We start from the raw sequence: 57,671 nt of genomic DNA, 5'->3' as shown, positions 1-57,671 counted from the left end.
GGGCGCCTCGCCGAGCTCGATGGACCGATCCTCGAGGTCCGTGGGCGCCTGCGTGAAGTTCGCGGAGCGGTCCGACGGATCGTAGGCGGTGGGCGCGGCGCCGGGAGGGAGCTGCGTCACGGCCTCGCCGAGCGCGATTTCGTCGCCGAAATCGTCGCCGAAGCTCTCCGCGGGCGCCGCGCCGAGCGCCGCGCCGCTGCTGGGGGGCGGCTCGGGCGCCGCCTGGGGGATCGGGCGCGGTCCGGGCGCCTGGAACGCGGCGCCGATGCGCGAGTCGTCGTACGCCGGCGGGGCCTCGTCGAAGAGCTCGGCGCCGACGATGCTGCCTGGACCCGCAGGCGTGGGCGCCGACGGGGGCGCGGGCGCGCCGGGGCCCGCGGCCTTCGTGGGGAGGCCGGGGCCCATGGCCCTCGTGGGAAAGCCCGAGGACGCCGGGGAAGGGAAGCCCGCGGACGCCGGCGCAGGCAGGCCCGAGGACGCCGGGGAAGGGAAGCCCGCGGACGCCGGCGCAGGCAGGCCCGAGGACGCCGGCGCAGGGTAGCCCGGCATGGTCTTCGCCGGGAGCCCGGCGCGCGCGGGCGAGGGGAGCGGCGACGAGGCCGGCACGGGCAGCCCCGCGCCGGACAGCGGGGCCGGCATGCCGACGCCACCCGGGACCGAGGCCGGCAGATCGCCGGCGACGACGGGCAGGTCGTTCGAGGACGGCGAGGGCAGCTCGGCCTCGACGTCGCCGTCCCCCTCGAGCGGCAGCTCGAGCTCGCCGAAGCCGAACGCCATGGAGCTGCCGCTGCGACCGCTCGGGCGCGGCGGAGGCGCCGGCGGCATGTCGTCGTCCAGGTCCCCGAAGTCGTGCTCCGGGGCGACGCGCGGGGCCGCCATGTCCCCCATCCCGAGCGTCCGACCGCGGCCGAGCGGCTGCGTGACGGCCCCAGCGCGCCCGCCGGGCCCGGCGTCGTGCCCGCCGAACCCGAGCCCGGCGTCGTGCCCGCCGAACCCGAGGCCGGCGTCGTGCCCGCCGAACTCCAGGGTGCTGCGCCCGCGGCTGCTGGGAGGAAGCCGCTCGGCCCGGGCTGGCAGATCGGTCCCGGCGAACGCGGCCGGCGTCGCCGGGGCGGTGCGGGACTCGGCGCGCGATCGCGCGGGCAGCGGCGCCGGCGCGGCGGGCACGTCGCCGTACACGACCGGCAGATCGTCGGCGTCGAGCCCGTGCACCTCCGCGTCCGTGGGGCTCGGGAGCTCGACCATCAGATCGATCTCGCCGAAGCCGCGCCGCTGCGGCGCGGTCTTGGCGTTGCGCCGGTCGGCCAGGCTCGGGCGATCGGGCACATCAGGCAGGCCGATCTCGCCGAAGACCTCGGGCCCCGGCGGCTCGGGCGCCGGCGCGGGCGCTTCGCGCCGGGGCGGCGCCGCTGCCGCGCGCCGCGGCGGCGCGACCGCGGGGAGCGGGACGTCCACGGCCGCCACAGGCAGATCCGCGTCCTCGGGCATCGCCGGCACGCTCCGCTCCACGAGCTGCAAGCCCTCCTCCCGGGCCTCCGGCGCGGGCGGGGGTGCTGCGCCCGCGCCTTCCTTCGTCACCAGGAGGCTCGTGCCGCACTTCGGACAGCGCATCCTGAGCCCCGCAGGGGGAACGCGCTTCTCGTCGACCTGGTACGGCGATCTACATCCGTCGCACTCGACCTTGATCATGCTCCCCGATCCGATGCGGACGCTGCGAGCTCCTCCGCATGCGCCGCCACGCTCGTTCGGCCTGCGAGAGGCCGGGATGCCCCGACATCCGCTCTCCTTACTAGCAGGGCTTGTCGTCCTTGGATCGCCTCTTCTACGCGCCCTCCTCAAATCGGCGACCTCCTCCGGGGCGCCGCGGGCCCCTGGCCGGCGCGATGACGGAGGCGGACGGACGCTGACCGAGCGCGGCGGGGCGGCTCACCGCGGCGACGAGGCGTCGCCCCGTCATCGTGGCTCGCCAAGCGTCGGCCACTTGTGGTAACGCGCTGCCGCCCATGCAGCGGTCGACGGCGCTCATTTATACGCTCTTCTTCGCGGGCGCGGTTGCGTTCGTCATCGCGAACAGCGGCCCGAAGGCGCGCGGGACGGTCAGCGCGCCCGCGGACGCCGGCGCCGAGGCCGAGGCCGACGCGGGCGCGCCGGCGGCGGCGCTGGCCGACGCCGACGCCGGGAGCGACGGCGGCGGAGGGGCCCCGGAGGAGAGCGACCCGGGGCAGGCGGCGCGAACCGACGCGGGCGTGACGCTCCTCTCCGGCGAGGCGCCGCCCGGGCTGCCTGCCGAGGCGCCGAAGAAGGTGCGCTTCGGCGTGGTGCTCGTGCAGTACCGCGGCGCGCAGGGGGCGCCGACGACCGCGCGAACCAAGGAGGCCGCGCTGGAGCTCGCCAAGGAGCTCGCCGAGCTGGCCAAGACGGACTTCAAGGCCGCCGTCAACAAGGGCGACAAGGGCTCGACCGACGACCTCGGCCATATCCCGCGGGGCGTGCTCGAGCCGGCGCCGGAGTACGAGCTCTTCAGCCTCCCGAAGGGGGGCGTGAGCGGCCCGGTCGATACGCCGCGCGGCTTTTGGATCACGCGCCGGATCGAGTAAGGAAGGCGCACTGCACCCGGCGCGCCGCCGCGGGCGCGACGCGCCGTACGCAACAGGCGCAGCCGACGCAACCCGCGTCATCGAACGTAGTTGAACGCAAGCCGAACGTGGGCTGAACCCAGGCCGAACGTGACGCAGAAGAGTGGAGATATCCGTATGGCGACGATCGACATCCGCCGGCAGCACTCGCTCGACAAGGAGGAGGCCAAGAAGCGCGCGGAGCAGCTCGCGCAGGGCATGGAAGACAAGCTCGGCATCACCTGGCGGTGGGACGGCGATCTCATCCGCTTCGAGGCCCCGGGCGGCGCCGCGAAGGGGACGAAGGGCGTCGTGCGCGTCGAGGCGTCGGCGGTCCAGGTGGAGATCGATCTCCCGTTCCTGCTGAAGGCGATGAAGGGCATGGTCGAGTCGAAGGTCAACGAGAAGCTCGACTCCGTGCTCGGCAAGGCCTGACCCGCCCGCCGGGCTCAGCTCGCCGGCCCGTCCCCTGCCACGCGAGCCCCTCGCCCGCGCGCACCGCGGCGCGGGGGGCGCGCCCCCGCGCGCCGCATGAGCGCCCCCGCGCGCCGCATGAAGGACGCCGCGCGGGTGTGCCCCCGCGCGCCGCATGCAGGATCGCCGCGCGGGACGATCCTCCGCGCGCGGCGCTGCTCGCGCTCACCCCGGGCGCTCCTCCATGCCCGGCGCGCTTTACTCGGCGCGCTTCGGTTCGCTACTCTCCGCCATCGTCATGCGTTGCGCACAAATGGGACCCCCTTCGGAGGCGTAGCGAAGCGAGATGACGGTTCAGGCACCCGAGGGTCAGGTGGAGAGCATGACGGCCCTGATCGCGCGTCTCCGCGCGGAGCAGGCAGAGCAACCGGAACGACAGCTCCAGGCGCTCTTGCTGCACGAGCTCGGCGCGCTCGAGGAGGCGCTGGGCGAGGAGCCCACCGCGGCGCGCGACTACCTCGCCGCGTTCAACGCGGATCCCCAGTTCAGGGAGCCGCTCGAGGCGCTCGTCCGCATCCTCACGCGGCGCAAGTCGATCAAGAACCTGGGCAAGCTGCTCGACGCGCTCACGCGCGCCGCGGCCACGCCCGAGGAGCGGGCGCGCGCGTTCTGGGAGCGCGCGGCGTACCTCCAGGACCACGAGCAGGACCTCGCGGCGGCCAAGGAGGCCCTCGAGGAGGCGGCGCTCAGCAACCCGGAGGACGCGACGCCGTGGCTCGAGCTCGAGCTCATCGCGGCCAAGGAGGGCGACCTCGCCGGCCGGATGCGCGCGCTCGAGGCCCGCGCGGAGCTCGCGACCGACGCGACGTGGAAGGGGCTGCTCTTCATCGAGCTCGCCGACCTCGCGGCGGCGACCGACAGCGTCGAGCGCGCCTACGAGCTGCTCGACGCCGCGGCGGCGCTGGAGGGGCGGGCGCGCTTCAAGTCGCAGCTCGCCCTCGAGGCCATCGCCAGCCGCGAGCAGGACCTCGGGGCGCTCGCGCGCGCCCTCGAGGGGCAGGCCGAGCTCATCGCCGACGCCCTGGACGACGAGGCGAGCGGCGACGCGAACGGCGTCCCCCGGCTCCTGCGCAAGCCCGAGCACGCGGCCGACGCGTGGCTGCGCGCGGCCGAGCTGACCCAGCGGGCCGGCACGGGCGGCTTCGCGTCGCTGCTCGAGCGGGCCGCGGAGCGGCTGCCCGGGTCGGCGCTGCTCGCGCGGGCGCGCATCGCCGCGCTCGAGGCCGCCGGCGAGGCCGAGGCCGCCGCGACCCTGGCCCGGCAGGAGATCGAGCGCGGCGCCAGCGGGCCCGGCGCGGCGGCGCTGTGGCTGCGCGTCGCCGAGGCGGCCGCGCTCGCGAGCGATCGCGAGGCCGCGCTCGCGGCGCTCAGGAGCGCGCTCGCGGCCGATCCGCAGTGCATCCCGGCGCGCGCGCTGGAGATCGACCTGCTCGGCGACGGGCAGGACCCGGCGGCCTTCGCGGCGTCGCTCGAGGCGACCGCGGCGTCGTACGGCAGCGACGAGGCGAGGGGGCGCGCGCTGCTCCTCGCGGCCTACGTGTGGGCGGTGCGGACGGACGACGTCGGCGCGGCGAAGGCGGCGCTGTCGCAGGCGGGCATGGCCGGCGTCAACCCGGGCGTGCTCGCGCGGTTCGGCCGGTCGTTCGCGGCGCTCCGCGGCGACGCGGCCTGGTACGAGGAGTCGACGAAGCGGCTGCTCTCGACCGGCGCCGACGCGGGCGAGAAGGCGAGCCTGTGGTTCGAGATCGGCCGGGGCCGCCTCCTCCGGGGCGACGCGGACGGCGCCGAGCGCGCCTTCGCCGAGCTCGCCGGCGCCGGCGCGGAGGACGGCGGCGCCGCGCCGAACGCGTGGCTCGGCCGGGCGCTCGGCGCGTTCGCGGTCGATCTCGTCCGGAGCCGGCGCGAGCGCGCCGATGAGCCCGGCGCCCCCGGCCCCAGGCGTTCGCCGATGGTCATCGAGGCGCTCGCGGAGGTCGAGGGGGAGGAGACCGCGCGCGGGCTCTGGCTCGTCGCGGCCCTGCGCAGCGCGCGGGGCGGCGATCTGGATCGCGCGCGGACCCGGCTCCGCGCGCTCTTCGAGCGGTCCGCGGCGGACGAGGTCGTCGCGGTGTTCCTGGCGGAGCTCGACCGGCGCGCCGGCAGCCCCGCCGCCGCGGCCGCGACGCTCTCGGCCTGCGCCGCGGCGACCGACGACGACGCCCTCTCGGCGGCGCTGCACATCGAGGCGGCCATCCTGCTCTTCCGCGCCGGCGAGCGCGCGCGCGCCGTCGACGAGCTCGAGGCGGCGCGCGGCAAGGCCCCGCGCGCGGGCGCGACGGCGCTCACCTGGGCGCTCCGGGGCCACGAGGCCGACGACCTCCACGGCCGGCGCCGCGCGCTCGAGGTGGCGGGCGAGGCGGGCGAGAGCCCCGCGGCGCTCGCGCTCTCGCGGTTCGGCCTCGAGGCCGGCGCGGCCGAGGGCGGCGACGCGGACGAGGCGCTCGCGATGCTCGAGGCCCTGGAGTCGCAGGCGAGCGACGATCTCGCGCTCGCGGCCGCGCTCGGGCGGCTCCTCTTCCAGCCGGCCCTCGAGCAGCGGGACGCCGTGGAGCGCGCGCTCGATTTCATCGAGGAGCGGGGCGACGGGGCCGCGTCCATCGCGCACGCCGAGCGCTTCCGCCTCGCGCGCGCCCTGGACCAGGACCGCGCGCTCACCGCGGCGCGCGCCGCGGCGTGGGCGGAGGCCGATCCGAGCCTCCACGCCGACCTCGAGTGGCTCGGCGCGGCGCTCGGCGCCGAGGATCGCGAGGCGGAGGTCGCCGCGCGGAGCGCCGTGGCGCGGCACCTCGAGTGCGAGGCCCGCGCCGCGATGGAGGCCTCGGCCGCGATCGTCGGCGCGCTCGACCAGCCGAACCTGCCGCGGCCGTTCCTCTCGGGCGAGCACGCGCCCGCGCAGCTCGCGAACCTGGAGCTCGCGCTGCCCGGCTGCGACCCGCGCCGGCGCGCCGCGGCCCTGCTCGGCCTCGGCGACGTGCTCGGCGAGGACGCGCAGCTCATCGCGCTCGGGCTCGCGGGCTGGTCGGACTTCGCGGCCGGCGATCACGAGCGGGCGCTCGCCGCGTTCCGCGCGGTGGTCGAGCGGCGGCCCGACGACATCGCCGCGTGGGAGGGGGTCCGCGCGGCCTCGGAGGCGCTCCGCGACCCGGTGTCGACGGCGCTCGCCTCGGCGCAGCTCGGGGCGCTCTGCAAGGACGACGCGCGCGGCGCGGAGTTCTGGGAGGGCGCGGGCCTGCTGCTCCTCGAGCACACCGAGGCCCACGACGACGCGGAGATCGCCTTCGATCGCGCCTTCGCGCGCGACGCGCGGCGCGGCGTCGCCTTCGATCGGCTGTTCCGCCGGATCCGCGCGCGCAACGAGGACGATCGGCTGCTCGACATCATCGAGCGGCGGCTCGGCGTGGCCGACGACGACCTCGAGATCTGCAAGCTGTTCTGGGAGCGCGCGCGCGTGCTCCGCAAGAAGGGCAAGCTCGACGAGGCGCTCGCCGCGCTCGAGAACGTGACGCTGCTCGAGCCGGACCACATCGGCGCGCTGGCGCTCTCGGCCGACATCTCGAGGGCGAAGGGCGATCTCGGCCAGGCGGCGGCCTTCTACGCCGAGCTCTCGCGGGTCGCGAAGGCCCCGGCGGAGCAGCGGCTGATGTCGGGGATCACCGCGGTCGACGTGTACGAGAAGCGGGGCGAGCACGACAGGGCGCTCGACGTGCTGGTCGGCCTCCACCGGGCCGGGCTGTCGACGCTCCCGGTCCGCGAGCGCCTCGTCCGGGTCGCCGCCCGGGTCGGCTCCTGGGAGGAGGCCACGCGCCTGCTCGAGGAGCTCATGGTCGAGCGCGACACCGCCGAGGGGCGGAGCGAGGCGGCGCGGCTCGCGATGGCCATCTACCGGGACCAGCTCCGCGCCCCGCTCCGCGCGGAGCGGGCGGTCGCGAGGCTCCTCGAGGAGGTGCCGGACGACGGCGAGGCGATCGATCTCGTGCTCACGACGGGCTACGAGCCGGCGTTCCGCACCCGCGTGCTCGGCCGCGCCAAGGCGACCTTGATCCAGGCGCTCGCGGCGGACCCGTGCGACGCGGACCGGGTCGGGCTGCTCGCGAAGATCGCGGGCGCGGGGCAGGACGCGGCGCTCCGGCAGGCCACGCTGGGCGCGCTCGTCGCGCTCGGCAGGATCGACGAGGGCATCTCCGCGGAGCTCAGGAAGATCGACGCCCGCGTCCCGGCGCGGCCGCAGATCGCCCTCGACGCCACGGCCATGGCCGAGATCGCCGATCCGCTCGACACCGGGCCCGTCGGCGAGCTGTTCGCCAGGATGGCCGAGACGATCTCGATGGCGCTCGGCCCCTCGCTCGTGTCGCTCGGCGTGGGCAAGCGGGACCGCATCGACTCCCGCGGCGGCCACCCGCTGCGCGTGGCCGTCGCCGAGTGGATGGGCGCGCTCAGCTTCGAGACGGACTTCGAGCTCTACGTCGGCGGCCCGAACCCGCGCGGGGCGACGGGCGTCTACGGCCAGCTGCCGGCGCTCGTGCTCGGCCCCGAGATCACGACGCCGCTCGACGCCGCCGCGCGCTCGGCGATCGCGCGCGAGGCGTTCGCCCTGCGCCGGGGCATCACGTCGCTCAGGACGCGCGACGACAACACCGTCGCCTCGCTCGTCGCGGCGTCCTGCATCGAGGCGGGCCTCTCGGTCCCGCAGCCCCCGTACGCGGTGTACGGCGAGGTCGCGCGCGCCATCCACAAGGAGATGTCGCGCGCGACCCGCAAGGCCATCGCGGACGTGTGCCAGCGCATCGTCGCGAGCCAGCAGGATCCGCGCCGCTGGGCGCAGGCCGCGCGCAGGAGCATCGACCGCATGGCCGTCATCGCCGCCGGCGACGTCTCCCTGGTCCTCTCGGACATCCTGAGCACGCCGCGCGACCAGCTCGGAGGCGCCGTCGCCGAGAGCGAGCGGGCGCGCCAGCTGATCGCGTTCGTCCTTTCCCAGAGCTACCTCGAGCTTCGCCGGAAGCTCGGGATGGGGGTCCGGTGAGCAAGAATCCGCAATCCAAGGGCTCTCCTGGCGGCGACGAGGGCACCCCGTCGCAGGAGAAGATCACGGTCCCGCCGCCGGCGATGTACGGCGCGGCGGTCTCGGACGCCGACGTCGAGGAGGCCACGCTCCTCGCCAAGATCCCCGAAGAGCTCATCCAGTCGATCCGCGCCGAGGAAGGGGAGCGCGCCGGCGAGGGCGGCCTGAAGCAGCTCTTCTCCCGCGAGCCGATCCCGGCGCCCCCCCGGTCGGCGCCGAGCGCCGGGCAGGGCGACGCGCTGCTCGACATGCTCTTCGAGGACCCGCGCCCCGACGCCGACGCGGACGACGGCGTCGTGACCTCGGCGCCCGCGCTGCCTGGCGCGCGCCGGACGACCGCGGGGGTGGGGCCCCTGACGCCGCCGCGCCCGCCGTCGCTGCCCCGGCCCGCGATCCCGCCCCGCTCGGGCAGGGCGGGCGACGCCGCGGCGCCGCTGGGGGTCGAGCCCTCGCCGGGCGATCGGACGCCGAGGATCCCGCCGCAGGCCGCGTCCGCGCGGCCTGGCGGGCCGCGGCCCGAGCCCCGCGGCGCCTCGCCGCGGCCGCCGGCGCCGCCCCCGAGCCCGCCGGCCGCGCACCCCGACGACGCCGTCGAGCTGGGCGACCGCGCGACGCCCATCCCCGACGGCGGCGACTCGCCGTTCGAGTTCGCGCCGCCCAGCGAGGTCGGCGGCGGGCTCTCGGCGCCGCCGGGCCTCCACGGCGAGGGGGCGGCGCGCTTCGACGACGAGGACACCGCGGGCTTCGACGACGAGGAGACGAAGGCCCTGGACGACGAGGGGCCGAGCACCCGGCCGTTCGCCGGCGACGCGCCCGCCGCCGATCTCTGGAATCGGGCCGCGGCCGACAGCGATCCCGGCGAGCTCGTGGACGAGTCCAGCCTGCTCGACGAGGACGATCTCGCGCAGACGCGCGTCGCGAGCACGAGGCCGGCGGCCCCCGCGCCGCTCACGCCGCCCCGAGCGACCCCGGTGCCGCACTCGTCGCCGCGCGCGAGCGCCCCGCCGTACTCGTCGCCGCGCGCGAGCGCCCCGCCGTACTCGTCGCCGCGCGCGAGCGCCCCGCCGCACTCGTCGCCCAGCGGGGCCCCCTCCCGCCGCGAAGGCGAGAGCCTCCCGCCGCTGCCGTCGATCCCGCCGCCCGCGTCCGTGTTCGACAGCGAGCAGGACGCGAGCGCGATCCTCGTCCAGTCGCAGCAGCGCGACGCGTGGGCGGCGCGCGCCTCATGGCTCCGCGCCGAGGCGGAGCTCATCGAGGACCCGACCGCGCGCGCCCGCGCGCTCCTCCCCGTCGCCGAGCTCTACGTGATGGCCGGAGAGGACGCGACCGCCCGCGCCGTCGCCGCCGAGGCGCGCGAGCTCTGCCCGAACCTGATCTTCGCGCACCGGCAGCTCCGCGGGCTCCTGATGCGCGAGGGGGACCTGCCCGCCGCGCTCGACGCGCTGGAGGCCGAGACCCGCGTCCTCGGCGTGCCGGCCGCGCGCTGCCACAACCTGGTGCTCGGCGCCGAGATCGCCCGCGTCTCGCTCGAGGATCCCGAGGGCGCGCACAAGCGCATGGAGCTCGCGGCCCGGACGCACCCCGCCGACCCTCGGCCGCACGTCCAGCGCTTCTGCGACGCCCTCGCGGCGCCCGACGCGGACGCGGCGGCCTCCGCGGCGCTCGCGCGGTTCCGCCTCCCGGACGCGCCCGAGCTCGCGCCGCTCGCCGCGGCGTGCGCCCAGGTGGCCGTGCACCGCGGCGCGCCGCGCCGCGGGCGCGCGCCGGCCACGCCGTACGAGGCGCTGCTCCGCGCCCGCGCCCAGCTCCGCGCCGGGGACCTGACCGGGTGCCTCGCGGGCCTCGAGCCGCTCCGCGACACCTCGCTCGCGCCCGCGGCCGCGTGGCTCATCGCCGCGCTGGGCGCCGCGCGCAAGGAGACCCGCCAGGCGGCGCTTGACGCGCTCCGCAGCGCCGCGTCCGGCTCGCACGGCGGGCAGGCGCGCCGCGCCCTCGCGGCGCAGGCGATCGAGCTCGGCGACGCCGCCGCCGCCCGCGCCGCCACGCTCGAGGCCGACGGGGCCGACGAGGCGTTCTCGCCGGCCGATCGCGTCGTCCTCGCGGCGCTCGCCGGCGGCTCCTCGGACGAGGTCGAGCCCTGGCTCGCCGCCCTCGACGACGATCCGGACTTCGCCCCGCTCTGCGCCGCGGCGAGCGCCGCCCTGAGCGACCCCGCCGCGGCGAGCGGCGCGAGCGACGGGGAGCCGTCCGGCGGGGCGCGCGCGCAGCGCTCCGTGCGCGCCCCCGGGGGCCCGGCCGCCCGCGCGGCCGCGGGGCTCGGCCGCGCGCTCTCGCGCGAGGCCATCGCCGCCGAGGGCGGCGTCGACGCGAGCGACGCCTTCTCCCGCGCGGTGCTCGCCTACGGCGACACCGCGTCCGAGAGCCCGATCTTCCGGGCCCTCGCGCTCGAGCTCGATCTCGACGGCGACCAGGGCGCCCGCGTCGCCCGGGCCGTGGCGGCGCTCCGCGAGGTCGCGTCCGAGCGCGACAGCGCGCTCGCCGCCGCCGTCATCGCGGAGATCGCGGGCGACCAGCGGGCGGCGATGAGCGACCTCGATCGCGCCCGCGCCGCGGATCCGCAGCACGAGGGCGCCGCGCGCGCCCGCGCCGCCCAGGAGAGCGGCGTCGGCGCCGCCCGCATCCTCGCGGAGCACGCGCTCACGCTCGACGAGGGGCCGCGCGCCGCGGTGCTCGTCACCGAGGCCGCGATCCGCCTGCTCGACGGCGGCGACGGCGAGGAGGGAGAGCGCCTGCTCGCGCGCGCCGCGCAGATCGATCCGAAGCTCCCGGTCGCGCTGCACCTCGGCGAGCGGAGCGCCCGCGCCCGGGTGGACCGCGACGGCCTCCTCGAGTGGCTCAGGAGCCGCCGCGAGGGCGCCGCCGATCCGCTGGAGCGGGCCCATGACCTCGTCCGCGAGGCGCTCCTCGTCGCCGAGGCCGACGCCGCGGCGGCCGCGTCGCTCCTCGAGGCGGCGCACCGCTCGCGCCCGGAGGACATCGGCCTGCGCGAGCTCTTCGAGCGGCTCGCGCCGGAGCCCCCGGCCGACCGCGCCGCCTGGCGCGCCGAGCGCGCCGCCGAGGCGATGCGGGAGGCCGAGGGCCAGACCCCCGAGGGCGGCAGCCAGGCGGCGGCCAGCGTCGAGGCCGCCCGCCTCGCGCTCGAGGCCGCCCTCGAGTACGAGCGCGCCGGCGACCTCGGGCAGGCGGCCGCGTGCGCCCGCCAGGCGATCGCCGCGGGCGACACGGCGCTCGCGCCGATCGTCCTCCACCGCGCGGCCGTCGCCGGCCACGGCGCCGGCGAGCTCGTCGACGCCCTGATCCCGCGCGCCCGCGAGGCGTCGGACCCGGCCGAGCGCCTCGAGCTCTACGAGCGCCTCGCCGAGCTCGACGAGCTCGGGCGCAGGGACGCTGGCAGCGCCCTGCTCTGGCGCCGCTCGATCCTGGAGGAGACGCCGCACCACCTGCCGACGCTCCGCAAGGTCGCCTCCTCCCTGATCTCCGAGGGGCGCGACGAGGAGCTCGAGCCCATCGCCCTCGAGATCGCGCGCGTCCTCGACGGCCCGGAGGCGATCGCGCACGCGCTCCTGTCCGCGCGGCTGCGCATGCGCGTGCTCCCGTGGGAGGAGACGCTCGAGCCCGTCCAGATCGCGTACCGGAACGAGCCGCGGGGCATCTGGGCGCTGCGCCAGATGGCCGCCCACGCCCGCGCGAAGGAGGATCACGCCCTCGCGATCGAGGCGGATCGCCAGCTCATCGAGCGCACCGATCGCCCGTCCGAGGCCGCCGCCCTGTCCGTGCGCGCCGCCAAGGACGCCCTCCTCGCCGGCTCGATCGAGGACGCCGTGGCCTTCTTCCGCCACGCGATCACGCTCGTCCCGCACTACCTCGTCGCGCACCTCGACCTCGCCGACGCGCTCGAGCGCGGCGACGACGCGGCCGCGGCCGCCGCCGCGCTCGAGTCGGCGGCGGGCGCCAGCGTCGGCTCCGAGGGGCGGGCGCACTCGCTCTACGCCGCGGCGGTCCTCTGGCAGGACAAGGTCCAGAACGCCGCGCGCGCCCGCGACGTCCTGGAGGCGGTCGCGACGGTCGACCCGTCGTACGCCGACGTCTTCTCGCGCCTCAAGGCCATCTACGTCGCCGAGGGGGCGCGCGCCGAGCTGGCCGCGCTCCTCGAGCGCCGCCTCGACGCGGTGACCGATCCGGCGGAGCGCGTCGAGATGGAGGTGCTCCGCGGCCGCGCGCTCGCCGACGTCGGCGACGCGAGCGCCGCCAAGCGGGCGCTCGCCGCCGCGCTCGACGCGAACCCCGACCACGTGGAGGCCCTGTCCGCGTACGCCGACGTCTGCGCCGGCGAGGGCGACTGGACCGGCGCCGAGCAGGCGTGGATCCGGCTCGCGCGCCTCGTGCCCGACCCCGCGAAGCAGGCCGCGATCTACCTCCGCCTCGGCGAGCTCTACGACGAGCACGTGCCGAACGCGGAGCGCGCCGAGCTCGCCTACCAGGAGATCCTGAAGCGCGCCCCGGACGACGTGGGCGCGCGCGAGCGCCTCGTCGCCCTCTACAAGCGCGCCGGCGACGGCGCCCGGGCGCTGGAGCAGCAGAACCTGCTCATCGGCGCCGCGGAGGCGCCCGACCAGAAGTGCCGCCGCACCGCCGAGCTCGCCGAGATCTACGAGGCGATGGGCGAGATGAAGAAGGCCGAGGCCACGCTGCTCACGGCCCGCAAGACGTGGCCGAAGGACGACGCCGCGCTGGGCGCGCTGGCCCGCTTCTACCAGCGCACCGAGCAGGTCTCCGCGGCCAACGTCCTGCTCGACCGCGCCCTCGCCGACGCGCGCCGCGCGCTCAACACCGGCCGCTTCGAGCCCTACCTGTTCTCGACGGTGGCCACGGTGGCGGAGCTCCGCGGGCGCCCCAGCGCCTCGAGGATCGCGCGCGCGACCGTCGCCGCGCTCCAGGGCCAGGAGGCCGCGATGGGCGGCGCGGGCAACGCCGCCGGCGCGGCCCGCCTCGACAGCTTCCTCGCGCCGGACGTCATGACCCCGGCGTTCCGCGAGCTCCTGCTCAAGACGGGCCCGCTCCTCGACGCCGCGGTGCCGTACGACCTCGACTCCATCCGCGCGACGCCGCTGCCGCCTCACCACGCCGACGTCACCGATCTCGCGCGCGGCGTCGGGGCGGCGTACGGCCTCCCTGGCCTGCAAGTCTACATGACGGCCGCGCTCGGCCCCGTCTGCGTCCCGGCGTCGTCGAGCCCGCCCAAGATCGTGCTCGGCCAGGCGCTCGTCACCTCGCCGCGCGACGACGTCCGGCTTTTCCTTATCCATCGCGCCGTCAAGATCCTTCAGACCAACGGCGCGGCGTTCTCGCGGACGGCGCCGATCGACCTCTGGCCGCTGCTCGCCGCCTACCTCAAGGCCTTCTCCCCCTCCTGGACGCCGCAGGGCGCCGACGCCACGCGGCTCCGCGACTACCAGGGCCGCATCGAGCGGGCCATGACGGGCGGCGTCGATCCGCAGCTCGGCGTGCTCGCGGCCGACGTCATCGGCTCGATCGGCAACCGCGCGTCGACCCTCAACACGGCGGTCAACGGCTGGGGCAGCCGCACCGCGTTCCTCGCGGTCGGCGACCTCAACATTGCCCTCACGGGCATCGCGTGGTCCGGCGGCAACACGAACGCGCCGCCCGCCGGGGGCAAGGAGCGCATCACCTGGATCGGGCGCAACGCGGAGGCGCGCGATCTCATCGTCTTCGCCGTGAGCGACGGCCTGGCCGAGGCGCGGGAGCAGCTCGGGTTCAGCGAGTGAGGGCGGGTGGTGGTCACGTTTGGGGTGCTCACCTCCGGGGCTTGCGTTCCGGCGGGCCCCTTTTGTGGCCCGCCTGCACTCCAGCCCCTCCGGTGAGCACCCCAAACGTGACCACCACCTGAGGGCGGGGAGGGGGAGCGCTCGGGCGCTCGTCATCGCGCGCCCCGGCGCTATGTTGAGCGCGCGCTTCGCGAGCACTTCGCCGTCGCGGAGGCCCGCGCGGACGCGTATGCTCCGCCGCCTGCCAGCGAGCGCCCAGCCCCTCTCCTCCGGCACCGCCTGCACGTCCCCTCACGATCCATGACGACGACCCTCAAGGCCAAGCCCCGCGTCTCTTACGATTGCTCGAAGTGCCCGGCCTACTGCTGCTCCATCTACGAGCGCGTCGAGGTGACGCCGCGCGATCTGCGGCGGCTCGCCCGCCATTTCGGCCTGAGCGTCGAGTCCGCCGAGCAGCGCTTCACGAAGCGCTACGGCGGCGAGCGCATCCTCCGGCGGCAGGCCGATCCGCTGCTCGGGCGCGTCTGCCGCTTCCTCGATCTCACGACGCGCGGCTGCACGATCTACGAGGCGCGGCCCGAGGTCTGCCGTGATTACCCCGGCAGGCCGCGGTGCGGTTACTACGACGTGCTCCAGTTCGAGCGCGAGACGCAGGGCGAGCCGGACGTGATGCCGCTCGTGCAGATCACGTTCCGCCCGAGGCCCCAGGCCGGCGAGAGCCGCTCGAAGGGCTAGCGCTTGGCGGCGGTGCGGCGCGCTGGGGGCTCACGCGACCTCGTCGAGCTCGTCGACCCCTGCCGCGTCGGCCGCCGCGCTCGCCTGCATCCGCGCGGGCAGCCACTCTTCCGGCCGGTCGGCCGGGTAGACCCGCAGCGAGCCGTCGGCCGGGCCGAGCAGGTCCTCGACGCGCGCCGCGCCCGTGATGCGCTGCGCCGCGAACAGGCCTGACATCGCGGCGCCGGCCACCCCGTGGCTCAGCGTGCTCGCCCCGCACAGGTACAGCCCCGGGATCCTCGTCCCGATGGAGAACGACAGCGGGCCGAGCTGCCAGGGCGTCTTGGCGGTCCCGTAGGCGGCGCCCCGGTGCGTCGCGCAGTAGAAATCGTTGGTCAGCGGCGTCGCCACCGAGCGGAACACGAGCGCGCGGGAGATGCCGGGGATGATGTTCTCCGCCGCGGCGATCATCTGATCTCCGAGCGACTCCTTCATCTTCTCGTAGTCGGCCCCCCGCTCCCCCGTGCGGGTCTCCTCCCAGCGCGTGAAGGGGTCGTGGGGCACGAACGTGAACATCTCGATCGTGTGGTGTCGGCCCTGCGTCGGGTGCCCCGGGTCCTTCAGCGTCGTGATGGTCAGGAACAGGCCGTCCACCGCGCCGGGCGGGAGCTGGTACTCCGCGCGCTCGTAGATGCGGCCCACGTCCCGGGTGCGGTACCACCAGTAGTTGCCCGAGTCGTAGCCCATCGCCCGGAGGTCCATGTCCACGGCGCAGAACACGCTGAGCAGGCTGACGGAGTACTCCATCCGCTGGATCTTGCGGCGCTCGCGGGCGGTCCTCTCGGGCGGGAGCAGCTCGCCGAAGGTGATGGCCGGGTCCGCGTTCGAGATGACGTTCGCCGCGCGCAGGATCTCGCCGCCCTCCAGCTCGACGCCCGCCGCCCGCCCGCGCTCGACGAGGATGCGCCGCACCCGCGCGCGCATCCGGATCTCCCCGCCGCGCCGGCGCAGCGCCTTGATCATCGCGAGCGGGATGCGCTTGGCGCCGCCGCGCGGGTAGTACCCGCCGTCGAAGTAGTGGGCGGCGACGCTCGCGTGGAGCGGCAGCGACACGCGCGACGGCGGGAGCCCGTGGTCGCCCCCCTGCGCGGACAGGATCGCCCGGAGCATCGGATCGCGGATCGTCGCGTCGAGCAGCGCCTCCTGCGTGCGAAACCCCCAGCGCAGGAGGTGGGGCGCCCTGAGCGGCACGAGCAGGACCTTCGGGAACTCGAGCATCGTGTCCATGCGGAGCAGCTCGTCGTTCAGCCCGCGGAGGACGCTGAAGTACCGCGCGATCCCCTCCGCCTCGTGCGGGAACCGCTCGGTCAGCCGGGCGACGAGCCGATCGAAGCCCTTGGGCACGTCGAACCGCTCCTCGCCGATGAGCAGGTGATCGAACCCGTCCGGGTTGAGCTCGCAGAACTCGAGATCGCCCGAGAGCTCGAGCCCCTCGTAGAGCCGCCTCACCGGGCCGCCTGGACCGAGGCCGCCGATGTAGTGCACGCCCGGGCTGAACAGGTAGCCGTTCAGCGAGAAGCTGTGGGTCCACCCCCCCGGAAGATAGTGCTGCTCGACGACGATCACCTTCGCTCCCGCGCGCGCGAGCGCGAGGGCGGCGGTGAGCCCACCGGAGCCCGATCCGATGACGACGGTATCCGCGTGCTTCATGAGTCCCCCCTCGGACTCCGATGCGCGAAAGACGAGCTTGGTCGCGCGCCTGGGTCCACGCGCTCGCCGATTTTCGCGCCCGGCGATCTCGCGCTGGGCGATCTCGTCCTCGGCGATCTCGCGCCCGGTGATTTACCGCCGTTTACCGCCGTCGGGCGGCGCTCCGGCGTCGGGCGGTGTTCTGTCCGCCTTCTCCATGGCCGTGAGCGGCAGCGGGCAGACGACGGGGACGGCGCGCGAGGGCGTGTGCGTCGACTCGCGGAGGCACGTCTTGCCCGTGAGGCGAAGGCGCTCTCCCACCTCGAGGTCCGGCGGGCACACGATGTCCTGGGACGCCGAGACGAGATCGCCGTCGATCCAGAAGACCTCGCAGCCGGTGTCCGTCCGCCGGAGATGGTAGGACCGCGTCGGGCGCCGCGGCGCGGGCGTGCCCTCGGCCGCGAGGGCGCCGGCATCGCGCTGCGCCGCCTCCGCGCCCTGGCTCCCGGCGTCGCCCTGGCACGCCGCGAGCCCGGACGCGAGCCCCGAGAGGAGCGCCGGCAGGAGCCGGACAGCGATCCGGGCCCGCGTTCGCTGCGACGTCGGCGGCGGCATGGAGGCGCCCTCGCGACCGGCTGGGCTCACCGGCTCGGGAAGAAGAGGATCGACATCTTGGTCAGGAAGAAATCCGCGATCAGGATGGTGATCGAGGTCACCACCACGGTGCGGGTCGTCGACTGGCCGACGCCTTCCGTTCCGCCTCGCGTGATCAGCCCGAAGTGGCACCCGACCAGCGCGATGATCGCCCCGAAGAAGGGGGTCTTGTACATCCCGCTGAAGTAATCCATGAACGTGACGGAGCTGAGCGCCGTCCGCAGGAAGAAGCCGGCCGGGATGCCGAACTCGGTCGCGCAGATCAGCATCGCCCCGCCGAAGCCCAGCACGAGCGCGAACGCGCCGAGCACGGGCATGACCACGATGCTCGCGAGCAGCCGGGGCACCACGAGCTTCTTCACGGGGTTGGCGCCGAGCGCGCGGATGGCGTCGATCTGCTCGGTGACGGCCATCGAGCCGACCTCCGCCGCGATGCCCGCGCCGATGCGGCCGCCGACGATGACCGCCGTCAGCGTGGGCGCGAGCTCGCGCGAGAAGGACAGGCCGATGATGCGGCCCGTGTACTCCATGCCGCCGAACTTCTGCAGGCCGATGGCGAACTGCACCGCCATGACCATCCCCACGAACAGCGCCGTCACGGACGCGATCGCCGCCGAGCGGACGCCGAGCGACTCCATCTGGTAGAGGGTCGAGCGCACCTCGAGCGGCCGCTCGAACATGGCCACGAGCGCCCCCCAGGTCATCCGCCCGAACTGGCCGAGGTGCTCGATGAACGCGAGGACCGCGTCGTTGATCGTGGCGAGCAGGGGGGGCGCCGCCCGGGGGGGCAAGCTGGAAGCGCCCATGCTGGGCGGGGCCACGCTGGTCGAGGCGGGCGGCGGCGCCGTCGGGGTCTTGTCGCGCTCAGTCGTCATCGGCCGGCAGGGTCGAGAAGCCGCGGACCATCCGCGAGAACGCCGGCTCGCTGGCGGCGTAGCGGGCGGGATCTGCGATGAGGAGCATGTCGTACACGCAGCCGTTCTTCTTGAGCACCCAGACGTCGAACACCTTCGGCACCCCGTCGAGCTTCGCCGAGAGGACGGTGTGCATCGCCTCGCGGCCGTCGAACGGGACGACCTCCTGCTTGAGCACCTCGCGCTCGGTGAAGTGCAGGAAGAGGTGGTTCGTCAGCGAGACGAGCGGGACGTCCTCCTCGTTGAGGCAGCGGCCGTTCAGGGCGATGGTCGCCCCGTTCGCGTCGTCGCGGTAGGCCAGGGCGGCGTCCGAGACCGAGATCGGCCTCCAGCCCGCGGGTGCGGGGGGCACGCGGAAGGCGATCTCCTGGCCGCGGTAGACCGTCCCGTCGAACGACGGGCCGCCGCAGCCGGCCAGCGCGAGCACGAGCGCGAGGAGCCTGGCTCGGGGGGACGCTGTGGAGGCCGCCGAGCCCGCGCTGGCGGGGCGCCTTCGAGGGGATCGTCGCATCGCTGCGGGCCGCACGCTATCACGCTTTTGCATCGTGGGCGAACGGCGAGCACCGTGGTCGTCCGGGGGCGGCCGCGCGCCGTCAGTAGCCCCAGGGGTCTCGCCGGCGCTCCGGGTCCCACGGGTCGACGCGGCGGCCCGGGCGCGCGGCGCGCCGGGGTGGCGAGCGCCACTTGTGCCAGCGCTCGTACTCGCGCGGGGCGCGGCCCACCATGAAGAGGCGGATCAGGATGAGCCCGGCGACGAACCCCCCGAGGTGCGCGAAGAACGCGACGCCGCCGCTGCGCATGCCGATCGAGCCCAGCCCGTTCAGCAGGTTCACCACGAAGTACTCGAGGATGACGAGCCACGCCGGGAACTCCAGGAACAGGCCGAAGATGAGCCACAGGAGCGGGATCGGGTTCAGCACCGTGATCGGCGATCGCGGGTAGAGCGACCCGTACGCGGCCAGCACGCCCGAGATGGCGCCCGAGGCGCCGACCATCGGGATCGTCGAGCCGGGATCGATGAGGATCTGGGCGCCCGCGGCCGCGATCCCGGACAGCACATAGAACGCCGCGTACCGGAGGCTGCCCAGCGCGTCCTCGACGTTGTCGCCGAAGATCCAGAGGAACAGCATGTTCCCGCCGAGGTGCGCCCACCCCGTCGGATCGTGCAGGAACATGCTGCTGAAGACCGTCCACCAGGTGTCCTCCGGCTCCGCGAGGAGGGTTCCCGGGACGAGGCCCCACGCGAACAGCAGCCGGTCGGGCGGGATTCCGGCCGAGATCACCGATCGCATCCAGAAGAACCCGAGGAGGTTCAGCGCGATCAGCAGGTAATTGACGAGCGGTACCCTGCGGGTGGGCAGTTGGTCGCGGAGGGGCAGCATCCCGGTTTACTTAATCACGCGGGCCCGTGACAGCATCCGCCTGCCTTGATAGACCCGGGCCGATGTCCGAGCTGCGCCTGTACGACACGCTGACCCAGAAGCTCGCCCTGCTCGTCCCGCGCCGGCCCGGCGAGGTCCGCATGTACTGCTGCGGCCCGACGACGTACGACGTCGCGCACGTGGGCCACGGCCGCGCCGCGCTCGCTCCGGATATCCTCGCCCGCCACCTGACGGCCCGCGGCCTCCGCGTCGTCTATGCGCGGAACATCACGGACGTCGACGACAAGATCCTGCAGCGGGCGGCCGAGTCCGGCGAGCCCCCCATGGAGCTGTCGGCGCGGATGGCGCGCCTGTACCAGGAGGACATCGCCGCGCTCGGCTGCCTGGAGCCCGAGGTCCAGCCGAAGGTCTCCGAGCACATCCCGGAGGTCGTCGCGCTCGTCGAGCGGCTGATCGAGCGAGGCGCCGCCTACGTCGTGGAGAGGCCCGGCGAGGCGGGCGGCGTCCGCGACGTGTACTACGCGGTCCGCAGCTTTCCCTCGTACGGCAAGCTCTCGAAGCGCAACCTCGACGAGCTGCGGGTCGGCGCGCGCGTCGGCCCGTGCGAGGACAAGCGCGATCCGCTCGATTTCGCGCTCTGGAAGGGGGTCGCCCCCGGCGGGTGGGGCTGGGACAGCCCGTGGGGCAAGGGGCGCCCCGGCTGGCATATCGAGTGCTCGGCCATGGCCGGCCGCTACCTCGGGGCGGGCTTCGACGTCCACTGCGGCGGCATGGATCTCATCTTCCCGCATCACGAGAACGAGATCGCGCAGAGCGAGGCCGCCCACCCGGAGGCCGCGCCGTTCGCCTCGATCTGGATCCACAACGGCTTCGTCAACGTCGACAAGGAGAAGATGGCGAAGTCGCTCGGCAACTTCGTCACGCTCCGCGACGTCTACGCGCGCAACGACCCGGAAGCGCTCCGCTATTTCCTGCTCACGGTCCATTACCGCGGCCCGATCGCGTTCGACACCCACAAGCGGGACGACGGCCGCGTCGTCTTCCCCGGCGTGGTCGAGGCCGAGCGCCGGGTCGACTACCTCTACGCGACGCTCGATCGGCTGTCGGCGCTCCTTGCCGCGGCCGGCGAGGCCGCGGCGGCGGAGCTCCCGGCGAGGCTCCCGAAGGAGCTCGCGCCGCACGCCGCGCTCGCCGACGGCGCCCGCGGCCGCGTCGCCGCCGCGCTCGACGACGACCTCAACACGCCGGTGGCCCTCTCGATCGTCGCCGAGCTCGCCAAGGCCGCGAACGAGCTCGTCGATCTCGCGCAGAAGCGGCGGAAGGACCAGGACGTCGCCCGCGCCGCGCCGCCGCTCGCGCGCCGCCTCGACGCGGCGCTGCGCTCGTCGCTCGACGTCCTCGGCCTGCTGCAGACCCCGCCGTCGGTCTACCTGGCCCGCACGCAGGAGCGGCGCCTCGGGTTGCTCGGCAAGACGCGCCAGGCGATCGAGGCGAAGCTCGCCGAGCGCGCCGAGGCGCGCGCCGCCAAAGACTTCGCGCGGAGCGACGCCATCCGGCGGGAGCTCGAGAGCGAGGGCATCGAGGTCGCCGACGCGCCGACCGGCACGACCTTCCGGGTGAGCGCCTGAAGCGTCTCGCCGGGACGGGCTCCGCGCCGGCGGCCGACCTCGGCACCAGTGGACGAAAACGGCCGGGGGATCTAGGTTCTCGCCCGATGCTGGCCGGCGGCGGCCCGCGTCCCGGACCTGCCCGGCATCGACGGCCTCCACGGCATCCACAAACGATTACGGACGACCATGGCTCGTGATCTCTACTCCGTGCTCGGCGTCTCGCGTGATGCGGACGAGGACACCATCAAGAAGGCGTTCCGCAAGCTCGCGATGAAGTACCACCCGGACAAGAGCCCCGGGAAGGCCAACGAGCAGAAGTTCAAGGAGATCAACCAGGCGCACGAGGTGCTGAGCGACAAGACGAAGCGCGCGCTCTACGACGAGTTCGGGGAGGAGAGCCTGTCGCAGAACTTCGACGCCGAGCGCGCCCGCGCCTACCGCCGCTATGCGAGCGCCCGGTCCGCGGGCGGGGGCCGCGGCGTTCCGGGCGGCTTCGACGTGCAGGAGATCTTCGGCGGCGGCGCCGGCGGCGGCGATTTCGGGGACATCCTCGGCGATCTCTTCGGGCGCGCGCGCGGCGGCGGCGCGGGCCGCCGCGCCCAGACCGTGCGCGGCCGCGGCAGCGATGTCGAGCAGGACCTCACCATCGATTTCGTGTCGGCGGTCCGGGGCACGACGCTCCAGCTCCAGCGCCCCGGCGAGCCGGAGCCGGTGACCGTCCGCGTGCCGCCCGGCGCCGCCGAGGGGAGCCGCCTGCGCATCCGCGGCCAGGGCGCCCCGGGCATCGGCGGCGGCGAGCCCGGCGATCTGCTGCTGAACATCCACGTCACGCCGCACCCCTTTTTCAAGCGCGAGGGCGGCGATCTGCACCTCGACGTCCCGATCACCCTGGGCGAGGCGTACCGGGGCGACAAGATCCGCATCCCCACCCCGGACGGCGAGGTGACGCTCAAGGTCCCGGCGCGCACCCAGACGGGCCAGGTGATCCGGCTGCGCGGCAAGGGCATCGCCCGCAAGGGCAAGGAGCCGGGGGATCTCTACGTGAAGTTCCTGGTGCACGTCCCGACCGTCGACGATCCCGAGGTGGCGAAGGCGATCGAGCTGCTCGACGGGAAGACCGAGGCGCCGCGCGGCGAGCTCCGGTTCTGAGCCCGGGCGCGAGGGCTGCGCTCGATCCCCGAACCGCCATGAAGCGATCGTCCTCGTTCGATCCCCGAGCCTTTCTTGCGGCCGCCGCCGTCGCGCTCTCCGCGTGCGTGGCCCCGGCGCCGGAGTGTCCCGCGCCGCTCGCATCCGCCCCGCCCGCGCCGGCCGCGGTCCAGCCGGCGCCGGCGGCGGTCCAGCCCGCGTCGGCCGCGGTCCAGCCTTCGCCCGCCGGGGCGGACGCGCAGGCGCCCGGCGTCGCGCCCCGTGAGCCGCCTGCGCCGCGCGATCCGCTCGCCCCGGCCGCGCCGGCCGGCGCGCCGCCCGCCGCGGCCGGCGAGGGGGGCGCGCCCCGCGGCCCCGTCGTGGAGATCGACCGGCCCTACAAGCTCGGCCGGCTCGCGGCGCCGCGGGGCCAGGCGGAGGCCGCGGAGCGCGACCGCTGGAACGCCGGGGGCAGGGGAGACCCGCCGGCGCCGCCGCCTCCGGCCGAGGGGCACCCGCTGCCGCGCATCATCGTGGACATCGTCAAGGTCAAGGGGCCGCTCAAGGCGCGCGAGGTGGAGCGCCTCGCCCGGCGACACCTCTGGATTCACGTGTACTCGTGCTACCGGCTGCGCGCGTACAGGGATCCTTCGCTCCACGGCAAGACCACCGTGCGCCTCACGGTGAGCCGCACCGGCAAGGTGACGGCCGCGCGCGCGACGGCCTCCACGCTCTCCGCGCCGGACGTCGCCTCGTGCCTCGCGCAGCGGGCGAAGTCGCTCTCGCTGCCCAGGGCCAGGGCCGGCTCGACCGTCGTGGCCACGATGCAGGTGTATCCGGGCGACGAGCCGGTCGAGCCCCCGCCGTCCGTCCTCGCTCCCGGCCCGGGCGAGCTCGAGCCCGACGCGATCGCCGCCGCCGCGGCCGAGGCGCTGCCCGCGTGGCGGGCGTGCTACGAGGCGGCCCTCGCGTCCGCGCCGGCGCTCTGGGGCCGCCTCGCCATCCGCTTTCATGTGACCGAGCGCGGCGCCATCGACGAGGCGTTCGAGGTCGAGTCGCACTTCCCGGACGAACGCATGACCCGCTGCGTGCTCCGTCGCGCGCGCGCGCTCACGTTCCCTGCGCCGGAGGGCGGCGATCTGCGCTTCGTTGTCCCGCTCCGTTTTTCGCCCGACGCGCACGGCCTGGAGCCCTAGCGGTCAGCAACGGAGCTCACCCGCGCGCGCTCCCCCGCGCCTCATGCAGTGCGAACGCTCACAGCGCATCGACGCGCGAGGCGAGCGCCCGGGAGATCCACGCCGCCACGAATTGCGGTCGTCTTCTCCAGGTGCAACTTTACGGTGGGGGAGGAGGCTCAGGGAATGGAGATCTCACCGGGCACCATCGTTGGGGGGAAGTATCAGCTCGAGAGGGAGCTCGTGCGTCCTGGCGCGCGGATCGCCCGCGATCGCGGCTCGGTCTGGGTCGCGCGCGCGCTGCCGCGGGGCGGGCACGTGGCCCTGAAGCGCTTCGACCCCGACCACGCCGGCGCCGCGGGAGATCTGCACCGGATCGAGCGCGGGGTGCGCGCCGCCGCCGGGCTCCCGTCGCAGCACGTCGTGCGCGTGCACGACCACGGCGTCGAGGACGGCGCGGTGCACGTGGTGATGGACCTGCTCCACGGCGAGGATCTCGCGACGCGCATGCTCCGGCGCAGCCGGCTGCCGCTCCAGGAGGCCGCGCGCATCGCCGAGCACGCCGGGGACGCCCTGCAGCGCGCCCACGAGGCGGGGCTCCTCCACCGGAGCCTCCGGCCGGAGAGCCTCTTCCTCGCGCGGGACGGCGACGACGAGATCGTGAAGGTGCTCGATCTCGGCCTCCCGAGGGCGGCCGCGCCGCGGCTCGTGGGCGAGATCGCGGCCGAGGTGAGCGCGAGCTCGCTCCATTACTTCAGCCCCGAGCAGATCCGGTCGGAACGGAGCCTGGATGCGCAGACCGATCTCTGGTCGCTCGCCGCGATCCTGTTCCGCGTGATCACCGGCCATCTCCCGTTCCCCGGCGACATCGCGAGCGTCGTGGCCTCGAAGATCCTGCTCGCCCCGGTCCCGTCGGCGACGCGGTTCGTGCCGAGGTTGCCGGCCGCGCTGGACGGCTTCTTCGAGAAGGCGTTCGCGCGCGACCGGTCGCGGCGATTCCGGTCGGTGGAAGAGATGGTGGGGGCGCTCCTCCCGATCGCGGATCTCGCGCCGCCTCCCTCGTCTGGCCTGCTGCGGCCGCCGGCGTCCGTGCGCGGCCCGGCGATGGAGCCCGCGCGGGCCTCGAGCGCGGCGCTCGCGCGGGCGAGGGCGAGGGCGGCGGCCGGCGGCGCGGGCGGGCCGGCGGGGGCCGGCCTCGAGCGGCTGGGCGAGGTCCGGGGGATGGCGGACACGCTGCTCGGCGCGGAGAAGCCCGGCGTGCTGCGCGGGACCGGCGCGCCGCCCGCGAGCGGGCGCTGGCTCTTCCCGGCCGGCCTCGCCGCGGTGCTCGGCGTGGTGGTGCTCGTGACCGTGGCGCGGATGACGCGCCCGGCGCCGGCGGCGGAGAGCGGCGCCCGCGCGGCCGTGCTCTCGTCGCTCGCCGCGGGCCGCGCCCACATGGCGCGCCCCGCGCCCGCGGCCGCATCTCCGGCGGCCCTCCGGCGGGCCCCCCTCGCGCGCCCCGAGCTCAGCGCCCGCGCGGCCTCGGCGCCCGCGTCCGCGCAGCCTCGCCCGGCGCGTTCGAGCTCCTCCGCGGGGGCCGTCCCCCACGGGGCGCGGCTGCACCAGGCGCTCGCGAGCGACTGATCCGGCCGCCGGCGTTGCGGTTCAGGACGACGCCTTCTCGGCGGCGGCCCTCTTCTCCTCGGCGGCGTCGCGCTCCCTGCGCGCCTCGTGCGCCGCGCGGATCGCCGAGAGCGGGGCGCGGGCGTCGCGGCGCGTCCGCTCGGCTTCGGCGCGGGGCTCGCTCTCGTTCCCGATGCGCGCGCCGCTCATCACCTCGAAGTAGCCGTCCTCCAGCCAGACGGCCCCGAGCGTGTGCGCCATCTCCGCGCCCTCCGCCCCGAAGTACCCGACCGCGCCGCCGTAGATCCGCCGCGGGCCGGCCTCGAGGCGGCGGGCGATGGCGGTCGCGCGCGCCGCGGGCGCGCCGACGGCGGTCGCGGCCGGGAGGGCGGCGCGCATCGCCGCGACGGGCGACGCGTCGTCGGGGCGCGACCCGGCCCCGGGGCCTCGCTCGACGCGGACGAGCGTCTCGCCCGACGCGCCCGCGATCGTGAGCCCCGGCGCGAACGGCGACTCCGCGAAGTCGAGGAAGTAGAGGTGCGGCGACGGCGCGAGCAGCCGCAGCGCGCGGTACACGTCGAAGGGATCCGCGCCCCGGAGCGGCGCGCGGAAGCCGCGGGCGAGCACGACCTCGCTCGCCTCGCCGGCCGCGACGCGCTCGCGCGCGGCGGCCACCTTCGCGGCGAAGACCTCGTCCGTCATCGCCGCCTCGAGGTGCTCGGGCAGCGCCTCCGGATCGGGCGCGGACAGGCTCCGCAGCTCCGGCCCGTGGGCCAGCTCCCACGCGCAGCGGTTCACGGCGCCCTGCGACGCGCCGGCGAGGGTCATCGTCTGCGCCGCGTGGTCGAACACGACCACGGTCGCGTCCTTCATGACCCGCCCGAGGTACGGCTCGCTGGGCCACGGCTCGACGCCGAGGATCTGGTGGATCGCGTCGTAACAGAGGAAGCCGACCCAGGCCTGGCTGACGCGGGCGGCCAGGTCGCTCGGCGTCTCCGGCGCCTCGAGCTGGGCCAGGTCCTCGGCCAGCGCCGCGAACGGGTCGAACCCGCTCGGGAGCAGGCTCTCGGAGCGCGCCCGGTACCCGAGGATCGTGTGGCGGCCCCAGCGCTCGTCGGAGGCGGCGGACTCGAACAGGAACGACGACCGGCCGGGCGACTGGGCGCGGAGCGCGGCGTACGCGCGGACGGGCGTCACGTGATCGGCGGGCAGGGTGCGGGTCACGAGGGGGCTCATCGCGGCGCAGAGTACACGACGTTGCGGCGTCCAGCGAAGGAGGGCAAGGTAGGCCCGAGATCACGATGCGAAGCGCGCTTGCCCTCACGTCGGTGCTCTGTCTGGCCGCCTGCGGCGGCGCGCGGCCCGCGCCGGAGGGCGCGCGCACCACGGTCGTCTCCCTCCGGAAGATCGACTGCGAGGCGTGCGGCGCCGAGCTCGTCGCGGATCTGCGCGAGCGCCCCGGCGTGTACGCGGCCTCGTTCGACAGGCGCCGCGCCGAGATCGTGGTCACCGCGTCGCCGTCGTTCGACGTCACCGGCACCGTGAAGCAGCTCGCCGCCGACGAGGGGTTCGAGGCGGTGATCGGCGCCGGCAAGGGGCATTACGCCGGCTGGGCGACGTTCCCCGAGGGGGCGGACGCGCGGACGATCGCGGAGGGCGGCGCGGACATCCCCGATCTGGGCGTGCACGTCGTGAAGGGCAAGGTCACGGTCATCGACTTCTCGGCCCGCTGGTGCCTCCCGTGCCGCAAGCTGGACGCGCACATGGCCGGGGTGCTCGGGGCGCAGGGGGACGTGGCGTATCGCAGGCTCGACATCGGCGACTGGGACACCCCGCTCGCCCGGCGGTACCTGACGCAGGTGCCGCGGCTGCCCTACGTGATCGTCTACGGCACGAGCGGCGCGCAGGTGGACGCGATCGCCGGCCTGTCGACCGAGGCGCTCGACGCGGCGATCGAGCGCGCTCGCGGGCGCTGACGGCGGCGGCGCGGGCGCTCGCGCGGCGCGCGCCTCTCGGCGTGGGGGCCGTGGGGGCGGGGGCGGGGGCGTGGAGGGCATGCCCGCGGAGCGCCGCGCGCGCGGCTGACCCGGCATCGCCGCGCGCCGATCAGTAATGGCCGAAGAGATCCTGGATCCGTGACTCGAGGGCGACCGCGATCTTGTAGAGCGACGAGATGGACGCCGACGACTCGGCGCGCTCGATCTGCGAGAGCAGCGAGACGCTGAGCCCGGTGCGGCGCGCCATCTGCTTGAGCGTGAGGTCCTTGTCCTTGCGGAGGTTCCTGATCGTGTCGCCGATGACCCGGTGGAGCTGCTCCTCGGGCGTCCGCGCGAGGCCTTTCTTGCGCATCACCCGGGCGAGCACCTCGCGGAACTCGTCGACGTTGAACGGCTTCTTGATGTAGTCGACCGCGTCGAGCTTCATGGACGCGACGGCGCTCTCGAGGTTGGGGAAGCCGGTGAAGATGACGACCGCGATGTCGTTGTCGACCTTGCGAATGCGCTTGAGCACCTCGATGCCGTCGAGCTTCGGCATCATCAGGTCGAGGATGATGAGGTGGTAGCCGCCCGTGCGGACCTCCTCTTCCACGGTCGTGGGATCGCCCAGCGTCTTGACCTGATAGCCGTCACGCTCGAGCAGGGTCTGCATGTAGTCACAGATCGCCCGGTCGTCGTCGACGATCAGAATGCGCACAGCGGGAAGCTCAATTGCCACCTGTTCCTCCTCTCACGACCGTCGAAGCCGGTCGCCATGATCCGATCCGGAGGGGCCCGCCTGGACGGCCCCCCTGCCCGACATCGCGCGCGCGGAGAGCACAAGGTCTTCACCGGCGCTCCAGGAGCCTTGCTCGCTGCTACTTCCTCTCGGCAACATCGGGATTCCAGTGACACTTTAACACGGCCTGAGCAAGGAAAGCTCGCGGGTTTTTTCTTGCGATCCGCCGATTCTTGGCTTCGTGAAACGTCCGGGGCGCCGGGGTGCGAGGCGTCACAGGTCCGGAAGTTTGTCGCATTTCGCGGACTTCGGCGCGGGGTGGGGTATCCGGGATCGGGCGGAGGGCGGTGGGGGCGGGAGGGGTGGCGAGGCGGGGTGGGGCATGGACGTACGCGTCCGTCATGATTTCGTCTTGACAAGGGGCTCGCTCTTAGCGATGGTGCGCGCCCGCGGTTCGGCGGGCGTTGCTCTCGCAGCAGCGTGTACGGGGCGTAGCGCAGCCTGGTAGCGCACTCGGTTCGGGACCGAGGAGTCGGAGGTTCAAATCCTCTCGCCCCGACCAGCACATCTGGGATTCCACGAAGGGCGGCCTGATGGCCGCCCTTCGTCGTTTGGGCTCGCTCTCCTCCCGTTCGCCACCCCCGCGAGCCGTTCACGAGACCGTCAACGTGGTCGCGGACGTGGTCGTGGTCGTAGACGTGGGCGCCCCGGCGCTACCCCGTGCGGCCCGCCAGGTTGGCGATCACCGCGGCGAGCTCCGAGGCCTCGATCGGCTTCGGCACATGCGACTGAAACCCCGCCAGCAGCGCCCTCGTGCGGTCCTGCGCGCTCGCGTACGCCGTCAGCGCCGCCGCCGGGATCCGCCCCCCCCGCTCCGGGCTCTGCGCCCGCAGCCGCCGGATCAGGCTGTAACCGTCCTCCCCCGGCATCCCGAGATCGCTCAGAATGACGTCCGGCTTCTCGCGCTCGATCGCCGACAGCGCCTCGTCCACCGTGGCCACCGCCGTGATGCTCGCGCCCTTGCGCTCCAGCACCGTCGTCACGAGCTCCCGTGCGTCCGGCTCGTCGTCGACCATCAGCACGTGGAGCCCCTGCAGCGTCGGCTCCAGCTCCGACGCCCCTCCGCCCTGCAGGCCGTCCAGCTTGCGCAGCGCCGCCATCGCGCCGCGCGGCGCGAGCGGGATGTCCACCGTGAACGTCGCGCCCTTGCCCTCGCCCGCGCTCTCCGCCTGCACCGTGCCGCCGTGGAGCTCGATGAGGTGGCGCGCGATCGCCAGACCGAGCCCGAGGCCGCTGTGCGGCCGCGTGCTCGTGCTGTCCGCCTGCCGGAAGCGATCGAACACGTAAGGCAGAAACTCCGTGGCGATCCCCTGCCCGCTGTCGCGCACCTGGATGCGGGCGGCCGAGTCCGTCCTGGAGAGCTGGATCGAGACCTTGCCGCCGCGCGGCGTGAACTTGATCGCGTTCGACAGGAGGTTCCACACCACCTGCTGCAGCCGCGTCTGGTCGCCCGAGATCGGGCCCGCCGTCGGATCGAGCTGCACGACGAGCTCGATCCCCTTCGCGTCCGCGCCGTGCCGGACCGCGTCGATGGCCGCGTTGATGACCGGCGGCAGGTCGATCATCATCACGTCGAGCCGCAGCTTGCCCGTGATGATGCGCGACGCGTCGAGCAGATCCTCGACGAGCTGCGCCTGGAGCGTGCCGTTGCGCTCGATCGCCTCGAGCGCGCGGAGCTGCGTGTCCGGCTTCAGCGAGCCCTGGCGGAGCATGCGGGCCCAGCCGAGGATCGCGGTGAGCGGCGTCCTGAGCTCGTGCGAGAGCGTGGCGAGGAACTCGTCCTTGGCGCGGTTCACCTGCTGCGACTCGCGGTAGAGCTGGGCGTTGTCGAGCGCGAGCGCGGCGAAGGTGCAGAGCTCCTCCGCGAGCGCGAGATCGTCGATGCCGTAGCGCCGGCTCGCCTCGGTCGACAGCACCGTGATCGCGCCGCGCGTCCGGCCGCGGGCGCGCAGCGGCACGATCATCGCCGACCGGACGCCGAGCTCCCGCAGCAAGGCGAGGTACTCCGGGTCGTGCGCGCCGGACCAGCGCTCGCTCCTGTGCTGGAACGACGAGGCGTGCTGCCACGCCGCGCCGTCGACCTCGGGCAGGAGGAGCGACTCGCCGCGCTGGAGCACCGCGTGCACCGCGCGCGGCACCTCGGGGTCCGCCGGGTAACGGGCCTCGAGCTGCTGCACGAGCGCCTGCCGGGCCGCGCTCGCGTGCAGGCCGGCGAGCCGCGTGAGCGAGCCGTCCGGCTCCACGATGTCCACGATGGCGACGTCGGCGACGTGCGGCACCGCGAGGCGCGAGACGTTGGCCAGCGTGGCGTCGTACTCGAGGCCGGAGAGCGCGAGCTGCCGGCTCGCCTCGCCGATGAAGTAGCGCCGCTTCTCGGCGAGCCGCTTCTCGGTCACGTCGCGGAAGACCAGCACGAGCCCGACGAGCTCGCCCTGCTCGCTCCGGATCGGCGCGCCGCTGGAGTCGATCGCGAGCTCCGAGCCGTCCCGGCGGATGAGCAGCGTCGTGTCGTCGAGCCCGATGATGCCGCCGTGGCGCAGCACCTGGGCGACCGGGTTGTCGAGGTCGTTGCGCGTCTGCTCGGAGATGACCCGGAAGACCTCCGACAGCCGGCGATCCTGCGCCTCCTCGAGCGTCCAGCCGGTCAGCCTCTCGGCCATGGCGTTCATGAAGTCGATGCGCCCGGAGCCGTCGGTCGAGATCACCGCGTCGCCGATGCTCTTCAGCGTCGTCGAGAACTTGGTCCGGCTGACGCGCAGGTCCGCCTCGAGCTGCTTGAACTGCGTGATGTCGGCGAAGATGGACACCGCGCCGAGCATCTCCCCGTCCGGCGAGAGGAGCGGCGCGCAGCTGCCGAGCAGCATCCCGTGCGTGCCGTCGAAGCGCTGGAAGTGGATCTCCTCCGCGGGCACGGTCTCCTTGCGCGAGAGGCACCGCGCCATCGACCAGTCCTCCGCCTCGAAGGGCCGGCCGTCGGGGTGGTACGCGCGGTAGCGGCCCCACCCCTCCACGTTCTCGGCGCTGGAGCTGCCGGCCCAGATGCGCTCGGAGGCGCGGTTCTGGAGGATCAGCTTGCCCTGGGTGTCGGAGACGATGATGCCGTGCGGGCTCTCGCTGAGCAGCGCGTCGAGGAGCCCGCGCTCGTGCCGCGTGATCGCGCGCAGCCGCTCGGCCTCGCGGCGCAGCGCCTCGAGCTCGGTCTCGATCGGCGGCGCCGACGCGGCGAGGGGCGTGAGCTCGAACGAGGCGCTCGCGGCGGGATCGAGGCTCGCGATCGCGCGGTCGATCTCCACGACCGCCGGGCCGATGATGCGTCGCTGCTCGACGGTGCTGGCCGCGTCGTGGAGCAATGCCCGCGCCTGAGCGAGCGCCGCGACGATCGGGGTATCCGAACGCTCGGGCATGGCTTCAAGGGATCCCACGGCCGCCGTACGCGAACAAGATGCTAGGCGGGCGGTCGGACACGGAAAGAACCCCGTGGAGCATAACTTCCTGCTGGACGGACGCTTTTGGTTGGCCGGGGCACTGCCGTGTCCCGGCGGGGTGGCCGGGGCATTGCCGTATCCCGGTGGTTGGCCGGGGCATTGCCGTATCCCGGCGGGGTGGCCGGGGCATTGCCGTGTCCCGGTGGGTGGCCGGAGCGTTGCCGTGCCCCGGCGGGGTGGCCGGGGCACGCCCCGCCCCGGTGGGCGAGGCGGGGCCCGGCCTGCGCGGGAGATCAGCCGCGCGCCGCCTGGACCTGCTTCACGAGCTCGGGCACGGCCGTGAAGAGGTCGGCGACCAGGCCGTAGTCGGCGACCTGGAAGATGGGCGCGTCGGCGTCCTTGTTGATGGCCACGATGACCTTCGAGCCCTTCATGCCGGCGAGGTGCTGGATGGCGCCCGAGATGCCGACGGCGACGTAGAGCGACGGCGCGACGACCTTGCCGGTCTGGCCGACCTGCAGGTCGCTGGCGGCGTAGCCGGCGTCGCACGCGGCGCGGCTCGCGCCGACGGCGGCGCCGAGCACGTCCGCGAGCGGGTCGAGCACCTCGTTGAAGCGCTCCTTGAGGGCGCGGCCGCCGGAGACGACGACCTTCGCCTCGGTGAGCTCGGGGCGCTCGCTCTTCACCTGGTCGAACGAGACGAACTCCACGCGCTCCGCCGCCGCGCCGGACGGCACGACCTGGACCTGCTCGATCGGCGACGCCGCCGCGACGGGCTCCGCGGGGGCGAACGCGCTCTGCCGGACGCTGACGACCTGGACGGGCGTCGTGACGCTGCAGATGCCGTAGGCGTTGCCGGCGTACATCGGGCGCTTGTACTTGAGCGACGACCCCTCGGAGGGGGCCGCGGACGCGGACCCCCGACCCGAGTCAGCCACCAGCTCGGAGATGTCGCTCGCGAACCCGGCCGAGAGCCGCGCGGCCACGCGCGGGAGCAGGTCCTTGCCGTAGGCGCTGGCCGTGCCCACGACGACCGTGAACCCCTTGGCCGCGGCCGCGACGGTGGGCACGTAGCGCTCGGCGACGTAGTTCTTGAGCGCGCCGGCCTCGGCGACGAGCACCTTGGCCGCGCCGAGCCTGGCCGCCTCCGCGGCCGCCTCGGAGACGGCGTCGCCGATCACGAGGATCGAATACGTGCCGCCGAGCGCGGCCGCCGCCTGCTTCGCGAACGTGACCGCGGAGTGGGTCGTCTTCTTCAGCTTTCCTTCGGCGGCCTCGGCCACCACGAGAACGTCAGCCATGATCCCTCTTGCTCCTCGTCAACTGGTGTCGGTCCGCCCCCCGCGCGCGCGGCGGGGAGGCGACCTGCGTTCGCGATCGTCTCAGAGGACCTTCGCCTCGTTCTTGAGCCGCGAGACGAGCTCGGCGACGTCCTTGACCTTGATGCCCGCCTTGCGCGCCGGGGGCGGCTGGAACCCGTGGTACTGGACCTTGAGCGCCTGGTCCGCGGCGAGATCGGCGAGCTTGACCTCGGCGAGCGGCTTCTTCTTGGCGGCCATGATGGCGGGGAGGGCCGCGAAGCGCACGCCGTCGTTGTACTTGAAGGTGGGGGCCGTCTTCATCGAGTAGACGCTGGTCGGCGCGACGATGCGGAGGTCGACGGTGACGACGGCGGGCAGGCGCACGCGCAGCGTGGCGACGCCGCCGTCGACCTCGCGGCCGACGAGCAGGGCGCCGGCCTCTTCCTTGAGGGTCGCGGCGAACGTGGCGAGCGGCCAGTCGAGCAGCTCGGCGAGGATCTGGCCGACCTGGTTCGAGTCGCCGTCGACGGCCTGCTTGCCCATGAGCACGACGTCGGGCTTCTCGCGCTCGACGAGCGACTTGAGGGCGCGGGCCACGAGGTCGCCGTCGAGCTTGTCGTCGGTGGCGTCCACGCGGAGGGCGCGGTCGGCGCCGGTGGCGAGCGCCGCGCGGAGGGTCTGCTCGGTGTCCTTCGGCCCGAAGGTGACGACGACGACCTCGCCGGCGCGCGCCTTCGGCGCCTTGCCGTCCTCGGTGAGGCGCAGCGCGGCTTCGAGCGCGTACTCGTCGAACGGGTTCGGCTTCCACTCGAGCCCGGTCGTCTCGATTTTGTCCCCCGACGCAGGGATCTTCACCTTGTTCGCGTTGTCCGGATCGGCGACGCGCTTGAGCGGAACGAGGATCTTCACGGCTCGGCTGGCTCCTGGTTGCTGGTGGTGACGCAGAGCGTAGTCCGCCCGGGCAGGGCCGCGCCAGGCGCCTGACGGTCGAACGGACCCATGGGCTGCGGCAGCGGCGAGCCCGGCTGGAGTAGCACGCCCGCGGCGGAGGGATGCGGTCATGGCAGCGCCGCTGTGGTGCGTCAAGCGGACGCGGCGGTCGGCCGGGATGAATGTGGTTCAACGGATGAGGTTGTCTGGTGGAGGGGGAATGGGCAGTGATTGGGTGGGAGGGGGCGTCGGCCAGGGCGCGGAACGGATGCGATCCGTCGCGAGGGGCGGCGGCCGGGGGTCGGCAACGGATGCGATCCGTTGAGAGGGGGTGTCGGTCGGGGGTCGGCGACGGATGCGATCCGTTGAGAGGGGGTATCGATCGGGGGTCGCGACGGATGCGATCCGTTGAGAGGGGGTATCGATCGGGGGTCGCGACGGATGCGATCCGTTGAGAGGGGGTGTCGGTCGGGGGTCGGCGACGGATGCGATCCGTTGAAAGGGGGGTATCGGTCGGGGGTCGGCAACGGATGAGTATCGCCGGGAGGGGTCGCCGCCGGGGGTCGGCAACGGATGAGTATCGCCGGGAGGGGTCGCCGTCGGGGGTCGGCAACGGATGAGTATCGCCGGGAGGGGTCGCCGTCGGGGGTCGGCAACGGATGAGTATCGCCGGGAGGGGTCGCCGCCGGGGGGCGGCAACGGATGAGTATTGCCGGGAGGGGTCGCCGCCGGGGGGCGGCAACGGATCGTGTCCGGTGAGGGCCCTCGGACACCCTCGTGGGGCCATCGAGCGGTGCGCGCCCAGGGCGGCGCGCACCGCGGGGCGATGGCGTCAATTCACCCCGATCCCCGGCGCTGCCGCGTCCGGCGCAGGTGCGCCGGTAGCGGGTGTGCCGGTAGCGGGTGTGCCGGTACCAGGGGCGCCGGTACCAGGGGCGCCGGTAGCGGGGGCGCCGGTCGCGGGGGCGCCGGTCGCGGGTGTGCCGGTCGCGGGTGTGCTGGTAGTGGGCGTACCGGTAGCGGATGTGCCGGTGGCGGGCGCGCCGGCGCTGGACGCGCCCGGCGCGGCGCTGTCCTCCGCGCCGGTCTCCTCGTCCCTGCCGCCGGCGCGCCGGCGCTCCGCCTTGGCCACCTCGCGCTCCAGCGGCGCGAGCAGCCGGCGCGTCATCTCCTCGTCGGGGGCCTCGAGCTCCAGCATCTGGAGCACGCTGCGCACCACCTTGATCCATCGATTGCGCGCCCGGAGCTGCCCGCCGCGAGGATCGGCCGCCTCCGGCCTGTCCTGCGCTTCCAGGTGGATCCGCTGCGCGTCGAGCTTGCCGAGCTCGTCGCCCGCGGCAAACCACGCCTGCACCGCCTTGAGCAGGTTGCTCCCCGGCGTCGGCAGCGCCTTGAGCGTCGCCTTCGACTCCGGCGTCAGCCGGTCGCGCGCGAGCTTCACCTCGCCCGCCTCGTCGCTGTAGCTCGCCGTGATGAACTTGAGCCCGTCCGTGAAGAGCTGATCGCGGATCTCGAGATACCTCGCCGCGTCCTCGGGATCGTCGGCGAGGTCGGCGAAGCCGGTGAGCACCGCGTGGGCGCCGCGGGCCTTGCGGTCGTGGAGCTGGTCGACGGCGACCTGCCGCTGCTGGATCTCCGCGATCTCGTCGGTCTCTTTCTTCTGCTTCCGGTGCGCCTTCAGGATGCCGTCGTGCGCGGCCTCGATGTCTTCGAGGAGCGGGGCGCACCGCTTCAGCGACACGAGGCGCGGCCTCTCGCGCTCCGGGTCGAGCCAGGCGGCGGTGATCTGAACCATCTGTCGAGGAGAGAGGTCTCTGAGAGCCATGGTGCCTCCTTGGTTGTCCTCCGGCGACGCCGCCGGGGAATGCACCATCGGTCAGGCTCTCAAAAGGAAGGTGGATGTGTAAAGCCCTCGCACCGCGGGAGCACGATTACGTCGGCGATACGGCCGCTCGCGCTCTCTGCACCGGTTCCACCAGGTCCACCGGTTGCACCGGCCCGGCTAGCGCTGCTGCGGGAAGTCGGGCCGAGAGGTGAACCACCATGACGCCAAGAGCGCCAAGAAACCAGGGAAGTCGAAGGGGAAAATGGAGGGACAACCCTTCCCCTCTCTCCTTGGCGTCCTTGGCGCCATGGCGGTTCTCCTGCTGATCCGGGGCAACTTCCCGCAGGTGTGCTGGACGATCGAGCACGGCGTTGCGAGGTCGCCAGCCGGCGTGCTCGCATTCGAAATGAGGCCTGGGTCAGGTCCCCTCGCTCGGCGGCGGTCGATCGATATCGCTCGCCCGCAGCTCGCCCCGGAGCCGCTTCCGGAGCTGCTCGTCGAGCCGCTGGGCGTACTTCTCGTGCACGCCGAGCTCCGCGGCGACCTTGGCCCACGAGAGATCGCGCCAGTACCGGAGCTCGATGAGGCGCGCCTCCTGCGCGTCGAGGCCGCGGAGCGCCTTCCCGAGCGCCTCGAACGCCTGGGTGCGCGCCACGGCGTCCTCGGGGTGCGCCCGGAGGTGCTCGCCGGTCTCCGCGACGAACCGCGCGAAGACGACCGCGCGGCACCGGTCCTTGAGCTGGCTCAGGGCGTCGGCGTCGTCATCGCCGAACAGATCGCTCGTGTCGCGCATCGATTCGGCGGCATCGAGCGCGGCGTCGAGGCCGGCGCGCCGGAGCGACGATTCCCGGGTCAAGAGCCTCATGACCGCGCCGGCCACCCGCTTCCATGCATACACGCCGAAGGGGACGCCGCGCGTCGCGTCGTAGCCGGCGCAGGCCTCGAGGAGCGCCTGATAGGCCGTCTGCTCGCAGTCCTCGAGGCCCTGGCGCGTCCGCACACCGTAGACGCGCGCGGTCGTCCGGGCGACATGGCGGGCCATGGGCAGCGCCTCCAGCACGCGCTCCTGATCGGGATGAGGGGGGGACGGAGGACGGCTGCGTGTCACCGCCACCCGCCGAAGGTCCCGTCACCGGGCTCCGCGGCCGCGCCGTCTGCGGCTGTGTCGTCCGCGGCCGCGCCGTCTGCGGCTGTGTCGTCCGCGCCCTCACGGGCGACCACGCCGCTGTCGGACAGGAGGGGAGGTCTGGCCCGCAAGCGATCGTGGAGCGGCGCCGCCGCCGGATGCGTCGTGATGAAGATCGTGAGGAACCTGCGGTAGTCGTCGACCTCGTCCGGGGAGAGCGCCCCGAGGTACGGGCCGAGCGCGTCGTCGAGGCAGGCCGAGAGGAGGGGATCCGCGTCGCCCGTCGTGTCCAGGTCGTCGTGCTCGGGAGCGTCGTGCGTCATGGTGACCTCGCGCAGGGGAGCTCGCGTGCGCTGCGGCGCCCCTTCATTTCTCAAAATCACCGACGGCGGGCCGGTTCGGACAGAGAAAGCGACGCGCCAGGATCCTTGGTCGCGCCACCCCGGAGGTGCGGCGGAGAAGGGCGCGGGTCGGGGGGCGTGTGCCCGGTCCTTCATGGCAGGCAAGTACTTGAATCGAGGTCGCTTTTCAAGGATCGACGTCGCCGGTTCATTTTCTGTGTCCGAACCGGTCCCGTGCTCGTGATTTCCATCCCAGGAGACCCCGCCGGTGGCACGCCGCACGTCCGACAGATCAGCGCCTCTCTGCGATGGAGGGGATGTGCTGGAGGGAACACCGTACCGGGCGCTTTGGGGGCTCGGGGTCGGGGGGATGGGGGAGGTCGTCGAGGCGGAGCACCGCGCGCTCGGGAAGCGGGTCGTGGTGAAGCTGGTCCGCCGCGCGCTGGCGCACGATCCCCGGTTCGCCGACCGGCTTCGGGTCGAGGCGCGGGCGCTCGCGGCGGTCGCGTCGCCGCACGTGGTGGCGGTCCTCGATCTGGGGGAGACGCCGGCGGGCCGGCCCTACTTCGTGATGGAGCGGCTCGAGGGGCGGACGTTGCGGGAGGAGCTCGAGCGGCGCGGCCCGCTGCCGGTGGCCGAGGCGATCGAGCTGACACGGCAGGTGCTTGCCGGGCTGTCGGCGGCGCACCGGGTCGGGCTCGTGCATCGGGACGTGAAGCTCGACAACGTGTTCCTGTGCGCGCCGGGCGCGGCGGCGCCGGGCGGCGCCCGGGTCGCGAAGGTGCTCGATTTCGGCGTCGCCAAGGTGGTACCGGTGGCGGCGGGGTCGTTTTCCGTGGCCGCGCCGGCGTATCCGACCGAGGCCGGGTTGCTCGTCGGGACCCCTCGGACCGCCTCGCCGGAGCAGGCGCGATGCCGGCCGGTGGATGCGCGGACCGACGTGTACGCTGTCGGGTTGCTGATGTATACGCTCCTCGTGGGGCACGGCCCGTTCGCCCATGTCGAGGACGCGCTGGAGCTGCTGCACGCGCATGTCCACGAAGCGCCGGCCCCTCCGTCGCGGTACGCGGCGCAGGGGATCCCGCCGGCGCTGGACGGGGCCGTGCTGAAGGCGCTGGCGAAGCGGGCCGAAGACCGCTTCCAGAGCGCCGAGGCGTTCGCAGAGGAGCTGGGACGGATCGCGGCGGCGCTCGCGGAGGCGGGGGGGAGCGCGGGGGCGGCCGAGGCGGCGCCGGGGTGGGCGAGCGCGAGGCGGAGGGGGGAGGAGCCGGGCGGGGGGGAGGTCGCGGGTGGAGGGGAGGCCGAGAGCGGGTGGGGGCCGGAGAGCCGGGCGTGGTTCGAGGCGGTGCAGGGCGGCGAGGGCGGTGCGGGTGCGGCGAGGGCGGAAGCAGCGGTGGAGGTGGATGCGCGCCTGTTCGCGGGGTTGACGGTGGCGAGCACCATGGTGTTCTCGCTGATCGCGGCGCTCGTGCTGCGCGGGCTGGGGGTGTGGTGATGGCGGGGGGAGCGCTGCAGCCCGGGGATGTGTTCCTGGACTACCGGATCCGAGCGGTGATCGACGCGGGCGGGATGGGTGAAGTGTACGAGGCGGTGGAGGACTACTCGGACGACGTGGTGGCGATCAAGTGCATGTCGCCGCGGCACATGAGGAGAGCGGACTTCGCGAGGCGGTTCCGGCAAGAGTGCAAGTTCTATCCGAAGCTGAAGCATCCCAACATCGTGAGGATGAGGAAGGCCGGGGTGTCGCCGGACGAGGTGGCGTACATCGTGATGGATTACCTCGAGGGGCGCACGCTGAGGAAGCTGCTCAACAAGGCGTACCGGCTGGATTTCCTGAGCGCGATGCACGTGATGCTGCAGGTGGCGGACGCGATGACGTTCGTGCACTCGAAGGGGATATGGCACCGCGACCTGAAGCCCGAGAACATCATGGTGGGCTCGAAGGGGGACGCGAAGGGCCATGTGTGGCTGCTGGACTTCGGGATAGCGAAGTTCGCGGACGGAGGGATGAACACGGACGACCTGCCGGACGTGGGGACGGTGAGGTATCTCTCGCCGGAGCAGGTGAGGTTGCTGTACACGAGCGGGAAGAAGGCAGAGCGCGCGAAGCCGGATGGGCGGACGGATATCTACGCGTTCGGGGCGATTTTCTATGAGGTGCTGACAGGGAAGCACCTGTTTCTGGACGACAGCGTGCCGGCGAGCGCGGAGGAAACGCTGACAGGGCACCTGGTGGCGGCGCCGGAGCCGGTGCACGAGATCGTGCCGGATTGCCCTGAGTACGTGTGGCCCGTGGTGGAGCGGTGCATCGCGATCGACGTGGAGGAGCGGTATCCGAGGTTCGATGAGGTGGCGCGGGACCTGAGGGCGCTGCTGCGGGATACGGTGCCCGCGGGGCACGTGCTGGCGCGGCGGCTGGCGCAGGAGCGGATGAAGGCGGAGCGGCGGGCGGCGTTCGCCGGGGTGGAGATGGGGGACGAGAGCGCGCCGGTGGAGGAGGCGGGCGCGGGCGGCGCGGGCGCGGGCGCGGGTGAGAGGTCGGTGGGCGAGGAGGAGACGGAGGAGGCGAGGGCGCCGGGCGACGGCGGGAGCGAGGGGGGCGAGATGGGGCGAGCGAGCGAGGGTGAGCCGCAGCAGAGGAAGACGCGGCGGGTGGTGCACGGGGAGACGGCGCCGCTGGAGCGGTTCGTGGCGCCGGAGAGCCCGCTGCCGTTCGCGCCGGCATCGCGCGTGCCGCGGGGGCGCGGGGTGGGGTACACCGAGCCGCTGCCGTCGACGCTGCCGCCGCTGCCGGTGAGGGCCGGCGGGGGCGCGGCGCGGCGGGAGGCGACGGCGGTGCTGGGGGGCTCGTGGGCGGAGAGGACGGGGCAACGCGGGGGGCCGCCGCCGATGCCGGAGGCGGGAGGGCAGGTCGCGGTGCCGCCGCCGATGCCGGTGAGGGGTGAGCAGTACGCAGCGCCGCCGCCGATGCCGCCGATGCCGGTGAGGGGCGAGCCGTATGCAGCGCCGCCGCCGATGCCGGTGAGGGGCGAGCAGTACGCGGCGTGGCCGCCGATGCCGGTGATGGAGACACAGCGAGCCGTGGCGCTGCCGCCGGTGGCGGAGAGGGGGCTGCAGCGAGCGGTGACGCCGCCGCCGCTGCCGGTGACGGGCGGGCAGTACGCGGCGGCGCCGCCGGCGATGCCACCGATGCCGGTGACGGGAGGACAGTACGCGGCGGCGCCGCCGATGCCGGTGGTGACAGGGGAGCAGCGAGCAATGCCGCCGCCGATGCCGGTGATGGACATGCAGCGAGCGGCGCTGCGGCCGTTGCCCCAGGTGAGAGCGCAGCACGACGCGGCGACGCCGCCGCTGGCGCAGTTTGCGGCGCAGTCCGCGACGCCGCCGCTGGCGCAGTTTGCGGCGCAGTCCGCGACGCCGCCGCTGCCGATGGCGCCGCTTGCAGGGCCGTACGCGGCGGCGCCGCCGATCGCGGAAGCGCCGACGGCGCCGAGCGCGGTCGCGCCGGCAGGCGGGCCAGCGTCGGGATCGTTGCAGAGAGAGACGCCGAGGACGCCGGCGGCGATGATCGCGCATCCGCGGCGAGCGATGCGGCCGTACCTGCTGGCGCCGCTGATCGCGCTGGGGCTGACGGCGGCGGGCCTGGGCATTGCGCTGGGGATTCGAGCGATGGACGACGCGGCGCCGGAGCCGGAAGCGTTTGTGACCCCGGCCGAGAGCGCGACGGCAAGCGCGGCGTCGGCGTCGGCGGCGGTCGCGCCGGCTCCGCCAGAGGAGACGGTCTCCGCGGCGCCCGCGCCGGAGGCGACCGCGAGCGCCGCGGCAACGAGCACGGCCGAAGCGGCTGCGGAGGTCGAGGTGGCTGCGGAGGTCGAGGCGTCTTCCACGCAGCAGCCGGCGGTGCCGGCGAGGCCCGCGTCGGCGGCTGCGGATGACGCCGAGGAGGTCTACGGAGAGGAGAGCTCCTCGGAGGAGATCTACCCGATGCCGAGGCGGCAGAAGCCGTCGTTCCTGCGGGTGCTATCGGAGGAGAAGAAGAAGGCGGCGCCGGCGAAGCGAGGGAACGCGAAGCCGACGCGCTCGTGTCCTGCGTTCGGGTGCGAGCCGGAGTTCTAGTCGCTGAGGAGCAAGGCAACGACCATGGGCAGCAACAAGGACAGCGACGATATCCGACAGTACCTGCCGGATCTGGACAGCATCCGGCGCGAGGCGGATCCGCACGTTGCGGAGCGGAAGCTGCGGCAGGCGCTCAACAACCCGGAGCTGGATCGGGCGCTGACCGAGATGCAGCAGCAGACGACGACGGGGCAGCCGGTGTTCAAGTCCCAGGTGGTGCGCGCGATGACGCAGCAGCCGGGCGCGATGACGCCGCAGCACGGCGCGGTGCCGCAGCATGGCGCGGTGCCGCAGCATGGCGCGGTGCCGCAGCATGGCGCGGTGCCGCAGCATGGCGCGGTGGCGCAGCACCGCGCGGTGGCGGCGCAGCAGGGCGCGATGGTGCCACAGCACGGCGCGGCACCGCAGCACGGCGCTGCACCGCAGCACAGCGCGACGGCGCCGCATGGTGCAGGGATTCCGCAACGCACGGGGGCGCAGCAGGGCGCGATGGCGCCCAGCCAGTGGGCGGACCGGGGGCTGCCGCCGATCGACAAGTCGTTGCTGCCCTCGTCGTTGCTGCCGCACACGGCGCCGCCGGTCGCGGCACCGAAGCCGCCGGCCGAGGCGAACATGGTCACGAGCGGCCGGCGGGGGATGCCACGGTGGCTGCTCGCCCTGCTCGCGGTGCTCGCGCTGAGCATGCCGTTCGTGACGTGGATGATCGCGCGTCGAGGGGCGCCGGGGGACGAACAGAAGCCAGCGCCGCGGTCGAGCGGGGCGCCGGCGCGGAGCGTGATGGCGCCAGCGCCGCCGGTCGCCTCGGAGCTGCCGACGCCGGCCCCGGCGGAAACGGTCGACGGCGAGCCGTCGGGAGCGCCGGAGCCGGTCGAGCCGAGCCTCGACGACGTCGCGGGCGAGACCGACCCGCCCGCACCTGCGCCGCAAGCGCCGGCGCGGCCGGCGCCGCGCCTCCCGCAGGCGCCGGCCACGCCGGTGCCGGCCGAGCCGCCGCAGAACGAAGACTGGATGGAGTGAAACCGCGTGGAGTCATGATGATGAACTGCCGATCGCTTGCTCTGTTGCTCTCAGCCGCGACCCTGATCGCGGCGCCCGGCGTCGCTGCCGCGCAGCCTGCGGCACCGCAGGAGACGTCTGCCAGCGGCGATGCCGCGAAGCGCGCCGATGCGCTCGTCGACAAGGCCAAACGCCTCTACCTGGGCGGGAAGTACGAAGAAGCGGAAGCGACGCTCATGTCGGCGTGGGAGCTGAACCCGACGTTCGACGTGGCGTACAACCTCGGGAACACGAAATACCAGCTGAAGAAGCACCGAGAAGCGGCGCAGTACCTGTCGTTCGCACTGAGGAACTGGCCGTTGCTGAAGAGCGTGGCGAAGCTGAAGCCGACGGCGGAGCAGCGGCTCGCGGAGTCGCGGTCGCAGGTGGGCGCGGTGACCGTGGCGGTCAGCGCGGTGGGGGCAGAGGTGCTGGTCGACGGCCAGGTCGTGGGTCGGGCGCCGCTGGAGGGAGAGCTGTTTGTCGAGCCGGGCGAGCACCAGGTGGAGGCGAGGCTGCAAGGGTACGCGCCGGCGAGCCAGACGGTGCAGGTGGAGAAGGCGGAGACGGCGAAGGTGGAGCTGGCGATGACGCTGCTGCAGAGCGAGGCGACGGAGGCAGCGCCGGGAGCGAACGCTGGGGCGGGGGAGAGCGCGCCGGCGGCGGGGTCTGGCGCGCTTGTGGCGGAGCAGCCGCCAGTGGCGCCGGTGGAGCCGGCTGCGCCGCCGGAGGAGAGGAACTGGGTGCCGGTGATCGCGCTGGGGGTAGCGAGCGTGGTGGGGCTCGGCGTGGGGCTCGGGACGACGGTGGCGGGGAGCAACGTGCTCGATGATGTCCACGCGCGGAGGCAGGCGATCCGAGACGCTGGAGGACAGTGCACGAAGCCGTCGGCAGCATTCGTCGACGACTGTGCAGAGCTGAGCGGTACCGGAGAGCGAGTGGATATGCTCGGTCATGTGGCTGGCGCCGCGTACGTTGCATCGGGCGTGCTTGCCGCCGCGGCGCTGACCTATGCGTTGTGGCCGCGTGATGAAGCCGGTGCTGCGGGACAGCCGCGCGTGGTTGCCACCGCGCATCCCTTGGGCGCTGGCGTTGTCGTGGTCGGTACGTGGTGAAGGGCTCGGGAGAGGACGCGATGAAGACGAGAGGAAGACGCTGGATCGCGGCGAATGCCGTGCTTGTCCTGGCCGCGAGCAGCTGTGACGTCGTCTGGAACGATGTGTCAGGGGATTGTGAGCTGATGCTCACGTGCGGGCACTTCTTGCCGACGACCACGGGCGGCGGTGGAACGCCGAGCCCCACGTGCGAGGCGGATCCGACCGAGGACGCAAGCACGGTGAGTAATGAGTGCGCGGTGTTCGCGAGCGCGAGCGCGAAGCCGGGGGGAGACGGGACGAAGGACAAGCCGTACGCGTCGCTCGGGGAAGCGATCGCGAACGCGAAGGGCAAGCGGGTGCTGGCGTGCGCGGGCGGAGCGTTCGCGGAGAGCGTGACGATCGGGGCTGGGCTGGAGGTGATCGGGGGCTTCGACTGCGATTCCGAGTGGACGTGGAGCAAGGAGGCGCGGAGCGCGATCGAGGGACCGGCGGGCGCGGTGGCGTTGACGCTCGCGGAGGGGGCGAGCGGGGTGAAGGTGCGGAGCTTCTCGGTCCGTGCGGCGAGCGCGACGGAGCCGGGGGGATCGTCGATCGGCGTGGCGGTGGCGGACGTCGAGGCGGAGCTGGAGCAGGTCGATGTGACCGCGGGCGATGGTATGGATGGCACGAACGGCGAGACGCCGACGGAGGCGCCGCAGGCGGGCGCGAGCGCGTCGGCGGTGGTGTCGGAGGCGTGCGATGCGCCGAATCAGGTCTTCGGCGGCGATCCCGGAGTGACGATATGCGAGGACGGCGAGACGCGAGGCGGCGCCGGTGGGCCTGGCGGGATTACGGGAGAGGACGAGGGCAATGGGCAGAACGGTGCGGATGGTGCGCCGCTGCCCGAGCCGAACCCGAACAGCAGAGGGCTCGGAGGGCCGGGGCAAAAGGATGCCTCTGGTGAATGCGAGGCCGGCGCGAACGGCAAGAGCGGCGACCTCGGCAATGCTGGCACAGCCGGCAGCGGCACGACGCTGACATTGGCCGGCGTTACGGGCGGCGACGGCGGTAGCGGCACAACCGGGACGCGAGGTCAAGGGGGAGGAGGTGGTGGCGGTGCGAAAGCAGGGTTGTTCTGCTTGGGACCCGGAATGAGCACTGTTGACGGGGTAGGCGCCAGCGGAGGCGGGGGCGGCGCCGGCGGTTGCGGAGGCAAGGGAGGCGGCGGCGGGAAGGCCGGCGGGTCGAGCATCGGGATCGTGAGCCTGGGGACGAAGCTGGTGCTGAGGGAGGTGACCGTCGCGGTGGGCAAGGCGGGCAAGGGGGGAGATGGCGCAGGCGGGCGAGGCGGTGCTGCTGGGGGAAGCGGTGGAAGCGGCGGAGCGTCTTCCCCCCTCGGCGGCTCCATCGGCTGCGATGGCGGCCGAGGCGGCCAAGGCGGAACGGGCGGTCCCGGCGGCGGCGGCCGAGGCGGCCACGCGGTGGGGATCGCCTACGCGGTGGCGCCGAGCGCGGTGGTCGTGTTGAAGGACTTCTCCGAGGGGGCAGCGGGAGATGGCGGCAGGACGGCGCCAGGCGGGAACGCGGGCGTATCGGGGGCGAGCGGAGCATGCTGGGACTTCACGGCCAATGCGAGCTGCGGGCAGTGAGGTGAGAAAACGATGCTGTTGCGTGGCAATTCGGCAGCGCTCAACGGAATGCAGTAGGCAGGAAAACGAGCGCTGCGCGCCGTGAGCCGCTGAGCTGAAGGAGGCGACAAGAAATGAGTGGACGCACCCCGAGCTGGGGTGGTAGGGACCGGTTTGTCGCGGAGACGCGGCACGGTGGGCTGCCCGGCGCTTGCAATTTCGCCACCCAAGAGTGGAATGCCCAAGGCTCTGGCGGACGGACCGGAGATCTGCTGACTCCTTCTGCGTCGGGCCGCGAGAGCGGATGTTATCCGACGGTCGCTGAAGGCAGCCCGGCAGCAGATCGCTTTAACTTCGTGCGAGACCTGCCAGCCGCGATAGTGGCAAATCGGGTGCTCCGCCGTGCTGCGTCGAGAACCGCTGGCGGCGACGGGACCCCTCCCGCCCCGCGCGGAGCGCGGGGCTTGGGAGGGGCGGACCGCGCGCAGGCCCGAAGGGCCGAGCACGGGCCGGGGGTGGGCAGCTTTCTTCTGGCTGTCTTGCTGTGCTGTACGCCAGCGCGCACTGCATGGTGCGAGGAGCGCGGCCCATCGCCCGCCATGGAGGCGGAGGCGGCGCTCGAGTCTGCGTGGGAGCTGAGCCCGACGTTCGACGTGGCGTACAACCTCGGGAACACGAAGTACCAGATGAAGAAGCATCGGGAAGCAGCGCAGCATCTGTCGTATGCGCTGAGGAACTGGCCGCTGATCAAGGCGGCAGCGAGGCTGAAGCCGATAGCGGAGCAGCGACTGGCGGAGTCGCGGTCGCAGGTGGGGGCGGTGACGGTGACGGTCAGCGCGGCGGGAGCCGAGGTGCTGGTGGACGGCAAGGCCATGGGCAAGGCGCCGCTGGAGGGGGAGGTGTTTGTCGAGCCGGGCGAGCACTTGGTGGAGGCGAGGCTGGAAAGGTACGCGCCGACGAGCCAGACGGTGCGGGTGGAGAAGGCAGGGACGGCGAAGGTGGAGCTGGCCATGGTGCCGTTGCAGAGCGCGGTGGCGGAGGCGGCGCCGGGAGCGAACGCTGGGGCGGGGGACGGCGCGCCGGGGGCGCGGGCCGGCGCGCCTGCGGCGGAGCAGCCGCCGACGGGGCCGGGGGAGCCGGCAGCGCTGCCAGCGGAGAGGGACTGGGTGCCGGTGATCGCGCTGGGGGTGGCGAGCGTGGTGGGGCTCGGCGTGGGGATCGGGACGACGGTCGCGTCGAATAACGCGAGTAGAGACGTGGATGCACAGGGGCAGGCGATCCTCGATGCAGGAGGGCAGTGCAAGCAGCCGCCGAGCGCGTTCGCCGACCGTTGCTCCGGGCTGTATGATGCAGGTTCGCGGCAAGAAACATTCGGCAATGCGGCACGAGTAGCGTTCGTCGCATCGGGGGTGCTGGCGGTCGCCGCGGTGACGTATGCCCTGTGGCCCCAGGCGCAAGCACGGTCGGCAACATCGATACGTGTGTTGCCAGGTGTAAGCGCTCAGGGCGCAGGTGTCGCCGCATTCGGCGTCTGGTGACGAGCTCCAGAGAGAAGAAGATGAAACGCCAAACGAAGCAGCGAGCATGGGTGATCGTGGGGAGCGCCATCATGGTAGCCGGCTGTGATGGCCTGTGGCTCGATGTGACAGGGGACTGCAGGCGGATGCTGACGTGCGACGACCTCGTTCAAGCTGGCCAAGCCGGCAGCGGTGGGGTGACGCCATCGAGCTGCGTGCCGAATGAGAACGCGGACGCGGTGGAGAACGCATGCGGCGTGTTCGTGTCGGCGCGTGGCAACGACGAAGGCGCCGGGACGAAGGAGGCGCCCGTGAAGACGCTCCGCGAGGCCATCGCGCGGGCAGCGGAGCAGGGGGGCGCGGTGTACGCATGCGCGGAGGAGTTCAAGGAGGCGGCGGAGGTGCCCGCAGGCGTGGAGATCTTCGGCGGGCTCGATTGCGCGAGCGGCTGGAGGTGGATCGGCGAGACGGCGAAGACGGTCGTTGCACCCGACGAAGAGGCGACCGCGCTGAAGGTGATGCGAGGCGAAGGGACGGCGCGGATCGAGGACGTGTCGGTGCGCGCCGCGGATGCGCAGACGCCGGGAGCGTCGTCGATCGCGGTGCTGGTGGATGGTGCGGAGGCGGAGTTCGTGCGGTGCGAGCTGATCGCCGGGAACGGGGCGGACGGCGCGAAGGGCGAGGATGCGCCGAGCGAGATGCCGGCGCAGGCGCCGGCTGGGAATGCCGGAATTGATGCGTGCAGTGATCTGGATACGTCAGGCGCGCCCGATGAGACGCTACCGGGAGGAGCGCAGGTCGAAAATGTGTGTGACGGCGCGTTGTCGATCGGTGGGGAAGGGGGCGCTGGCAGGCTGAACAACGGTGGCAGTGGTGAGATTGGAGAGCCCGGCGCTCTGGGAGCGGCAGGTTCCGGAGAGCCAGCAGCAGGCGACTGGAGTTGTGCTGCCGGTGGCACGGGCCAGGGGGGCGACAACGGCACACCCGGCGAAGCTGGCCTTGCTGCGAGCGGTCTCGGCACGCTGAGCTCATCCGGCTACAAGGGCGTGAGCGGCGGAGCCGGCGAACCTGGCAAACCTGGTCAGGGTGGCGGAGGCGGAGGCGGCGCGAAGGGCGGCGCGGCGATCTGCCCAGGTGGCGCGCCGGGGGCTGGAGCGAGCGGGGGCAGCGGCGGAGCTGGCGGCTGCGGCGGGCTGCCCGGTCAAGGGGGCGGCCCTGGAGGCGCGAGCATCGCGCTGGCGAGCGTGGAGGGGAAGGTGACGCTGCAGGACTGCGTGCTGCAGGCGGGCAACGGAGGCAAAGGCGGTGCCGGCGGTGATTTGCAGCCAGGCGGCCTTGGTGGCCTCGGAGGCATCGGCGGCACGGGCGTGGGCGGCTCCAAAGCTGCGTGCGCTGGCGGGCAGGGAGGCCAGGGAGGCAACGGCGGACCAGGAGGAGGAGGGCTCGGCGGGCCGTCGCTGGCGATCGCGTACCGAGGCGAGGCAGTGAAGCAGGAGGGGAAGACGATGTTGCAAACCGGCACGGCGGGTGTAGGTGGGCCCGGCGGAAGCAGCAACATGACGGAGAACGCGGGCATGGCGGGCGTGGTGGCGATGGAGCAGGAGTTTCCGTGAGGCTTCGCTGAGCTCCCGGGGCGTCGCGTAGAACGACGCCCCGCCGCCGCAAGAAAAGGAGGTGCTGGCGATCACAGGAGGCGTGATCGGAGGGCGGAGGTGTACCCATGGGGAAGCTGCGAGGTGCAGAGCGGTCTCCGCCGGCGCTTCGGCCCCGACGAGCGCCGCGGAAAGTGAAGACAGACGCGTGATCCCGTGGCAATTCGGCAGGGCTGATCGTAAAGGAGCGAAAGTTATAGGTATTCAGGAAGAAGCCGCTTGGCGAGCCTCTCCGGTACTGGCAGAATCGGCGCCGTTCGGTCCCGAGGAGCCCCCTGCCGATGCGTCGAAAGTCCCACCGAGACGAGAGTCCTCCCTCTGGCGTGCGCTCCAACCTGAGCGGGCTGGGAGAGTGGGAGCGGAGGATGGTGCGGAAGCTCGGCCTCGAGGACATCGACTGGGATCCGGAGCAGTACTGCGAGCACTGCATCGCGAAGCGAGCGGCTCGTGGAGAGGCCGTGGCGGAGGTCGCGCCGCCGTCGGACAGCCGTCCGAAGCTGCGGGCGAGCCTCGGCTGGGCGAAGACCCCGGCTGTGGCGCGGAGTCCAAAAGGGTGGAGCAAGCGCGGCGGTAAGCTGACGCTGATCAAGCTCGTGAGGGCGGCGCGTCGCGAGCGCAAGGATTCCTGAGCGCAACGCTCCGCCTCGGGGGCGCCTGCTCAAGTGAGGCAGCGTTGACGGCCTGCGCGCGCTGACGAGGCGCGGCAGCGCCATGACGCGCGGCGTTGCGCGATAAACACGACTCGGACGCACCGCGGGCGTGGCGCGTCCTGACTCGGCTCGTCCCTGCGGCGGGCGCGCGAGGTGGATGATGGTGTGCCCAACACTCGCCATAGAGGCAGGGGTGGATGCCCCTGCGTCGAGGTGTCGTGCGAGGAGCGAAGAGAGCTCTGGTGCGTTGCGTTGCCTGGGGCTGTTCGTTGTTGCCGATGGGATAGGTGGAGATGTCGTCTCTCGCACTGCCATGGAGATGGTGCACGCATGTGTCGAGAGGGACAGCGTGGACGATGGTTGTGCTGGTGAGAGGGCTGCGGTGCAATGCCGTGATGAAGTGCGGCTGATGATGAGCCCGCGTCGATCGAGTGGCTGCCGCTCCGAGAGCGATGGCCCGGAGCCGGGGCGAGACGGCAGGCGCGTGAGCTTCGCGGGTGTGCTGCTGGCGCCCGGGGCGGCGTACATGGCCTATATCGGCAATATGCGCGTCTACCGATTCCGTGGCGGAAGGCTGGAGGAGCGGACACGTGATGACGCTGTGCTTGACGGTGGGGTGTTGGAAGGAACCGTCTCACCGGATGCGCTGGCCATATTGGCCCAACATGCGAACACAGCGATTCGCGCGCTCGGCTGCGAGGCAGCGGTGAAGATGAAGACCCAGGTAGAGAGGGCCGAATCCGGTGACATTTTTCTCATGTGCTCGGCAGCGCTTTGGGGTGCTGTGCCCAAGCGCCGTATAAGAGGCATCCTTGCGGCGCACCGTGAGCTGCGCCTCGCGGCAAGCTTGCTGATGGAGTGTGCTCACGAGCACGGCGAGTGCGAGTCCGAGCACGTGACGTGCATCCTGGCGCGCGTCGGCGACATCTGAGAGCTAGAACTCCTGAGGAGGAGCGGTGCGCAAGCGCGAGAGGGCAGCGAGGCGAGCGCAGGAGATCCCCTCCCGTCCCGCGCGTAGCGCGGGACTTGGGAGGGGCGGGCGGCGCGCAGGCGCGCAGCGCCGAGCACCGACCGGGGGTGGGCATCATCTTGTTCTGGCTTCTTCTTCCTCCTCCTCTCTTCTGTACACGATACGCGGGCTGGGGGTGTGGTGATGGCGGGGGGAGCGCTGCAGCCCGGGGATGTGTTCCTGGACTACCGGATCCGAGCGGTGATCGACGCGGGCGGGATGGGTGAAGTGTACGAGGCGGTGGAGGACTACTCGGACGACGTGGTGGCGATCAAGTGCATGTCGCCGCGGCACATGAGGAGAGCGGACTTCGCGAGGCGGTTCCGGCAAGAGTGCAAGTTCTATCCGAAGCTGAAGCATCCCAACATCGTGAGGATGAGGAAGGCCGGGGTGTCGCCGGACGAGGTGGCGTACATCGTGATGGATTACCTCGAGGGGCGCACGCTGAGGAAGCTGCTCAACAAGGCGTACCGGCTGGATTTCCTGAGCGCGATGCACGTGATGCTGCAGGTGGCGGACGCGATGACGTTCGTGCACTCGAAGGGGATATGGCACCGCGACCTGAAGCCCGAGAACATCATGGTGGGCTCGAAGGGGGACGCGAAGGGCCATGTGTGGCTGCTGGACTTCGGGATAGCGAAGTTCGCGGACGGAGGGATGAACACGGACGACCTGCCGGACGTGGGGACGGTGAGGTACATCTCGCCGGAGCAGGTGAGGCTGCTGTACACGAGCGGGAAGAAGGCAGAGCGCGCGAAGCCGGACGGGCGGACGGATATCTACGCGTTCGGGGCGATTTTCTATGAGGTGCTGACAGGGAAGCACCTGTTTCTGGACGACAGCGTGCCGGCGAGCGCGGAGGAAACGCTGACAGGGCACCTGGTGGCGGCGCCGGAGCCGGTGCACGAGATCGTGCCGGATTGCCCCGAGTACGTGTGGCCCGTGGTGGAGCGGTGCATCGCGATCGATCTGGAGGAGCGGTATCCGAGGTTCGATGAGGTGGCGCGGGACCTGAGGGCGCTGCTGCGGGATACGGTGCCCGCGGGGCACGTGCTGGCGCGGCGGCTGGCGCAGGAGCGGATGAAGGCGGAGCGGCGGGCGGCGTTCGCCGGGGTGGAGATGGGGGACGAGAGCGCGCCGGTGGAGGAGGCGGGCGCGGGCGTGGCGGGCGCGGGCAAGGGGGCGGCGGGCGAGGAGGAGACGGAAGAGGCGAGGGCGCCGGGCGACGGCGAGAGCGGGAGCGGGAGCGGGAGCGAGGGGGGCGAGATGGCGCGGGTGAGCGAGAGCGGGAGCGAGCAGGAGAAGAGGGCGCGGCGAGTGGTGCACGGGGAGACGGCGCCGCTGGAGCGGTTCGTGGCGCCGGAGAGCCCGCTGCCGTTCGTGCCGGCGTCGCGCGGGGCGGCGCGGGTGCCGCGGGGGCGCGGGGTGGGGTACACGGAGCCGCTGCCGTCGACGCTGCCGCCGCTGCCGGTGCGGGCCGGCGGGGGCGCGGCGCGGCGGGAGGCGACGGCGGTGCTGGGGGGGTCGTGGGCGGAGAGGACGGGGCAACGCGGGGGGCCGCCGCCGATGCCGGTGACGGGAGGGCAGGTCGCGGTGCCGCCGCCGATGCCGGTGACGGGAGGGCAGGTCGCGGTGCCGCCGCCGATGCCGCCAATGCCGGTGAGGGGCGAGCAGTACGCAGCGCCGCCTGCGATGCCGGTGAGGGGTGAGCCCTACGCAGCGCCGCCGCCGATGCCGGTGAGGGGCGAGCCCTACGCAGCGCCGCCGCCGATGCCGGTGATGGAGACCCAGCGAGCCGTGGCGCTGCCGCCGGTGGCGGAGAGGGGGCTGCAGCGAGCGGTGACGCCGCCGCCGCTGCCGGTGATGGGCGGGCAGTACGCGGCGCCGCCGCCGGCGATGGCGCCGATGCCGGTGACAGGGGGACAGTACGCGGCGCCGCCGGTGATGCCGGTGACAGGGGAGCAGCGAGCAGTGCCGCCGCCGATGCCGGTGATGGACATGCAGCGAGCGGCGCTGCGGCCGTTGCCCCAGGCGAGAGCGCAGCACGACGCGGCGACGCCGCCGCTGGCGCAGTTTGCGGCGCAGTCCGCGACGCCGCCGCTGCCGATGGCGCCGCTTGCAGGGCCGTACGCGGCGGCGCCGCCGATCGCGGAAGCGCCGACGGCGCCGAGCGCGGTCGCGCCGGCAGGCGGGCCAGCGTCGGGATCGTTGCAGAGAGAGACGCCGAGGACGCCGGCGGCGATGATCGCGCATCCGCGGCGAGCGATGCGGCCGTACCTGCTGGCGCCGCTGATCGCGCTGGGGCTGACGGCGGCGGGCCTGGGCATTGCGCTGGGGATCCGAGCGATGGACGACGCGGCGCCGGAGCCGGAAGCGTCCGTGACGCCGGCCGAGAGCGCGACGGCAAGCGCGGCGTCGGCGTCGGCGGCGGTCGCGCCGGCTCCGCCAGAGGAGACGGTCTCCGCGGCGCCCGCGCCGGAGGCGACCGCGAGCGCCGCGGAAACGAGCGCGGCCGAGGCGGCTGCGGAGGCCGAAGCGGCTGCGGAGGCCGAGGCGGCTGCGGAAGCCGAGGCGACTTCGCAGCAGCAGCCGACGGTGCCGGCGAGGCCCGCGTCAGCGGCTACGGATGACGCCGAGGAGGTCTACGGAGAGGAGAGCTCCTCGGAGGAGATCTACCCGATGCCGAGGCGGCAGAAGCCGTCGTTCCTGCGGGTGCTGTCGGAGGAGAAGAAGAAGGCGGCGCCGGCGAAGCGAGGGAACGCGAAGCCGACGCGCTCGTGTCCTGCGTTCGGGTGCGAGCCGGAGTTCTAGTCGCTGAGGAGCAAGGCAACGACCATGGGCAGCAACAAGGACAGCGACGACATCCGACAGTACCTGCCGGACCTGGACAGCATCCGGCGCGAGGCGGATCCGCACGTGGCGGAGCGGAAGCTGCGGCAGGCGCTCAACAACCCGGAGCTGGATCGGGCGCTGACCGAGATGCAGCAGCACACGACGACGGGGCAGCCGGTGTTCAAGTCCCAGGTGGTGCGCGCGATGACGCAGCAGCCGGGCGCGATGACGCCGCAGCACGGCGCGGTGCCGCAGCATGGCGCGGTGCCGCAGCACGGCGCGGTGCCGCAGCATGGCGCGGTGCCGCAGCATGGCGCGATGGTGCCGCCGCACGGTGCAGTGCCGCTGCACGGTGCAGTGCCGCAGCACCGCGCGGTGGCGGCGCAGCACGGCGCGATGGTGCCACAGCACGGCGCGGCACCGCAGCACAGCGCGACGGCGCCGCTCGGTGCAGGGATTCCGCAACGCACGGCGGCGCAGCAGGGCGCGATAGCGCCCAGCCAGTGGGCGGACCGGGGGCTGCCGCCGATCGACAAGTCGTTGCTGCCCTCGTCGTTGCTGCCGCACACGGCGCCGCCGGTCGCGACACCGAAGCCGCCGGAGGCCGCGCCCGCGGCCGCCGAGCGCCGAGGGGGGATGCCATGGTGGCTGATCGCCCTGCTCGCGGTGCTCGCGCTGAGCATGCCGTTCGTGACGTGGACGATCGCGCGGCGAGGCGCGCCGGCGAACGAGCAGAAGCCCGCGCCGCGGTCGAGCGGGGCGCCGGCGCGGAGCGTGATGGCGCCAGCGCCGCCGGTCGCCTCGGAGCTGCCGACGCCGGCACCGGCGGAAACGGTCGACGGCGAACCGTCGGGAGCGCCGGAGCCGGTCGAACCGAGCCTCGACGATGTCGCGAGCGAGAGCGACCGGCCCGCGCCTGCGCCGCAAGCGCCCGCGCGGGCGGCGCCGCGTCTCCCGCCGGCGCCGGCCATGCCGGTGCCGGCCGAGCCGCCGCAGAACGAAGACTGGATGGAGTGAAACCGCGTGGAGTCATGATGATGAACAGCCGATCGCTTGCTCTGTTGCTCTCAGCCGCGACCCTGATCGCAGCGCCCGGCGTCGCTGCCGCGCAGCCTGCGGCACCGCAGGAGACGTCTGCCAGTGGCGATGCCGCGAAGCGCGCCGATGCGCTCGTCGACAAGGCCAAACGCCTCTACCTGGGCGGGAAGTACGAAGAAGCGGAAGCGACGCTCATGTCGGCGTGGGAGCTGAACCCGACGTTCGATGTGGCGTACAACCTCGGGAACACGAAATACCAGCTGAAGAAGCACCGGGAAGCCGCGCAGTACCTGTCGTTCGCGCTGAGGAACTGGCCGTTGCTGAAGAGCGTGGCGAAGCTGAAGCCGACGGCGGAGCAGCGGCTCGCGGAGTCGCGTGCGCAGGTGGGGGCGGTGACCGTCGCGGCCAGCGCGGTGGGGGCAGAGGTGCTGGTCGACGGCCAGGTCGTGGGTCGGGCGCCGCTGGAGGGGGAGGTGTTTGTCGAGCCGGGCGAGCACCAGGTGGAGGCGAGGCAGCAAGGGTACGCGCCGGCGAGCCAGACGGTGCGGGTGGAGAAGGCGGGCACGGCGAAGGTGGAGCTGGCCATGGTGCCGTTGCAGAGCGCGGTGGCGGAGGCGGCGCCGGGAGCGAACGCTGGGGCGGGGGAGAGCGCGCCGGGGGCTGGGGCTGGTGCGCTTGTGGCGGAGCAGCCGCCGGCGGGGCCGGTGGAGCCGGCTGCGCCGCGGGAAGAGAGGAGCTGGGTGCCGGTGATCGCGCTGGGCGCGGCGAGCGTGGTGGGGCTCGGCGTGGGGGTGGGGATGACAGTGGCGTCGAACAGCGCGAGCGCGGATGGGCGCGCGCAGGCAGATGCGATCCTCAAAGCCGGCGGCGGCTGCCCGGATGCGCCGCCCGCATATGAGGGGTCATGCGCTGATCTTCGGAGTACGGCCTCGCGCGTCGACACGTTCGGGCGTGCAGCGACCGTGGCCTATGCGGCGTCGGGGGTGCTGGCCATCGCAGCCGTGACCTACGCGCTGTGGCCGCGTCAGCAGGCCATGGCGTCGGGCGAGGTGCGTGCTCTGCCCGAGGCGCGCATCGGGTACGGGGGATTTGTGGTGCAGGGCGCATGGTGAAGAGCCGACACGAGGGTGCAATGAAGAGGAATCGAGTGCGCTGGAAGCTGTGCTCCTTGGGGCTCGTCGTCTGGTCCGCGGGGTGTGACACGGTGTGGAGCAACGTGGCGGAAGATTGCGAGTTCACCCTCACGTGCGAGCATCACCGCGGGCTGTGGGGAGGCACGGGCGGCGGTGGGACGCCGGATCCCACCTGCGAGGCAGATCCGACCGAGGACGCAAGCACGGTGCGTGACGAGTGCGCGGTGTTCGCGAGCGCGAGCGCGGAGCCGGGGGGAGATGGGACGAAGGAGAAGCCGTACGCGTCGCTCGGGGAAGCGATCGCGAACGCGAAGGGCAAGCGGGTGCTGGCGTGCGCGAGCGGGGCGTTCGCGGAGAGCGTGACGATCGGGGCTGGGCTCGAGGTGATCGGGGGCTTCGACTGCGACGCCGAGTGGACGTGGAGCGAGGAGGCGCGGAGCGCGATCGAGGGACCGGCGGGCGCGGTGGCGTTGACGCTCGCGGAGGGGGCGAGCGGGGTGAAGGTGCGGAGCTTCTCGGTCCGTGCGGCGAGCGCGACGGAGCCGGGGGGATCGTCGATTGGCGTCGCGGTGGCGGACATCGAGGCGGAGCTGACGCAGGTGGACGTGACGGCGGGCGATGGGATGGATGGCGTGAACGGCGAGACGCCGACGGAGGCGCCGCAGGCAGGCGCGAGCGCGTCGGCGGTGGTGTCGGAGGCGTGCGATGCGCCGAATCAGGTCTTCGGCGGCGATCCCGGAGTGACGACATGCGAGGACGGCGAGACGCGAGGCGGCGCCGGTGGGCCTGGCGGGATTACGGGAGAGGACGAGGGCAAGGGGCAGAACGGTGCGGATGGTGCGCCGCTGCCCGAGCCGAACCCCAGGGCGGGCGCATCAAAACTAACATAAAAACAATGACTTAAACTCGCTCGTGGCCGGCTGGTCGGGGCTGGCGGCCGAACACAGCGACATGTCGTGTGGCAGATCTCGGGGCATGGCACCGTTCATCGAGCACTTCGCATCGCTGCCCGACCCGCGCGTCGTCGGGCGATCTGACCACAAACTGCTGGACATCATTGCCATCGCTATCCTCGGCACGATCTGCGGGGCGGAGGGCTGGGACGACTTCGCCGACTTCGGTGAGTGCAAGCATGGCTGGCTGAAGACGTTTCTGGACCTGCCGGCAGGCATCCCGAGCGCTGATACGTTCCGTCGGGTCCTGAGCGCGCTCGACCCCGAGGCGTTCAGCGCTTGCTTCGTGGCCTGGATGCAGGCGCTGGTCGGCTCGCCCGACGGTAAGCTGGTGGCGATCGATGGCAAGACGGCTCGCCGATCGTTCGACCGTGCCGCCGAGCGCTCGCCGCTGCACCTGGTCAGCGCCTGGGTTCAGCAGAACAGCCTGACGCTCGGTCAGGTGGCGACCGACCCCGAGTCGAACGAGATCACGGCCATCCCGAAACTGCTCGGCATGCTGAATCTTCGAGGTGCCACGGTGACCATCGACGCCATGGGAACCCAGAAGGAAATTGCCCAGGGAATTGTCGACAGGGGAGCCGCCTATCTGCTCGCTCTCAAAGCGAATCAGACCAAGCTCTATGAGCAAGTCGCTCAGATCTTCTCCGAGGCCGGCACCGGCTTCTTTTCGCTTGTAAAGCACACGGTGCACGAGACGGTCGAAGAGGGACACGGGAGGCGTGAGCGGCGGCGCGTCTGGACCACGACGGACCTGAGCCGGATCACGGAGGCACCGAAGTGGCCGGGCCTGCGGAGCATCACGATGGTCGAACGGGAACGCCAGGCCGGCCCCGGCGGTGAGCTCACGTCCGAGAGGCACTATTTCATCAGCTCGAGCGCACGCACTGGAGCCAAAGCGATGGCATCGTTGATTCGTGCGCACTGGTCGATCGAAAATCGATGCCATTGGGTGCTCGATGTCGCATTCCGCGAGGATGAAAGCCGCGTTCGAGCCGGGCAGGAGAACATCGGGCTGCTGCGCAAGATTGCTCTCAATCTCCTGAAGCAAGACCAGACCACCAAGCGTGGGATTGCCGCAAAACGAAAGAAAGCTGGATGGAACCACGACTACCTGCTGCGCGTCCTCTCCGGAACCATTCCTCCAGGTTAGACGCGCCCGCCCTGAGCCGAACCCGAACAGCAGAGGGCTCGGAGGGCCGGGGCAAAAGGATGCCTCTGGTGAATGCGAGGCCGGCGCGAACGGCAAGAGCGGCGACCTCGGCAATGCTGGCACAGCCGGCAGCGGCACGACGCTGACATTGGCCGGCGTTACGGGCGGCGACGGCGGTAGCGGCACAACCGGGACGCGAGGTCAAGGGGGAGGAGGTGGTGGCGGTGCGAAAGCAGGGTTGTTCTGCTTGGGACCCGGAATGAGCACTGTTGACGGGGTAGGCGCCAGCGGAGGCGGGGGAGGCGCTGGCGGTTGCGGCGGGAAGGGAGGTGGCGGCGGGAAGGCCGGCGGGTCGAGCATCGGGATCGTGAGCCTGGGGACGAAGCTGGTGCTGACCGAGGTGACCGTTGCCGTGGGCAAGGCAGGTAAGGGCGGGGATGGCGCTGGCGGGCGAGGCGGCGGGCTCGGGGGGAGCGGCGGGACCGGTGGTACTCCTTCGACCCTCGGTGGCTCGGCTGGTTGCCGTGGCGGGGACGGCGGCCAAGGCGGAACGGGCGGTCCCGGTGGCGGCGGCCGAGGCGGCCACGCGGTAGGGATCGCCTACGCGGTGACGCCGAGCGCCGCGGTCGCGTTGAAGGACTTCTCCGAGGGGGCAGCGGGTGACGGCGGCAGGACGGCGCCAGGCGGAAACGCGGGCGTATCGGGGGCGAGCGGAGAATGCTGGGACTTCACGGCCAATGCGAGCTGCGGGCAGTGAGGTGAGAAAACGATGCTGTTGCGTGGCAAATCGGCAGCGCTCAACGGAATGCAAAAGGCAGGAAAACGAGCGCTGCGCGCCGTGAGCCGCTGAGCTGAAGGAGGCAACAAGAAATGAGTGGACGCACCCCGAGCTGGGGTGGTAGGGACCGTTTTGTCGCGGAGACGCGGCACGGTGGGCTGCCCGGCGCTTGCAACCTCGCCACCCAAGAGTGGAATGCCCAAGGCGCGGGCGGACGGACCGGAGATCTGCTGACTCCTTCTGCGTCGGGCCGCGAGAGCGGATATTATCCGACGGTCGCTGAAGGCAGCCCGGCAGCAGGTCGCTTTTGCTCTTCGCGAGGGCTGCGCGTCGTGGCTGTGGCAGGTCAGGCGCGCCGCGGCGCTGCATCGAGAGCCGCCGGCGGCGACGGGACCCCTCCCGTCCCGCGCGAAGCGCGGGGCGTGGGAGGGGCGGACCGCGCGCAGGCCCGAAGGGCCGAGCACGGGCCGG

The 57,671-nt window shown here is 73.2% G+C and carries 38 protein-coding genes and 1 tRNA gene (1 of these 39 running past the window's edge); 25 read left to right on the top strand and 14 right to left on the bottom strand.

Features of this window, described 5'->3' with window-relative positions; genetic code table 11:
• Nucleotides 1-1,689 carry the 5' portion of a tetratricopeptide repeat protein gene (locus WMF31_RS33010; RefSeq protein ID WP_436605755.1) on the bottom strand. It extends 2,550 nt beyond the left edge of the window, so 1,689 of the gene's 4,239 nt are visible here — the first part of the coding sequence; its start codon is at nt 1,687-1,689; its stop codon lies off the left edge, out of view.
• A gap of 314 nt (nt 1,690-2,003) precedes the next feature.
• On the opposite strand from WMF31_RS33010, the gene WMF31_RS33005 reads away from it, so the two are divergent.
• The 5 genes from WMF31_RS33005 to WMF31_RS32985 all read left to right on the top strand — a co-directional run bounded on the left by WMF31_RS33005 (nt 2,004) and on the right by WMF31_RS32985 (nt 14,771).
• Entirely contained in the window at nt 2,004-2,597 is a 594-nt protein-coding gene (locus WMF31_RS33005) for a peptidyl-prolyl cis-trans isomerase (protein ID WP_436605754.1), read from the top strand.
• 156 nt (nt 2,598-2,753) lie between these two features.
• Entirely contained in the window at nt 2,754-3,050 is a 297-nt protein-coding gene (locus tag WMF31_RS33000) for a polyhydroxyalkanoic acid system family protein (RefSeq protein ID WP_436605753.1), read from the top strand.
• Between the two features lie 325 nt (nt 3,051-3,375).
• Entirely contained in the window at nt 3,376-8,151 is a 4,776-nt protein-coding gene (locus WMF31_RS32995; protein WP_436605752.1) for a hypothetical protein, read from the top strand.
• Nucleotides 8,148-14,036, top strand: a complete 5,889-nt coding sequence (locus WMF31_RS32990) for a hypothetical protein (protein ID WP_436605751.1) — start codon at nt 8,148-8,150, stop codon at nt 14,034-14,036. The genes WMF31_RS32995 and WMF31_RS32990 overlap by 4 nt, the downstream gene beginning before the upstream one ends.
• A 300-nt stretch (nt 14,037-14,336) precedes the next feature.
• On the top strand, nt 14,337-14,771 hold the full coding sequence (locus WMF31_RS32985) for a YkgJ family cysteine cluster protein (RefSeq protein ID WP_129345276.1): 435 nt from the start codon (nt 14,337-14,339) through the stop codon (nt 14,769-14,771).
• A 30-nt stretch (nt 14,772-14,801) separates the two neighbouring features.
• Here the strand turns inward: WMF31_RS32985 and WMF31_RS32980 are convergent, their stop codons facing one another.
• The 5 genes from WMF31_RS32980 to WMF31_RS32960 all read right to left on the bottom strand — a co-directional run bounded on the left by WMF31_RS32980 (nt 14,802) and on the right by WMF31_RS32960 (nt 19,389).
• Complete coding sequence (locus WMF31_RS32980) at nt 14,802-16,460, bottom strand: phytoene desaturase family protein (protein ID WP_436605750.1); 1,659 nt, start codon at nt 16,458-16,460, stop codon at nt 14,802-14,804.
• A 132-nt stretch (nt 16,461-16,592) separates the two neighbouring features.
• Nucleotides 16,593-17,084 carry a hypothetical protein gene (locus WMF31_RS32975; RefSeq protein WP_436605749.1) on the bottom strand — a complete coding sequence of 164 codons (492 nt, stop codon included), beginning with the start codon at nt 17,082-17,084 and terminating at the stop codon, nt 16,593-16,595.
• Nucleotides 17,081-17,968 (bottom strand): MlaE family ABC transporter permease, encoded by an 888-nt coding sequence (locus WMF31_RS32970; protein ID WP_436605748.1) that lies wholly within the window; start codon nt 17,966-17,968, stop codon nt 17,081-17,083. Before WMF31_RS32970 ends, WMF31_RS32975 begins: the two co-directional genes overlap by 4 nt.
• On the bottom strand, nt 17,958-18,434 hold the full coding sequence (locus tag WMF31_RS32965) for a hypothetical protein (RefSeq protein ID WP_436605747.1): 477 nt from the start codon (nt 18,432-18,434) through the stop codon (nt 17,958-17,960). The genes WMF31_RS32970 and WMF31_RS32965 overlap by 11 nt, the downstream gene beginning before the upstream one ends.
• 166 nt (nt 18,435-18,600) lie before the next feature.
• The gene (locus WMF31_RS32960; RefSeq protein WP_436605746.1) at nt 18,601-19,389 is read right to left on the bottom strand and encodes a rhomboid family intramembrane serine protease; all 789 of its coding nucleotides are present in this window, start codon (nt 19,387-19,389) and stop codon (nt 18,601-18,603) included.
• 62 nt (nt 19,390-19,451) lie between these two features.
• Between WMF31_RS32960 and cysS the strand changes: the two genes are divergently transcribed.
• The 4 genes from cysS (at nt 19,452) to WMF31_RS32940 (ending at nt 24,928) form a co-directional block, all read left to right on the top strand.
• Nucleotides 19,452-21,017 carry a cysteine--tRNA ligase gene (cysS, locus tag WMF31_RS32955; protein ID WP_436605745.1) on the top strand — a complete coding sequence of 522 codons (1,566 nt, stop codon included), beginning with the start codon at nt 19,452-19,454 and terminating at the stop codon, nt 21,015-21,017.
• Nucleotides 21,018-21,185: 168 nt separating this feature from the next.
• Nucleotides 21,186-22,148 carry a DnaJ C-terminal domain-containing protein gene (locus WMF31_RS32950; RefSeq protein ID WP_436605744.1) on the top strand — a complete coding sequence of 321 codons (963 nt, stop codon included), beginning with the start codon at nt 21,186-21,188 and terminating at the stop codon, nt 22,146-22,148.
• A gap of 38 nt (nt 22,149-22,186) precedes the next feature.
• A complete protein-coding gene (locus tag WMF31_RS32945; RefSeq protein WP_436605743.1) occupies nt 22,187-23,323 on the top strand; it encodes an AgmX/PglI C-terminal domain-containing protein in 1,137 nt (378 codons plus the stop codon).
• 165 nt (nt 23,324-23,488) lie between these two features.
• Nucleotides 23,489-24,928: a serine/threonine-protein kinase gene (locus tag WMF31_RS32940; RefSeq protein ID WP_436605742.1), complete on the top strand. Its 1,440-nt coding sequence runs from the start codon at nt 23,489-23,491 to the stop codon at nt 24,926-24,928.
• Nucleotides 24,929-24,949: 21 nt separating this feature from the next.
• Here the strand turns inward: WMF31_RS32940 and WMF31_RS32935 are convergent, their stop codons facing one another.
• Nucleotides 24,950-26,143, bottom strand: a complete 1,194-nt coding sequence (locus tag WMF31_RS32935) for a chorismate-binding protein (RefSeq protein WP_436605741.1) — start codon at nt 26,141-26,143, stop codon at nt 24,950-24,952.
• Between the two features lie 65 nt (nt 26,144-26,208).
• Between WMF31_RS32935 and WMF31_RS32930 the strand changes: the two genes are divergently transcribed.
• Nucleotides 26,209-26,883 carry a TlpA family protein disulfide reductase gene (locus WMF31_RS32930; RefSeq protein ID WP_436605740.1) on the top strand — a complete coding sequence of 225 codons (675 nt, stop codon included), beginning with the start codon at nt 26,209-26,211 and terminating at the stop codon, nt 26,881-26,883.
• 130 nt (nt 26,884-27,013) lie between these two features.
• On the opposite strand, the gene WMF31_RS32925 is transcribed toward WMF31_RS32930, so the two are convergent.
• On the bottom strand, nt 27,014-27,622 hold the full coding sequence (locus tag WMF31_RS32925; RefSeq protein WP_012233257.1) for a response regulator: 609 nt from the start codon (nt 27,620-27,622) through the stop codon (nt 27,014-27,016).
• Nucleotides 27,623-28,107: 485 nt separating this feature from the next.
• On the opposite strand from WMF31_RS32925, the gene WMF31_RS32920 reads away from it, so the two are divergent.
• Nucleotides 28,108-28,184, top strand: a tRNA-Pro gene (locus WMF31_RS32920).
• 151 nt (nt 28,185-28,335) lie between these two features.
• Here WMF31_RS32920 and WMF31_RS32915 read toward each other — a convergent pair.
• The 6 genes from WMF31_RS32915 to WMF31_RS32890 all read right to left on the bottom strand — a co-directional run bounded on the left by WMF31_RS32915 (nt 28,336) and on the right by WMF31_RS32890 (nt 36,612).
• Nucleotides 28,336-31,086: an ATP-binding protein gene (locus WMF31_RS32915; RefSeq protein WP_436605739.1), complete on the bottom strand. Its 2,751-nt coding sequence runs from the start codon at nt 31,084-31,086 to the stop codon at nt 28,336-28,338.
• A gap of 314 nt (nt 31,087-31,400) precedes the next feature.
• On the bottom strand, nt 31,401-32,408 hold the full coding sequence (locus WMF31_RS32910) for an electron transfer flavoprotein subunit alpha/FixB family protein (protein WP_129345301.1): 1,008 nt from the start codon (nt 32,406-32,408) through the stop codon (nt 31,401-31,403).
• 81 nt (nt 32,409-32,489) lie between these two features.
• Nucleotides 32,490-33,317: an electron transfer flavoprotein subunit beta/FixA family protein gene (locus WMF31_RS32905; RefSeq protein WP_436605738.1), complete on the bottom strand. Its 828-nt coding sequence runs from the start codon at nt 33,315-33,317 to the stop codon at nt 32,490-32,492.
• Nucleotides 33,318-34,170: 853 nt separating this feature from the next.
• Nucleotides 34,171-35,163 (bottom strand): hypothetical protein, encoded by a 993-nt coding sequence (locus WMF31_RS32900; RefSeq protein WP_436605737.1) that lies wholly within the window; start codon nt 35,161-35,163, stop codon nt 34,171-34,173.
• A 418-nt stretch (nt 35,164-35,581) separates the two neighbouring features.
• Nucleotides 35,582-36,205, bottom strand: coding sequence for a sigma-70 family RNA polymerase sigma factor (locus tag WMF31_RS32895; RefSeq protein WP_436605736.1), 624 nt, complete (start codon nt 36,203-36,205; stop codon nt 35,582-35,584).
• Nucleotides 36,206-36,267: 62 nt separating this feature from the next.
• Complete coding sequence (locus WMF31_RS32890; RefSeq protein ID WP_436605735.1) at nt 36,268-36,612, bottom strand: hypothetical protein; 345 nt, start codon at nt 36,610-36,612, stop codon at nt 36,268-36,270.
• Between the two features lie 286 nt (nt 36,613-36,898).
• Between WMF31_RS32890 and WMF31_RS32885 the strand changes: the two genes are divergently transcribed.
• The 14 genes from WMF31_RS32885 to WMF31_RS32820 all read left to right on the top strand — a co-directional run bounded on the left by WMF31_RS32885 (nt 36,899) and on the right by WMF31_RS32820 (nt 56,422).
• Nucleotides 36,899-38,125 carry a serine/threonine-protein kinase gene (locus WMF31_RS32885; RefSeq protein WP_436605734.1) on the top strand — a complete coding sequence of 409 codons (1,227 nt, stop codon included), beginning with the start codon at nt 36,899-36,901 and terminating at the stop codon, nt 38,123-38,125.
• Nucleotides 38,125-40,746, top strand: coding sequence for a protein kinase domain-containing protein (locus WMF31_RS32880; protein WP_436605733.1), 2,622 nt, complete (start codon nt 38,125-38,127; stop codon nt 40,744-40,746). The genes WMF31_RS32885 and WMF31_RS32880 overlap by 1 nt, the downstream gene beginning before the upstream one ends.
• A gap of 24 nt (nt 40,747-40,770) precedes the next feature.
• Nucleotides 40,771-41,763: a hypothetical protein gene (locus WMF31_RS32875; RefSeq protein ID WP_436605732.1), complete on the top strand. Its 993-nt coding sequence runs from the start codon at nt 40,771-40,773 to the stop codon at nt 41,761-41,763.
• A 14-nt stretch (nt 41,764-41,777) separates the two neighbouring features.
• Entirely contained in the window at nt 41,778-42,896 is a 1,119-nt protein-coding gene (locus tag WMF31_RS32870) for a PEGA domain-containing protein (RefSeq protein WP_436605731.1), read from the top strand.
• Nucleotides 42,897-42,916: 20 nt separating this feature from the next.
• Nucleotides 42,917-44,506 (top strand): hypothetical protein, encoded by a 1,590-nt coding sequence (locus WMF31_RS32865; protein ID WP_436605730.1) that lies wholly within the window; start codon nt 42,917-42,919, stop codon nt 44,504-44,506.
• A gap of 578 nt (nt 44,507-45,084) precedes the next feature.
• A complete protein-coding gene (locus WMF31_RS32860; protein ID WP_436605729.1) occupies nt 45,085-46,023 on the top strand; it encodes a PEGA domain-containing protein in 939 nt (312 codons plus the stop codon).
• 392 nt (nt 46,024-46,415) lie between these two features.
• Nucleotides 46,416-47,615, top strand: coding sequence for a PGRS family protein (locus WMF31_RS32855; RefSeq protein WP_436605728.1), 1,200 nt, complete (start codon nt 46,416-46,418; stop codon nt 47,613-47,615).
• A 404-nt stretch (nt 47,616-48,019) separates the two neighbouring features.
• Nucleotides 48,020-48,283, top strand: a complete 264-nt coding sequence (locus WMF31_RS32850; RefSeq protein ID WP_436605727.1) for a hypothetical protein — start codon at nt 48,020-48,022, stop codon at nt 48,281-48,283.
• Nucleotides 48,284-48,653: 370 nt separating this feature from the next.
• On the top strand, nt 48,654-49,235 hold the full coding sequence (locus WMF31_RS32845) for a PP2C family protein-serine/threonine phosphatase (RefSeq protein WP_436605726.1): 582 nt from the start codon (nt 48,654-48,656) through the stop codon (nt 49,233-49,235).
• Between the two features lie 222 nt (nt 49,236-49,457).
• On the top strand, nt 49,458-52,124 hold the full coding sequence (locus tag WMF31_RS32840) for a protein kinase domain-containing protein (RefSeq protein ID WP_436605725.1): 2,667 nt from the start codon (nt 49,458-49,460) through the stop codon (nt 52,122-52,124).
• Nucleotides 52,125-52,148: 24 nt separating this feature from the next.
• On the top strand, nt 52,149-53,162 hold the full coding sequence (locus tag WMF31_RS32835) for a hypothetical protein (protein WP_436605724.1): 1,014 nt from the start codon (nt 52,149-52,151) through the stop codon (nt 53,160-53,162).
• Between the two features lie 14 nt (nt 53,163-53,176).
• The gene (locus WMF31_RS32830) at nt 53,177-54,295 is read left to right on the top strand and encodes a PEGA domain-containing protein (RefSeq protein ID WP_436605723.1); all 1,119 of its coding nucleotides are present in this window, start codon (nt 53,177-53,179) and stop codon (nt 54,293-54,295) included.
• 20 nt (nt 54,296-54,315) lie between these two features.
• Nucleotides 54,316-55,206: a hypothetical protein gene (locus WMF31_RS32825; RefSeq protein WP_436605722.1), complete on the top strand. Its 891-nt coding sequence runs from the start codon at nt 54,316-54,318 to the stop codon at nt 55,204-55,206.
• Between the two features lie 85 nt (nt 55,207-55,291).
• Entirely contained in the window at nt 55,292-56,422 is a 1,131-nt protein-coding gene (locus WMF31_RS32820) for an ISAs1 family transposase (protein WP_436601070.1), read from the top strand.
• Nucleotides 56,423-57,671 lie beyond the last annotated feature (1,249 nt).

The organism is Sorangium sp. So ce1036 (assembly GCF_051369805.1).
Classification (GTDB): domain Bacteria; phylum Myxococcota_A; class Polyangia; order Polyangiales; family Polyangiaceae; genus Sorangium; species Sorangium cellulosum_F.
The sequence above is the reverse complement of the archived record's forward strand: the minus strand, read 5'-3'. Positions and strand labels throughout refer to the sequence as shown.

Bases quoted from the DNA above. Each gene is read 5' to 3' on its own strand.
- WMF31_RS33005 (WP_436605754.1), top strand. From the start codon at position 2,004: ATGCAGCGGTCGACGGCGCTCATTTATACGCTCTTCTTCGCGGGCGCG.
- WMF31_RS33000 (WP_436605753.1), top strand. From the start codon at position 2,754: ATGGCGACGATCGACATCCGCCGGCAGCACTCGCTCGACAAGGAGGAG.
- WMF31_RS32995 (WP_436605752.1), top strand. From the start codon at position 3,376: ATGACGGTTCAGGCACCCGAGGGTCAGGTGGAGAGCATGACGGCCCTG.
- WMF31_RS32985 (WP_129345276.1), top strand. From the start codon at position 14,337: ATGACGACGACCCTCAAGGCCAAGCCCCGCGTCTCTTACGATTGCTCG.
- WMF31_RS32980 (WP_436605750.1), bottom strand. From the start codon at position 16,460: ATGAAGCACGCGGATACCGTCGTCATCGGATCGGGCTCCGGTGGGCTC.
- WMF31_RS32970 (WP_436605748.1), bottom strand. From the start codon at position 17,968: ATGACGACTGAGCGCGACAAGACCCCGACGGCGCCGCCGCCCGCCTCG.
- WMF31_RS32960 (WP_436605746.1), bottom strand. From the start codon at position 19,389: ATGCTGCCCCTCCGCGACCAACTGCCCACCCGCAGGGTACCGCTCGTC.
- cysS (WP_436605745.1), top strand. From the start codon at position 19,452: ATGTCCGAGCTGCGCCTGTACGACACGCTGACCCAGAAGCTCGCCCTG.
- WMF31_RS32950 (WP_436605744.1), top strand. From the start codon at position 21,186: ATGGCTCGTGATCTCTACTCCGTGCTCGGCGTCTCGCGTGATGCGGAC.
- WMF31_RS32945 (WP_436605743.1), top strand. From the start codon at position 22,187: ATGAAGCGATCGTCCTCGTTCGATCCCCGAGCCTTTCTTGCGGCCGCC.
- WMF31_RS32940 (WP_436605742.1), top strand. From the start codon at position 23,489: ATGGAGATCTCACCGGGCACCATCGTTGGGGGGAAGTATCAGCTCGAG.
- WMF31_RS32935 (WP_436605741.1), bottom strand. From the start codon at position 26,143: ATGAGCCCCCTCGTGACCCGCACCCTGCCCGCCGATCACGTGACGCCC.
- WMF31_RS32930 (WP_436605740.1), top strand. From the start codon at position 26,209: ATGCGAAGCGCGCTTGCCCTCACGTCGGTGCTCTGTCTGGCCGCCTGC.
- WMF31_RS32915 (WP_436605739.1), bottom strand. From the start codon at position 31,086: ATGCCCGAGCGTTCGGATACCCCGATCGTCGCGGCGCTCGCTCAGGCG.
- WMF31_RS32910 (WP_129345301.1), bottom strand. From the start codon at position 32,408: ATGGCTGACGTTCTCGTGGTGGCCGAGGCCGCCGAAGGAAAGCTGAAG.
- WMF31_RS32900 (WP_436605737.1), bottom strand. From the start codon at position 35,163: ATGGCTCTCAGAGACCTCTCTCCTCGACAGATGGTTCAGATCACCGCC.
- WMF31_RS32895 (WP_436605736.1), bottom strand. From the start codon at position 36,205: ATGGCCCGCCATGTCGCCCGGACGACCGCGCGCGTCTACGGTGTGCGG.
- WMF31_RS32890 (WP_436605735.1), bottom strand. From the start codon at position 36,612: ATGACGCACGACGCTCCCGAGCACGACGACCTGGACACGACGGGCGAC.
- WMF31_RS32880 (WP_436605733.1), top strand. From the start codon at position 38,125: ATGGCGGGGGGAGCGCTGCAGCCCGGGGATGTGTTCCTGGACTACCGG.
- WMF31_RS32875 (WP_436605732.1), top strand. From the start codon at position 40,771: ATGGGCAGCAACAAGGACAGCGACGATATCCGACAGTACCTGCCGGAT.
- WMF31_RS32870 (WP_436605731.1), top strand. From the start codon at position 41,778: ATGATGATGAACTGCCGATCGCTTGCTCTGTTGCTCTCAGCCGCGACC.
- WMF31_RS32865 (WP_436605730.1), top strand. From the start codon at position 42,917: ATGAAGACGAGAGGAAGACGCTGGATCGCGGCGAATGCCGTGCTTGTC.
- WMF31_RS32860 (WP_436605729.1), top strand. From the start codon at position 45,085: ATGGAGGCGGAGGCGGCGCTCGAGTCTGCGTGGGAGCTGAGCCCGACG.
- WMF31_RS32850 (WP_436605727.1), top strand. From the start codon at position 48,020: ATGGTGCGGAAGCTCGGCCTCGAGGACATCGACTGGGATCCGGAGCAG.
- WMF31_RS32840 (WP_436605725.1), top strand. From the start codon at position 49,458: ATGGCGGGGGGAGCGCTGCAGCCCGGGGATGTGTTCCTGGACTACCGG.
- WMF31_RS32835 (WP_436605724.1), top strand. From the start codon at position 52,149: ATGGGCAGCAACAAGGACAGCGACGACATCCGACAGTACCTGCCGGAC.
- WMF31_RS32830 (WP_436605723.1), top strand. From the start codon at position 53,177: ATGATGATGAACAGCCGATCGCTTGCTCTGTTGCTCTCAGCCGCGACC.
- WMF31_RS32825 (WP_436605722.1), top strand. From the start codon at position 54,316: ATGAAGAGGAATCGAGTGCGCTGGAAGCTGTGCTCCTTGGGGCTCGTC.
- WMF31_RS32820 (WP_436601070.1), top strand. From the start codon at position 55,292: ATGGCACCGTTCATCGAGCACTTCGCATCGCTGCCCGACCCGCGCGTC.